This window comes from Streptomyces sp. NPDC001401, assembly GCF_042895385.1.
Lineage (GTDB): Bacteria > Actinomycetota > Actinomycetes > Streptomycetales > Streptomycetaceae > Streptomyces.
On record NZ_JBIAWI010000014.1, the window covers coordinates 129,331 to 185,702 of the forward strand.

Genomic DNA, 56,372 nt, shown 5'->3' on the forward strand with positions numbered 1-56,372 from the left:
ACGAGCTGCACGCGACGCTCGGCCGGCATCTCCCCCAGTCCCCCGCGCCCGCCGTGGTGCACGGCGACTACCGCCTCGACAACGTCCTGATCGGTGAGGACGACCGGATCAAGGCGATCCTGGACTGGGAGATGTCCACGCTCGGCGACCCGCTCACCGATCTGGGCCTGCTGGTGATGTACAGCATGCCGCTGGGCATGTCGGACTCCCCGGTCTCCACGACCGCCGAGGCCCCCGGCCACCCCTCTCCCGCCGAGCTGATCGAGCGGTACGCCGCCCGCTCGGGGCGCGACGTCTCGGCCGTCTCCTGGTACACGGCGTTCGCCTGGTTCAAGCTCGCCGTGATCCTCGAGGGCATCCACTACCGCTACACGCTGGGCCAGACGGTCGGCCGCGGCTTCGACCGCATCGGCGACCTGGTGCCCGTCTTCATCGAGCACGGCCTGACCACTCTGCAGGAAGGCTGACCTGTCATGGACTTCGCGTTCGACGCGCGCACCGAGGAACTGCGCGCCAAACTCCTCGCCTTCATGGACGAGTACGTCTACCCGGCCGAGGCGGTGGCGGAGGAGCAGCGGGCCGCGCTGGCGTCTCCCTGGGACACCCCGGCCGTGGTGGAGGAGCTGAAGGCGGAGGCGCGCAGGCAGGGCCTGTGGAACCTCTTCCTGCCGGACGCCGAGCACGGCGCCGGACTGACCAACCTCCAGTACGCGCCGCTGGCCGAAATCACCGGCCGCAGCCCGCAGTTGGTGCCGACGGCGACGAACTGCGCGGCGCCCGACACCGGGAACATGGAGGTGCTCGCGCAGTTCGGCGACGAGCAGCAGAAGAAGCAGTGGCTGGAGCCGCTGCTGGCGGGCGAGATCCGCTCGGCGTTCGCGATGACCGAGCCGGAGGTGGCCTCCTCCGACGCCACGAACATCACCACGCACATCGAGCGGGACGGCGACGAGTACGTCATCACGGGCCGCAAGTGGTACATCTCCGGGGCGATGAACCCGGACTGCAAGATCTTCATCGTGATGGGCAAGACGGACCCGGACGGCGCGGACATCCGCCGCCAGCAGTCCATGGTCCTGGTCCCCCGCGACACCCCGGGCGTCACGGTCAAGCGCGCGATGCAGGTCTTCGGCTACGAGGACCACTACCACGGCGGCCACGCCGAGGTGATCTTCGACCACGCGCGCGTGCCGGTGTCCAACCTGATCGGCGAGGAGGGCGGCGGCTTCGCCATCGCCCAGGCCCGCCTCGGTCCGGGCCGTATCCACCACTGCATGCGGCTGATCGGCATGGCAGAGCGGGCGATCGAGCTGATGTGCCGGCGGGCCGTGTCCCGTACGGCCTTCGGCAAGGCGCTGGCCCAGCAGGGCGTGGTGCACAACTGGATCGCCGACGCGCGCGTGACGGTGGAACAGCTGCGGCTGCTGGTGCTGAAGACGGCCTGGCTGATGGACACCGTCGGCAACAAGGGCGCCCACGCGGAGATCCAGGCCATCAAGATCGCCACGCCCCGCGCGGTCGTCGACATCATCGACCGGGCGATCCAGCTGCACGGCGCGGGCGGCGTCAGCCAGGACTTCCCGCTGGCCGAGCTGTACGCCGGAGCCCGGACGCTGATGATCGCGGACGGTCCGGACGAGGTGCACCAGCGGTCGCTGGCGCGACGGGAGCTGAAGAAGTACCTCTGAAGGAGAAGTACCTCTAAAGGCATGCGGTAAGGGGCGGTCGCCAAGGCGACCGCCCCTTACCGCATATTGGTGTCCGTTACGGACGCAACGCCCGCAGCAGCAGGTCCGCCAGGTGGTCGGCGACCTCCTGGGGACTCATCGGCCCGTCCGGCCGGTACCAGGTCGACAGGTGGTGGACCGACCCGAAGTGGTAGTCCACCACCAGGTCGGCCGGGGTCGCCTTGGAGAACACCCCCGCCTCCTGTCCCTCCTCCACCAGCGCACGGAAGCGCTCGTGGTAGCGCCGGCGCTCGGCACGCACCTGCTTGTTCTTCTCCGGGCTCAGGTGGTGCATGGAGCGGAAGAAGATCATCGCGTCGTCGAGGTTCTCGATCGTCGTGACGACGACATCGGCGGCCGCGCCCCGCAGCCGCTTCTCGATGGGCTCGTCGGCGTCCGCGAAGGCGTCCAGACGCTCCTGCTGGAGGCGCAGCACGCGCGAGTACACCTCGTGCAGAAGGTCGTCCTTGGAGCCGAAGTAGTGGTACAGCGCCCCCTTGGTGACGCCGGCCGCCTCGACGATCTCCTGCACGGAGGTGCGGTCGTAGCCCTGCTCGGCGAAGAGCCGGGTGGCGGCGGCCAGCAGCCGCTGCGGGACGGGAGTACCGTCACCGTCCGTCGTCCTGGGCACTGTGCCGCCACCTGCCTTCCAAAGCTCTCTGCATGCTTCTGTGCGCTATTTGCCGTCCTGCGGCCGGGAACGAAGCTCCCGACGGAGGATCTTCCCACTCGCCGTCTTCGGCAAGTCGGGCAGGATCTCCACCTGCCGCGGGTACTTGTAGGCGGCCAGTCTCTCCTTGCAGTACGCCGCGAGTTCACCCGGGTCCATGTCGGCGCCCGGACGCAGGCTGATGTACGCCTTGACCGTCTCCCCGCGATACCCGTCGGGCACCCCGACGACGGCCGCCTCGCGGACCGCCGGATGCGTGTACAGGACGTCCTCGACCTCGCGCGGCCACACCTTGAAGCCGGACGCGTTGATCATGTCCTTCTTGCGGTCGACGACGTACAGCCAGCCCTGCTCGTCCATGAACCCGATGTCGCCGGTGCGCAGCTCGCCGCCCGGGAAGGTCTCGGCGCTGGCCTCGGGCCGGCGCCAGTAGCCGGGCACGACCTGCGGCCCGCTGACGACGATCTCGCCCTGCTCGCCGAAGGGCACCTCGGCGCCCTGGTCGTCGACGATGCGGACGATCGCGTCCCGGACCGGCAGTCCGACGGCGAGCGTCCCGGAGACCGGGTCCACCGGCGCTTCGAGGTTCGGGGGTACGGAGGCGCAGGGCGCGCTGCACTCGGTCAGGCCGTAGCCGTTGCGGATGTACGGCCCGAAGTCGGCCCGGAACTTCTCCACAAGTGCGGGCGGCAGCGGCGCCCCGCCGGAGTAGATCACCTGGAACGAGGAGAAGTGCTCGCGGGTGACGGACGGATGCGCGGCCAACGCCATGAAGGCGGTCGAGGGGCCGACGGTGTAGTGCGGCTGGTGCTCGGCGAACGCGTCGAGGACGACACCCGCCTCGAAGCGGTACGCGAGGACGAGCGTGCCCCCGTCGTTCAGACACCCGACGAGCTGGCACACCATGCCGGTGATGTGGAACAGCGGCGCCATGGCGAAGTAGACGGGCGCCTCGGGCAGCGCGAGCCCGACGCGCTGCTGCTCGGCGTTGTGCATGATGTTGCCGTGCGTGTTGGTGGCGCCCTTGGGGGTGCCGCTGGTGCCCGAGGTGTAGCTGATCAGCGCGATGTCGGACGGGGTGAGCTCCCGCCCCTCGGGCGCCTCGTAGCCGGCCCGCGCCACGGTCGCCAGATCGGCGGCGTCCTCGGCATGCGGCAACCGCTCGAAGCTCAGCACGCGCGCGTCCCCACGCGTTTGAAAGTCCAACTCGCACCCGGTGAGCACGATCCGCACGGGCGAGTCGGCGGCCGTCTCCCGCAGATACGACTCCCAGGCCCGGTCGGAGCAGATCAGCGCCGCCACCTCACCGTCCCGCAGAACGTGAGCGACCTCCCCCGACTTGTACATGGGGTTCACGGGCACGACGGTCGCGCCCGCCTTCCACGCACCCAGCAGGGCAAGCACGAAGAGCGGGGAGTTCTGCAGCAGGATCGCCACCCGGTCACCGCGCTCCAGACCGCGGGCGGCGAGGTGACCGGCGACGGAGTCGCTGAGCTCGTCCAGCTCGCGGTAGGTGATCCGCCCGTCAAAGTAGACGAGGGCCGTGCGGTCCGGGCTCTCGGCCACCACCGCGCGCAGGGCGTGCACGAGGGAGTCGGCGGGTTCGACCGGCCCGAGCCGGGCCTCGTCGAGCAGGGCCAGCCAGGGCTGGGCGGCGTAGCGGGAGTCGCTCACCGTACCTCCTCCCACTTCTGCTGGAGGTGGTTCATGCTGGTCAGCCAGTGGTCGGGATGAGCGGCCCTGGCCTGGTAGTACTCGGCGACCTCGGGGTGCGGGAGGATCAGGAAGCGGTCCTCCTCGATGCCTTTGAACAGGGCGTCAGCGACATCCGCCGGTTCGATCGCGGTCGGCTCCAGCACGAGGTCACCCGCGCTGCCGCTGGCGGTCAGCATGTCGGTACGAACACCCTGCGGGCAGATGGCATGCACCTTCAGACCCCGGTGGCGGTAGGTCAACGACAGCCACTCGGCGAAGGCATACGCGCCGTGCTTGGTCACGCTGTACGAGGGCGCCCCGATCATGGTCAGCAGCCCGGCGGCGGAGACGGTGGACACGAAGCGGCCACTGCCACGCTCCAGCCAGGCCGGGAGCAGTTCATGGGCGGCACGGACGTGGGCCATCAGATTGACGTCCCAGGAGACGGCCCACGACTTCTCGTCGAGCGGCTGCCCCGGACCCGCGTCCTCGAAGGCGACTCCCGCATTGGCGCAGTAGACGTCGATGGCCCCCCCGAGCGCATCCCGGGCGTCGGCGACGATCGCGGAGGCATCGCCGGGTACCGCGATACCACCGATCTCCTCGGCAACAGCCTTGGCCCGGCCCGCATCAAGATCGTTCACGACGACCCGAGCCCCTTCGGCGGCAAACCGCCGGGCAAGGGCGGCCCCGATCCCGCCTCCAGCTCCGGTGACGACCACACCAGCATCTTGAACGGCTCCCACCATCGGTCTCCTTCGACTGCGGCTCCGGCTGCCACGTCAGACTAACCGGTCGGTATGTAACAGCAAAGGGGTGCCGGCAGCGCCGGTGAGGGGCGCGGGGCTGTATCGATTTGCGGCTCCGCCGCGTGGGCGCGACAAGCCACAACGAACCCGCACCTTCCCCACATCCCGCGGGAGCAATACCGTGCACCCCATGCGCCTATCCAGACGAGCCCTGCTCGCAGCGACAACGGCAGCAACACCCTTCACCATGGCGCCCCCGGCGGCCGCAGCCACCCCCCGCAAAAGCGTTCGCACCGGCTTCGATCGCCTCTCCGCCGAAGGCTACGCACCCCTCGCCGGCCAAAGAGTCGGAATCGTCACCAACCCCACGGGCGTGACCCATGACGTCCACCACATTGTCGACGTCATGCACGCGGACACCCGCGTGAACCTGGTGGCCGTCTTCGGCCCGGAGCACGGCTTCCGCGGCACCGCACAAGCAGGCGGCTCCGAAGGCCGCTACGACGACCCGGCCACCGGCCTCCCCGTCTACGACACGTACCTCAAGAGCGGCCGGCCACTCGCCGACATCTTCACCACGTCCGCCGTCGACACCGTCGTCTTCGACATCCAGGACGTCGGCGCCCGCTTCTACACGTACATCTGGACGCTGTACGACTGCATGGAGGCAGCCCAGCTGGTCGGCAAACGCTTCGTCGTCCTCGACCGGCCGAACCCGGTGACCGGTCGCACGGCCCAAGGCCCGGTGCTGCACAAGGAGTTCGCGACCTTCGTGGGACGGCAGCCGATATCCCAGGCGCACGGCATGACGGTCGCCGAACTGGCGCGGCTGTTCAACGGGGAGTTCCTGACCGCGCCGGTGCCGCTCGAAACCGTGCTGATGACGGGCTGGAAGCGCTCGGAGTTCTACGACGCCCACGGGCTCCCCTGGGTGCCGCCGAGCCCGAACATGCCGACGCCCGACACGGCGCTCGTGTACTCGGGGACGTGCCTGTTCGAGGGCACGAACCTGTCGGAGGGCCGCGGCACCACCCGCCCCTTCGAGCTGCTCGGGGCGGACGGCATCGACGGGAGATGGGCGGCCGCGGCGAACGAACTCGGCCTGCCCGGTGTCCACTTCAGGGAGGCGTACTTCGCCCCGACCTTCTCCAAGTTCCAGGGCAAGACCATCGGCGGGGTGCAGATCCATGTGTACGACCGGGCCGCGTACGACCCCGTGCGTACCGGGATCGCGCTGCTGGTGACCGCCAAGAAGGTGTGGAGCGGCTTCGGTTGGCGGGCGGACAACTGGATCGACAAGCTCACCGGCTCCACGCAGGTTCGTACCGCGATCGACGCCGGCGCGAGCACCGACGAGGTGGTGGCGGGCTGGCAGGAGGAGTTGGCCGCGTTCCGGCGGATTCGAAAGGAATACCTCCTCTACAAGTGAGTCGGGACGTATGGCCATCCTTGGCCGGTAGCAGGACGATGCGCCCACATCGCACTGCTACGGGGGACGAGGGGGCCAGTCATGGCACAGCCGGCAATGAGCGTGACTCCTTACTGGGAGCTGACCTTCGACGCGGACGGGGACGTCGACGGGCGGGAGCGGGACCGGCTGCTCGCCGAGGTCACGGAACGCGGGGTGCATGACCTGATCGTCTTCGCGCACGGCTGGAACAACGACCGCTCGGGGGCGACCGCCCTCTACCGGGGGTTCTTCGCGCCGATCCCGGAGCTCGCGGCAGAGGCGAAGATCGGGTACGTGGGTGTGATCTGGCCGTCGATGCGGTTCTCCGACGAGCCGATCCCCGACTTCCCGAAGTCCGTGGTGGCCATGGAGGCGGAGGCGGCCCCGGCGCCCGCACTCGACAAGGACACCCGGCATGCACTGCTGGAGACGTTCCCCGGGCGGGCCACCGTGATCGACCAGATCGCCCGGATGCTGGACCAGCGGCCCGAGAACGAACTGGACGAGTTCGGGCGGCTGGTCCGGCTGCTGGTGGAGCTCGTACCGGGCGGGCCCCAGCCGCTGTTCGCGGCGGACACCCTCGCGGAGGGTGTCCCGCAGAGCGAGCCGGTGCTGTTCACCGGGGACACGGCGACGCTCTGCGACGAGTTCGCGCAAGCACTGGCGGCCGTCCGGTCCGGTGGTGACCCGGAGGGCTTCTCGCTGCCGAACCCCTGGGACGGGGCGAAGGAGCTGCTGCGGCAGGCCACGTACTACGCGATGAAGCGGCGCGCGGGCACCGTCGGTGAGCGCGGGCTCGGCCGCGTGGTCGGGCAGCTTGCCGCCTCCGCTCCCGGTGTGCGCGTGCACCTCGTCGGGCACAGCTTCGGCGGCCGGCTGGTGTCGTTCGCACTGCGCGGCCTGCCCCAGGGTGTGCGCACGGTGAAGTCGGTGACGCTGTTCCAAGGGGCCTTCTCGCACTACGCGTTCGCGCCCCGGCTGCCGTTCGACGCGCACGCGGGCGGTGTTCTGCAGGGCCAGCAGAACCGTATCGACGGCCCTCTGGTGTGCTGCTACTCCCACTTCGACTCGGCGCTCGGCACGATCTACCCGCTCGCCTCGCGCATGGCGGACGACACGCAGGGGGTCGTCGAGGGCGCCGCCGAGGGCGTCGAGGGCTTCAGCCTCGGGGCGATGCTGGGGGCCAAGTGGGGGGCGATGGGGCACGACGGCGTACAGGCGGTGCCGGGCACGCACGCGTGCAAGCTCGCGGACGCCCTCAACGGCACCCTGCCCGCCTCCGGTTGCGTCAACATCGACGCCGCGGCCGTGGTCAAGAACGGCGGGCCGCCCGCCGGTGCACACAGCGACATCGTGCACCGGGAGCTGGCCCAGGTGGTGCTGGCGGCGGGCCGCATCCGCTGACCCGCCGCCAGTGCTATGTCACATGCCACCGATCAGTGCCATGTCACATCTCACCGATGAGAGGTGTACTCCACCACCTGCTGGAAGGTGGGCCGGTTCTGCCAGCTGATGTTGTAGTGCTTGATGCCGCCCAGCGTCCGCTGGACGATCGAGTCGGCGCACCACTGATCGCCCGCCGAGCACAGGGAGTCGCCGGGGTAGACGGTGGACGCGGACGTGCCGGCCGCCGTCTTCAGGGTGCTGATCAGGATGTCCCGGCAGGAGCTGAGGACGCCGCCGCCGCAGTACTTCTCGGCCAGCGGGCCCTTGACCGTCTCACCGAGCACGGTCCTGATGTCCTTGTCGACATAGCTCCACCAGCCGTACTGGAAGGAGCTTCCCGCGTGTGAGCCGGTGGGCCCGTGCGCGGCCGACGGGGACTCGTCCACGGGCAGGTTGTTGCCGAAGGCGGTGTACAGGTCGCTGCCGAGGCCCGGTTGGAACTCGGCCTTGACCAGCAGCGGCCACCAGGCGTCCAGGATGCGGATCGCGTCGGCGTTGGCGTACTTCTTCGAACCCGCCGAGGTCTCGGTGCGCTTGGCGCCCGCCGTCACCCACGCCTGCAGCTTGCTCACGGCGTCCGCGGCCGTCGAGTCGGTCACCGTACTGCTGTTGATGACCTTGAGCAGCTTCGGCAGCACGTCCTCCGCGCGCAGGTCCTCGAGCGCGGCGTCCGCCATGGCCTGCACCAGCTTCGTACGGGTCACTCCGCCGGCCGCGACCAGCTTCTTCACCCGGTCCTCCAGCAGGTTGCCGCGGTGCACGGATCCGTCGCCCCAGGGCGCGGTCGTGTAGTCGAGGGCCTGCTTGTTGTTCCAGGAGATGTAGTAGTCCTGGTCGATGGAGTTGGGGTGGGCCGAAGCGGCCGTGTAGTCGGCGGTGTTGGTCGTCGGGTCCCAGTTCTTCCACTCGTACGCCGCCTGCGCCCACACCGGGAACTCGGCGTCGACGCCGCTCGCGCGCACCGGGTTGTTGCCGCTGTTGTAGTACGCGGTGTGCTGGGAGTCGGCGTAGAACCAGTTGAAGGTGTAGTTGATGTGCTGCGCCGCGCTCTGGAAGTCCTGCGGGCCCTTGACGTAGTCGGGGTCGTTCAGCATCTGGAAGCCGATGATCGAGTCGGCCTCGTGCATGTAGGACGAGCGCAGGGTGGTGTACGCGACCTTCTTGCCGCCGACGGTCGCCCGGTACTCCACCGGCCCGTATTTCGTGCGCCAGACTCTCATCGTGTACGAGCCCGCGGCCGTGCCGTCGGCCGTGGTCGGCTTCCAGGAGTTGGTCTGTTCGACCTTGTCCATGGCCGTGCAGGTGCCGTGGTACAGGTAGTGGTAGTCGTCCTGGCACAGCTCGACGGTGTAGGTGTCGATGATGTCCTGGCCGGAGGTCGTCGCGCTCCAGGAGTAGTCCTGGCCGCGGCCGAGTTCGACGTACATGCTCAGGCCGGCGAAGGAGGCGCCGCGGGCGCTGATGCCCGGGCCCTGGATCTCCTGGAGCATGAGCAGCTGGGGCGCGAAGTAGCCGGTCTGCGGGCCGAAGACGGCGATCGGGTGGCCGCTGGCGGTGTACTTGCCGCTCACCACCAGGGCGTTGGACATGCCGCGCCTGGCGGAGCTGAGGGCGGTCGTGGTCGCCGTGGCGGAGGCGGCCTGGGCGCTCTGGCTCGCCCCGGTGCCCGTCGCGTCGTAGACCAGCGGTTCCGTGGTCACCGAGCCGGCGTCGGGCAGGGCCTCGCCCTGGGGGCTGTCCGGCTTGGCGGCGTACGGGAAGCTCTCGCCGTTGTGGACGGTGAGGACGGCCTCGGGGTCGTTGCGCTCGCGGAAGGACTCCCAGACCTTGGTGCCCTCCGCCACGCCGTACTTGGACTGGGCGGCGATCAGTGAGATCGCGTTGTTGACCTCGCCGCCACCGCCGGCGCCGAACAGGGAGCCGATGACGGAGCCCAGCGCCACCAGGTCGGTGATCTTGAAGTGGTCGATGGTGCCCGCGTTGGTGACGGAGTCCTTGTGACCGGTGAGGACGTACTCGCCGGGGAAGTAACGGCCGCTGTCGGAGGCGTCGATGTAGGCGTTGATGCCGGCGAGGTAGGCGTTGGCGTCGGCGAGAGCCTGCTGGCCGCGGGCGCCGTTGTTGGCGACGGCGTTGTCGATCTGGGCCTGAAGATCGGCTTCGGAGTATGGGGCGTTGCGGTAGAACTCCTGCTCCAGGCCCTGGTTGGAGGCGGCGCCGCCCGCGAATGTGGTCAGCTGGCCGCGGCCGACGTGACGGAAGACGTCCATGAGCCACAGCCGGTCCTCAGCGGCGGCATACCCGGCCCCGAACTCCGTGCCGTATCTGGTGGTACCGGTGATGTGGGGAACGCCCGCCTTCTTGTCGCGGACGATCGTCACATCGGTGCGGCCCGCAGGCTTCTCGGTGGAGGCGACTTGATCGGAAGAGACCCCGAACGACGAGTCGTTGAAGAAGGTGTTGATCGTCGAGTCGGTGAGCGTGGAGTAGCCCTTGGCCAGGTTGGAGTAGGGGCCGAGCTGGTCCTCCGCGTGGTCGGGCTGGGTGCCGAACGCCTGGTTGAGGAGGATCTGCGCGAGGGTCGCGTTGCCGTTCTCACCCGGCGGCAGGATGTCGGAGCACTGGCCACCGCAGTAGTCGTTCGAGGCGGTGGCGGCTGCTGCGGTCGCCTGGGTGAGTGGGGACAAAAGACCAGCAATCAGGACGCATATGGATGCGGTCTTCAGGAACCCGGCGAGTCTGCCGGGAGTTCTCAGTCTGTGTGGGGCGATACGTGAGGTACGCCGTGGCATGGCAGCTCCTACCGACGGGGGTGAGCCGGGACGTTACCGCCGGTATCCCCGGGAGTGAAGATGAACATGCGTCAAGTTTTGGAGTGGGCGAGACGGCTTATGGAGGTCATCGGAAATCGGATGGAGCCGAATCGCTTGTCGATACGTCTATTCGGCGACGTCCGTACGACGACGCCGAAGTGACCGAAGTACAGGTGCAGGTGTGACGGAGGTGCAGGGCGATGGCCGGTTTCCGGAGTCTGGCGAGACAGGTCCGCGATCCGCGGTGCGATCTGGCACTGCGGCGCTACTCACTGCGCAAGTGCCTTGAGAGGTTTGCTCCTTACGGGCACAGGGCGACCTGGGACCATTTGTGCTCCCGGGCAGGGTTCGGTCCCGAGGACCGCTCCCCCGACCCAGCGCGGCTCGTGGCCGCACTGGAGGAGTTGGAAGAAGCGCGTTCGGTCTGGCTGGCCTACGAGGTCGAGTTCGCCGAGCGGCGCAGGAAGGAAAAGCACGACGGGCTGCGCCGGCCGGGCACTGTGGACGACTGGCACCGGCTGACCTGGGGCGGTTTCGGTGTCGCCTGGTGCGACGACCCGCGGGTGCACCCCCGTGAATCGCTGGCCGAGGTACTGCGCCGGCTGATCTCCGGCCTGGAGCGCGAGCCGGGCTCCGGTTGCCCGGTGTGCGGCGCGGAGCGCCTGATCTGGAAGTACGACCTGGACCACGAACCCTCTGCGGGTCCGGTCTGCACTCACTGCGGAATTCTCGTGCCACGGCCCGTGCTCAAGCCCGAGGCCCTGGCGGACGCAAGGCGCGGAAGGCTGCTGGTGTCGGCCTAGTACAGCGGGGGTGCGCCGGGGATGCCGCACCCCCTGTTTCAAAGAACTTGTCCATGCGCACTTGTCCATGGGCTGTTCGCCGGTGAGGCCATTGTCAGTGGTGGCTGGCAGGCTTGAGGCATGGTGCAGGTGTGTCTCAACGGACCGCGAGGGTCCGCCGACGGTGCGATGGTGCCGCTGACTCCGGAAGCGATGGCCGAGTCCGCGGCGCGAGCCGTGGCGGCCGGGGCCACGGACATCCATGTCCACCCCAAGACACCTTGCGGGCACGACTCGTTGTCGCCCCGCGTGATCGGGCCGGTGCTCGAGGCGATACGGGCGCGGGTGCCGGTTCCCGTCGGTGTGACCACGGGCGCCTGGGCGGAACCGGATCCGGCGGCCCGGCTCGCCCGCATACGGAGCTGGGCCGCACTGCCCGATCTCCCCGACCACGCCTCGGTCAACTGGCATGAGCAGGGCGCGGAAGACATCGCCGGCGCGCTGCTCGACCTCGGTGTGGGCGTCGAGGCCGGCATCTGGTCCGGGACGGACGCGGCGATACGGTTCGCGGCCTCACCGCTCGGCCCGAGAGTGCTCCGCGTGCTCGCCGAGGTGACGGACACCTCGGTGGACACGGCGGAGGCGACCGCGCGTGCGCTGCTGGCCGACCTGGGCCCGGCGCCCGTCCGCCCCGTGCTGCTGCACGGCGCGGACGGCGGCGCGTGGCCGGTGCTGCGGCTGGCGGGGCGGCTCGGGCTCGCGACCCGAATGGGCCTGGAGGACACGCTGCTCCTCCCGGACGGGGAACGGGCCTTGTCCAACGCTCAGTTGGTCGCCGAAGCGCTGTCCCAGTACGGGTGCGCCCAGCGCTCGTCGTAGGGCAGGGCGAGGAGTTCGGCGCGGATCGCCAGGTCGGGCTCGCCCTGGGCACGGAGGCGGGCGGCGCCGGGGCCGGCCAGCCAGGTGCGCAGGTCCGCGAGGCCGGCGTCCACGCTGTCGTCGTCCCACCAGGAGAACGGGCAGGCGTCGGACAGCAGGTCGTAGAGCCAGACATCGGTGCAGTGGGCCAGGTGCGCGTCGGCGACCGGGCTGCGGTCCCAGCCGTCCAGGAACGGGGTCACGGTTCTGGCGATCGTGGCGCAGGTGTCGAAGGTGTCGTCGATGCCGTAGGGCGGCTCGGGTGTGGTGAGGGCGTCCTGCCACCAGGCGTTCAGGAACGCCTCGATCGCGGCGGCCTGCTCGGTGGGCCAGGAGCGCCAGTCCACCCGGGTCAGTCCGTGGGCTCCGTAACCGATCGAGCCCAGGGAGCCGTCGGCCATCGCCCGGGCGGCCTGCGGCAGCAGGCGCCGCATGGCGGCCGGGTGGTCGTCGAAGTGGTCGGGGACCTCGAAGAGGTAGTACCGCACCACGTCCACGGGTATCGGCACCTGCGGCGTGCGCAGATACTCGGTCTCCTCGGGCGCGTGGCAGTAGCCGCAGCCGGTCTCGTCAGGGCTGGCGAAACCGTTGAAGACCGTGTCGATGTCCGCGAGGGCAGCGTCAAGAGCAGGTGAGGACAAGGGACTTGATCCCGTCAGGACTCCGTGCACGGCGTCTCGGCCGGCCGAAGATCCCGACGCTACCAGCCGCTAATCCGCTCGCTCCACCCCTTTCCCGTCCGGACAGTTGGGAGGCGATGAAACCGAACTGAGCGACCCCAGGAACCGAGGAGTCCCCATGTCGACGCTCCGCGTCACCGCCGAAGTGCTGACCGTCCACGAGCATCCGAACGCCGATGCGCTCGAACTGGCCCAGGTGGGCCTGTACCGGGCCGTCGTCGCCAAGGGCGCGTACCGCACCGGCGACGCCGCCGTGTACATCCCCGAGCAGTCCGTGCTGCCGGCCGGGCTGATCGAGGAGCTGGGGCTGACCGGGCGGCTGGCGGGGAGCAACTCGGACCGGGTGAAGGCGGTGCGGCTGCGCGGCGAGCTGTCGCAGGGCATCGTGTGCCGGCCGAAGGCGCTGGCGGACGTCGACCTGGCGCGGGCCGCCCTCGACGGGACGGACTTCGCGGAGCGGCTCGGCATCACCAAGTGGGTGCCGCCGATCCCGCCCACGATGGACGGCGACGTCGAGTCCGCACCCGATCTGCTGCCCTGGGTCGACATCGAGAACATCCAGCGGTTTCCGGACATCTTCACACCGGGCGAGGCTGTGGTCCTGACCGAGAAACTGCACGGCTCGGCCTGTCTGCTGACGTACCTCGCCGACGAGGGCCGCGTACACGTCTCCTCCAAGGGCTTCGGCGCCAAGTCCCTCGCCCTGAAGGAGGATCCGCGCAATCTGTACTGGCGGGCGATGCACGGTCACGGCGTCGCCGAGGTCGCCGCCCGGCTCGCCGAGCGGCTGGGGGCGCGCCGGGTCGGCATCTTCGGCGAGGTGTACGGCGCGGGGGTCCAGGACCTGACGTACGGCGCGGACGGGCGCCGCGACACCCTGGGGTACGCCGTGTTCGACGTCTCCGCGGAGATCGACGGCACGGTGCGGTGGCTGGATGCGGCCGAACTGCTGGACGGGGAGCTGCCGTTGGTGCCGCGGCTGTTCGAGGGGGCGTACGACATCGGGCGGGTGCTGGAGGTTGCGAGCGGGTGGGAGACCGTGTCGGGGCGGGGGCTGCATCTGCGGGAGGGGGTGGTGATCCGGCCTGCGGTCGAGCGGTACAGCTCGGTGACCGGGGGGCGGGCGATCGCCAAGGCGGTGAGTGGGGCGTATCTGACGCGGAAGGGTGGGACGGAGTACGAGTGAGCGGGGGGGGTGACCCGTGAGCCGGTACTGGTGGCGGGCGGGGGGTTCGCTTGCCCGCGCTTGCGGGGTGCCGCTGCGCCCACCCGTGCCGCCCCTAGCGGCACGACTGCCCGCAGCTACGTCGGCACGAGTGCCCGCAGGCTACGCGGGCACGGCTGCCCGACGGGATAAGCCGGCTCGGCTGCCCAACCGGTTACGCCAACTTGGCTGCCCAACCGGCTACGCCGGCACGACTGCCCGACGCGATACGCCGGCACGACTGCCCGACGGGCTATGCCGGCTCGGCTGCCAGACGCGCTATGCCAGCTTCCCGTTGCGGCTGACCTTTCGCTCCACCATCAGCCTCGACCCCGTCCGCCTCTCTCCGAACACGTCGTCCGGGTTGGACAGGACGCAGCCGTCGAGGGAGAGGCAGCCGCAGCCGATGCAGTCGGTGAGGTGGTCGCGGAGGCGGTTGAGCTGGCTGATGCGTTCGTCGAGTTCGGAGCGCCAGGCCTCGGAGAGGCGGGCCCAGTCCTCCCGGGTGGGGGTGCGTTCCTCGGGGAGTTCGGCGAGCGCCTCGCGGATCGTGGCCAGGGGGATGCCGACGCGCTGTGCGGCCCGTACGAAGGCGACCCGGCGCAGCGTGTCACGGTGGTAGCGGCGTTGGTTGCCCGTGGTCCGTCGGCTGCTGATCAGGCCCTTGGACTCGTAGAAGTGCAGGGCGGAGACGGCGGCGCCGCTGCGCGCGGCGAGCTGGCCGACCGTGAGCTCGTGGATCTTCTCTGGAATCTGGGGCACTCCTCGAACCCTACCCATCCGTACCCGGCCGTTGTCCGTTGACATTGGTTTCGCGGGCGACCATGCTAAGCAGTTGCTTAGACGTTGCGAGGCATGGGAGGCCGGGACATGGCAGAGCCGAGGATCTTCACGTCCACCGACGAGCTCAAGGCGGCGGTGGGCGAGCAGCTGGGGTACACCGACTGGCTGGAGATCGACCAGAAGCGGATCGATCTCTTCGCGGAGGCCACCGGCGACCACCAGTGGATCCACGTCGACCCGGAGAAGGCCGCGGCGGGGCCCTTCGGGACGACGATCGCGCACGGCTATCTCACCCTGTCGCTGCTGCCGCTCTTCGGCCCTCAGCTGATCACCGTCGAGGGCGTGAAGATGGGCGTCAACTACGGCACCAACAAGGTCCGTTTCCCCTCCCCCGTGCCGGTCGGCTCACGCCTGCGCGCCACCGCGAGGATCAGCAGCGTCGAGGACGTCCCGGGCGGTGTCCAGCTGGCCGTCGCCTACACCGTGGAGCGCGAGGGCGGGGGCAAGCCGGTCTGCGTGGCCGAGTCGGTGGCCCGCTTCTACGTCTGAGCAGCCCGGCGGCTACTTGACCCCCACCATCCGCAGCACGAGGTCGGCGTCGAGCGCGCCGATCTCGTCGGGCGTCCAGGGCCCCTCGACGTTGAACCAGCGGGCGACGTCGATACAGAGCGACATGACGGCGAGGGTCGTGCCCTTCACGTCCAGCACGTCGAACTCGCCGGCCGCCACGCCGTCCTCGATGATGCCCCGCACCTCGGCGTCGCACTGACGGCGCAGCGCGAGGATCTCCTCACGGGCGTCCGGACCGAGCGAGTCCAGCTCGTACTGCACGACCCGGGCGGTCGTCCGTCCCCCCGCGTGCCAGCGGACGAAGGAGCTCACCGCGTCGGCGAGCCGCTCGGTGGCGGTGCCCTCGCGCCGGGCCGCCGTCCGGAGGATCTCGAGGGCCTTCTCGTGGCCGATCCGGCTGATGCGGTGGAGCAGCTCTTCCTTGGTCTTGTAGTGGATGTAGAGCGCTGCGGGGCTCATGCCCGCGCGGCCCGCGATGTCACGGGTCGTCGTGGCGTGGTACCCGCGCTCGGCGAAGGCCTCCACCGCGGCGATCAGCAGCCGTCGGGCCGCGTCGGGCGTGACCTCGCCCCACGCGGACGCCTCGCCACCCGCCGTCTCCTCCGCCGTACTCATCGCTCGCCAGCCCCTCTCTCCGACAGAACCCCCACCATACAGCCGAAGGTGAGCGAGCGCTTAGAGTGCCCGCTCAGCGCTTGCGGAGCGGGTCAGAGCTTCTCGAAGGGGTCGTGCTCGGCGAGCAGCTTCTCCAGCCTCGCCTGGTCCACACGACTGACGATCTGCCCGGCCTCCTGCCGGTCGCGGATCACCTTGGCCAGCGTGAAGGCGGAGGTGACCAGGTACAGGACGGCGATGGCGAGGAAGCCGCGCACCCAGGCGTTGGCGTCCAGCCGGAAGATCCCGACGGCCGTGGCGATCATGGCGAGGGCGAAGGAAGCGACGGCCTGGCCGTAGAAGGCGGCCGTGCTCTGCTGCTTGACCGGTGTGTCACTCATGCGATCAAGGGTCGCCGGACGTGGCCCGCGCCACATCCGCCGAGATACTCAGCTCAGGTACTCAGAACGCCGAAACGCCCGTCAGCGCACGCCCGATGAGCAGTTTCTGGATCTGGCTGGTGCCCTCGTAGAGGGTCATCACGCGGGCGTCGCGCAGCAGCTTGCCCGCCGGGTACTCGTCGATGTAGCCGTAGCCGCCGAAGACCTGGAGGGCGTTGTTGGCGGCGCGGACGGCGGCCTCCGAGGCGAAGAGCTTGGCCTTGGAGGACTCGACCGCAAAGGGCTGCCCGCGGTCGATCAGGTCGGCGACCCGCCAGGTCAGCAGCCGGGCCGCGTCCACGTCGACGGCGATGTCGCTGATCAGCTCCTGCACCAGCTGGTGCTGCGCGATGGGCTTGCCGAACTGCTCGCGCTCGCCTGCGTACTGCACCGCCGCGTCCAGCGCGGCCTGGGCTATGCCCACGCAGCCCGCCGCGACCGACATCCGCCCCTTGGCCAGGGCCGCCATGGCGACCGAGAAGCCCTTGCCCTCCTCCCCCAGCATCGCCGAGGCGGGCACGCGTACGTCCTGAAGGACCAGCTCGGCGGTCGCCTGGCCGCGCAGGCCGAGCTTGCCGTGGATAGTGCGGCGGGTCAGACCGGGGGTGTCGGCCGGGACCAGGAAGGCGGAGACGCCCTTGTGGCCGGGGGCGTCGGTGGAGCGGGCGAACAGCAGCACCACATCGGCCCAAGTGCCGTTCGTGATGAACATCTTGGTGCCGTTGATGACGTAGTGCTCGCCGTCGCGCACCGCGCGCGTGGTGAGGTTCCCGGCGTCGGAGCCGGTGCCCGGCTCGGTGAGACCGAAGCAGCCGACGTACTCGCCGGAGGTGAGCCCGGGCAGCCACTGCCGCTTCTGGTCCTCGCTCCCCCGGGCGGCGATCGTCTTGGCGACCAGCCCGAGCGACACGGACACGATGCCGCGCACGGAGGAGTCGCCGCGCCCGAGCTCCTCCGTGACCAGGCAGTACGCGAGGTGGTCGCCGCCCGAGCCGCCGTACTCCTCGTCGACGGTCAGACCGAGGAAGCCGATCTCGCCGAGCTTCTTCACGATCGACCGGTCGACGTCCTCCGCGCGGTCCCAGGCGATGACGTTCGGGGCGATCTCGCGGTCCACGAAGTCCTTGGCGAGTCGCCGGACGGCTTCCTGCTCGTCGCTGAGCTCCAGATTCATGACCGGTCACCCCACTCGAGATCCTGCACAATCCTACACATTTAAATTAGCACTGCTAGTTTCGGTCGCGCAGCCCTACTATGTGCGCCATGGCCCGACCGCGCAAGCCCCTGCTCAGCACCGACCGCATCGTCGAGACGGCACGCGCGCTGGTGGACGCGGAGGGCCTCGCGGCCGTCTCCACGCGTCGGCTCGCCGCGGAGCTGGGGGTGAGCGGGCCCTCGCTCTACAACCACTTCCGCACCAAGGACGAGATCCTGGAGGCGGTCGCCGACTCGGTGAGCGCACAGGTCGACCTGTCGATGTTCGAGGACGGCCGGGAGTGGCGGACCGCGCTGCACGACTGGGCCGCCTCCTACCGGGCCGCACTGCGCGACCACCCCAACATCGTCCCGGTGCTCGCCCAGGGCCCCGGGCGCCGTCCCGCCGGACTGCGCCTCGCGGACGCCGTCTACGGCGCGATGGTCCACGCGGGCTGGCCGCCGGCGCAGGCCACCTCCATCGGCGCGCTGATGCGGTACTTCATCATGGGCTCCGCGCTCGGCTCCTTCGCCGGGGGCTTCGTGGACGACGAGAGCGCGTACGACCCCGCCGACTATCCGCATCTCGGCCAGGCCCACCTGCTCGCCGAGCAGCAGGAGAAGATCGACGAGCGGGCCTTCGAGACGGGGCTCACGGCGCTGCTGGACGGGCTGGTGCAGCAGTACGAGCAGGTGAAGCGGGCCGTGTAGCGACAGTTCGGCGGGCGCCGAAGTGTCCGTGTCCCATGCTGGGGTGCATGACCACCAGGGAACCCCAGGCACCGCAGCTGGCCCGGCTCGCCGGGCTGATCGCCGACGAGACGCGGGCCACGTGTCTGCTGGCGCTGCTCGACGGGCGGGCGTGGACCGCGAGTGAGCTGGCGCGGCATGCGGGGGTAGCCGCGTCGACGCTGAGCGAGCATCTGGGCAAGCTCGTCGCGGGCGGACTGCTGACCGAGGAACGGCAGGGCCGGCATCGGTACGTGCGTCTCGCCGATGCGCGGGTTGCGCAGCTGGTGGAGGATCTGGCCGCGCAGGTGGGGCCGGGGGACGCCGTACGGCCGCGGGGGCTTCGGGAGTCGAGTGCCGGGGCGGCGATGGCGCGGGGGCGTACGTGTTACGACCATCTGGCGGGGCGGCTCGGGATTGCGGTCACCGATGCGTTGTCGCTGCGCGGGCTGTTGCGGCAGGACACGGGGTTTGCACTGACGGATGCGGGGGTTCGGTGGTTCGACGCCATCGGTCTCTCCCTCGACCGCAGGGGGCGGCGGCCGTTGGCCCGTGCATGCCTTGACTGGACTGAGCGGCGGCCGCATCTGGCAGGGGTTGCGGGGGCAGCGCTTTGTCGGCATGCGCTGGACTCGGGGTGGTGTGTGCGGATTGGGTCCGAGCGGGCTGTGAAGGTGACTCCGTCGGGGGAGCGGGCGTTGCAGGAGCTGCTTGATATCGATGCAGGGGCGCTCCGTTGAACGAAGGACAGTTTGCGTCTGCAGGTGCGTCGTGGCTTGTCGCGCAGTTCCCCGCGCCCCTGAAAGCCGCTGCAGTGCCCCGTCCGAAATCCGCGAGCCCTGTGCCCTCTCCCCTCCTAGCCTCTGGAGCATGATGAACTTCCGTCATACCAACCTGCTCGCCCCCGGTGCCGCCGCTGTCACCGTCGTCTTGTGGGCCTCCGCCTTTGTTTCGATCCGTAGCGCGGGAGACGCGTACTCGCCAGGGGCGCTGGCGCTCGGGCGGTTGTCGGCCGGGGCCTTGGCGCTGGGCGTGATCTGCCTGGTACGGCGTGAGGGATTGCCGCCGCGGGCCGCCTGGCGGGGGATCGGGATATCCGGGGTGCTCTGGTTCGGCTTCTACATGGTCGTCCTGAACTGGGGGGAGCAGCAGGTCGACGCCGGTACGGCCGCGCTGGTGGTGAACATCGGGCCCATCCTCATCGCTGTGCTCGGTGCGCGGCTGCTCGGGGATCCGATGCCGCCGCGGCTGCTGGCAGGGATGGCGGTGTCGTTCGCGGGTGCGGTGGCCGTGGGCCTGTCGATGTCGGGCGGGGGCGGTTCCTCCGTGCTCGGCGTGGTGTTGTGTCTGCTTGCCGCGGTCGGTTACGCGGGTGGAGTCGTCGCGCAGAAGCCTGCTCTGGCGCAGGCCAGTGCGCTGCAGGTGACGACGTTCGGGTGTCTCGTCGGGGCGGTGGGGTGTCTGCCGTTCGCCGGGCAGTTGGTGAGCGAGGCAGCCGATGCGCCGGTGTCGGCGACGCTCAACATGGTTTACCTGGGGGTGTTTCCGACCGCCCTCGCCTTCACCACCTGGGCCTACGCCCTGGCTCGTACGACCGCCGGCCGCATGGGGGCGACCACGTACGCGGTGCCCGCGCTGGTCGTGCTGATGTCGTGGCTGGCGCTCGGTGAGGTGCCGGGGCTGCTCACGCTGGGCGGCGGTGTGCTGTGCCTGGCGGGTGTGGCGGTTTCGCGATCCCGGCCCCAGAAGGCGGTAGCCGTGCGGGCTGCGGCTTCGGAGAGCAGTCCGGAGCCGCAGCCCGAGGGCGCCTCGGAATCAGCTTGAACGCACCCTGCCGGCAAGGACCTTGATGGACAGCAGGGCGATCACGGACAGGGCGATGATGTAGGCGGACACCGCCATCGAGGTGCCCGTCGCCTCCAGCAGCAGCACCATCACGAAGGGCGCGAGGCCGCCGCCGAGCACGGCCGCGATCTGGTAGCCGAGGGAGGCGCCGGTGTAGCGCATCTCGGGCGTGAACAGCTCGGCGAACAGGGCGGCCTGGGGGCCGTACATGATGCTGAGGAAACAGCCGGCGACGAATGTGCCGACGGCCAGCCACAGCAGTGAGCCCGTGTCGATCAGCAGGAACATCGGTACGGCCCACAGGGCGATGCCGGCCGCGCCGAACGCGTAGATCCGGATGCGGCCGATGCGGTCGGAGAGGGCGGCGGCGGCCGGGATCAGGACGAGCTGGGTGAGGCTGACACAGAGGGAGACGGTGAGCACCGCGTCGCGCTTCATGCCGAGGTCACGGGTCGTGTAGTCGAGGACACCGGTGATGAGGATGTAGAAGGTCGCGGTATTCACGGCGAAGGAGCCGCCGGCGAGCAGGACCGTGCCCAGGTGGTTGCGGAAGATCGTCCGCAGGGGCGAGTTCTGTTCCGCCTTCTCCTTGTCCGCCAACTCCCTTTCGGCCTGGCGGAATTCAGGGGTTTCCTCGACGTGCCGGTGGATGTACCAGGCGAGCGCGAGCACGAACAGGCCCACCAGGAACGGCAGTCGCCAGCCCCAGGCCGCGAACGTGGAGTCGGTGGTGAACGCTCCGGCGAGCAGGAAGACCGTGTTGGCGGTCACCACGCCGATGGGGACGCCGAGTTGGACGACGCTGCCGTAGACGCCGCGCTTGCCCTCGGGGGCGTACTCCGTGGCCAGCAGCATCGCGCCGCCCCACTGCGCGCCGACCGCGACACCCTGCACGACGCGGAGCAGGACCAGCAGGATCGGGGCGGCGACGCCGATCGTGTCGTAGGTGGGGAGCAGGCCGATGCCGGTGGTTGCCACTCCCATGAGGGTCAGGGCCAGGACGAGCATCGGCTTGCGGCCCCGTTTGTCGCCGAGGTGGCCGGCGACGATGCCGCCGAGCGGGCGGGCCAGGAAGCCTACGGCGAAAGTGGCGAAGGCGGCGAGGACTCCGGCGGTGGGGCTGCCCGCCGGGAAGTACAGGTCGCCGAGGACGAGGGCGGCGGCTATGCCGAAGACGAAGTAGTCGTACCACTCGACGGCCGAGGCGAGCGCCGCCGCGGTGGCGACTCGGCGGCGGTTGACCGTGGGGAGGGCGGTCGTGGGAGCGGATTGAGCGGAGGGGGCCATGTCCATGCGTGCACACTCCGGTGGGTGCGGTGGGGACGTTCCCGGGAACATACTGACCGGACGGTATGGGGTCAACGGGTGTGCACGATGGTTGTACGGAGCATCTGGGGGCTCCGCCCCCAGACCCCCGATCGGCCTGAACGGCCTCGTCCTCAAACGCCGGACGGGCTAAAAAACCGCAACCCTCCGGACGGGCTGAAAACGACAACCCCGGACAGGCTAGAAGACCACAAGAGCCCGTCCGCCCTTGCCTGCCAGCATGTTCTCGAATGCCGCCGGGATCCCCTCCAGGCCGATCCGTTCCGTCACCAGTGCGCCCAGGTCCAGGCGGCCCGCGCGTACGTGCTCGGCCAGCACCGGGAGGTCCTTCGCCGGGTCCGAGTTGCCGTACACGCACCCCGCCAGGGTCCTGCCCCAGTGGAAGATCTCGAGCGCGTTGAAGGTGACCTGCTGGTCCTTGCCGCCGATGCCGACCACCGTCGTGCGGCCGCCGCGGCGGGTGGAGTCCCAGGCCGTGCGGATCGTCGACGCGCGGCCCACGCATTCGATCGCCACGTCCACGCCTTGCTTGTCCGTCAGTCCGCGGATCTCGCGGGCCGTCGTCTCGGACGCGATGACGTAGTCCGTGGCGCCTGCGCCGCGCGCCAGCTCCTCCTTCTCCGGGGAGACATCGACGGCGACGATGCGTGCGGCGCCCGCGATCCGGGCCGCCTGGAGCGCCGCCAGGCCCACTCCCCCGACCCCGTACACCGCCACCGTCTCGCCCGGCCGGACCTGCGCCGAGTGGTGGACGGCGCCGTAGCCGGTGAGGACCGCGCAGCCCAGGAGGGCCGCGTCCGTGAGGGGGATCCCGTCGGGCAAGGGCAGGACACAGCCCGCGGACACCACCGTCTCCTCGGCGAACGCGGCGACGTTCAGGCCGGGGTGGAGGTCGGAGCCGTCGGAGGAGCGGTGGGCGTACACGTCCGCCGCCCCGTTCAGCGCGTTGGCGCACAGCCACACCTCGCCGAGTGTGCAGGCGTGGCAACTGCCGCAGGACGGCGCCCAGTTGAGGACGACCTCGGCGCCGGGCGCGACATGCGTGACACCCTCGCCGACGGCGACGACCGTGCCGGCGCCCTCGTGGCCGAGGACGGCGGGGACCGGCACCCGCATGGTGCCGTTGGACAGGGACAGGTCGGAGTGGCAAACCCCGGCGGCGGCGAGACGGACCCGGACCTGGCCGGGGCCGGGGTCCGGGAGGTCGATGCCGGTGATCTCCAGCGGGGCGCCCACCTCGGGCAGTACGGCTGCGCGAATCACGGGAACGCTCCTCAGAACTGCAGGGACTTGGTCTGGAGGTACTCGGACAGGCCGTGCGTGCCGAGTTCACGGCCGACGCCCGACTGCTTGTAACCGCCGAAGGGGGCAAGGGGGTTGAAGCGGCCGCCGTTGATGTCGACCTGGCCCGTCTCGAGGCGGCGCGCGAAGGCGACAGCCTCGGTCTCGCCGCCCGCCCAGACGGCGCCCGCGAGGCCGTAGACCGTGCCGTTGGCGATGCGCAGGGCGTCGTCCTCGTCCTCGTAGCGGAGGATGGAGAGGACCGGGCCGAAGATCTCCTCCTGGGCGATCGTCATCTCGGGGGTGACGTCGGCGAAGACCGTCGGGGCGATGAAGTAGCCCTGCTCGCGCGGGGATTCGGTGCCGCCGGCCACCAGCCGCGCGCCCTCGGCCAGACCCTTGTCGATGTAACTCAGCACCCTGGCCCGCTGCTTGGCGTTCACCACCGGGCCGATGCGGTCGCCGTACTTGGCGGCGGCGGTGGCGGCCAGCCCGACCGCCTCCTCGTACTGGTCCCGGTGTACGAGCATGCGCGTCCACGCGCTGCACGTCTGCCCGGAGTTGGACATGACGTTGGCGACGCCCACATTGACCGCCTTGGCGAGGTCGGCGCTCGGCAGGATGACGTTGGCGGACTTGCCGCCCAGCTCCAGGGCCACCTTCTTCACCTGCGCACCCGCCGTCGCGCCGATCTGCCGGCCGACCGCCGTGGAGCCGGTGAACGAGACCAGGTCGACGCCCGGGTGCTCGGCGAGGGCCTGGCCCGCGACCGGGCCGAGGCCGGTGACCAGGTTGAAGACGCCTGCGGGGACGCCCGCCTCGTGGACCGCCTCGGCGAAGAGCTGGGCGGTGAGCGGGGTGTCCTCGGCGGGCTTCAGGACCACCGTGCAGCCCGCCGCGAGCGCCGGAGCGACCTTGGCGACGATCTGGTGCAGGGGGTAGTTCCAGGGCGTGATCGCGCCGACCACGCCGACCGGCTCCAGGTAGACGGTGGAGTTGCCGGCCTTCTCCTCGAAGGCGTACGTCGCCGCCAGCTCGGCGTACGAGCCCGCGACGGCGATCGGCACGGCGGCGTGGACGTTCTGCGAGAACTGCAGGGGCGAGCCGAGCTCGGCGGTGACCGTCTCGGCGATCTCGTCCTTGCGCGCCACCAGCACGTCCCGGAGCGCGGCCAGCCGGGCGGCCCGCTCGGCGGGCGAGGTGGCGGCCCAGGCCGGAAAGGCGGCGCGGGCGGCCCGTACGGCGACATCGACGTCCACGGCCGTCCCTGCCGGGACCCTGCCGATCACCTGCTCGTCGACGGGGTTCACGACCTCGATCACGTCCTGACCTGCGGCGGGCCGCCAGGCGCCGTCGATATACAGGCCGTCGTGTGCCTTCATGGTGCTCCTCCGGGGCGGGTGCGTCGTCCGCGTCACAACCTACCGACAGGCACACAAACTAGCGCCGTTAGTTTTCAGCCGCCAGATCATGCACCGCCCTAGAAGGGGCGCGGGGAACTGCGCGACCAGCCACAACACACGCGCAGACGCCCAACAACCCATCCCGGCACCCCGCGGAGTGCCCGCACCCCCTCGGAGCGCCCGTTACTCCTCCAAATCCGGCAACCGCGCCGGAGCCGGACAGATCCGCTCACCGTGCTGGTCGAAGACGAACAGGTGGGCAATGTCGACGAGCAGGGGCACCTGCATGCCATGGCGGAGTTCGATGTCGGGGGTGGTGCGCACCACCAGGTCTCCCGGGAGGCGGGCCTCGCTGGACGCGGGTTCGGCGGAGCGGTCGTCCGACGGGTCGTCCATGACCACCACCGGCCCCGCGCGGAGCGCTCCCGCACGGTCCCGCAGCCGCTCCAGGACGGTCGGGGCGCCCTCCCGGCGCCGCCGGGAGGGCCGGACGGCGGGGCGCGGGGCCTCCAGGTCCGGTACGACGGCCGGCTGCGAGCCGGTGTTGAAGTGCACGAGGACCTCGTGGCCCTGGAACTCCACGTGCTCCACCAGTCCGGTGAGCGGCACCTCGCCGGGCCGGGCGGAGGAGTGCTTGGCGATCCGTACGGCCTCCGAGCGCAGCCCGACGATCACCTCGCGGCCCTGCTGCACGCGCAGCAACTGGTGGTCCAGGGACAGCGGTTCGGGCAGCCGCAGATACTGCTTGCCGAGGCTGATGGTCATCGCGCCGTCGAGCGGGGCGCGGACCAGGCCGCGCAGCAGGTTGATGCGCGGGGTGCCGATGAAGGCGGCGACGAAGACGTTGCGGGGCAGGGCGTACACCATGCGCGGAGCGTCCAGCTGCTGGAGCACCCCGCCGCGCAGTACGGCGACCCGGTCGCCGAGCGACATGGCCTCGGCCTGGTCGTGGGTGACGTAGACCGTGGTGACGCCCAACTCCCGGGTGAGCTTGGAGATTTCGGCCCGCAGGTGGTTTCTGAGCTTGGCGTCGAGGTTGGACAGCGGCTCGTCCATCAGGAAGGCGGAGGGATGGCGGGCGATGGCGCGGCCCATGGCGACGCGCTGGCGTTCGCCGCCGGAGAGCTGGCTGGGGAAGCGGTCGAGGAGGTCCTCGATGCCGAGCATGCGGGCGGTGGCGTCGACGCGTGGGCGCGGGTCCTCGCCGGGGTTCTCGACGCGCAGCGGGAAGCCGATGTTGCCGCGGCTCGTCATGTTCGGGTACAGGGCGAAGTTCTGGAACACCATGGCCATGTTCCGTTCGGACGGGAGCAGGTCGTTGGAGTGCTCGCCGTCCAGCAGCAGCCGGCCCTCCGTGATCTCCTCCAGCCCGGCGATCATTCTGAGTACGGTGGACTTGCCGCAGCCGGACGGCCCGAGCAGCACGAGGAACTCGCCGGGGCGGATGTCCAGCGACAGCCGGTCCACCACGCGAACGCCTCGCGTATAGGTCTTGCTCACATCGTGCAGAGAGATGGCGCGTGTCATGGCACTGCCCCCGGGGGCGTACTGAGCGAGTCCTGATGCTCCGCGGTCGAACGGCCCGCACGGGTCGCACGGGCTGTGAGTCACGGAAGTTAACGGACCGTACGCGCTTGGGGGAAGACACCGGACGGAATCGGGCCCTTCGTTCCGCCCAGCGAGAAAGCGGACGCGACGATTCAGCGCGCGCCGGGCCGGGATCCGCGGCCGTCGCGGGCGCTCGGTCCGGGTCAGCGGGTCGCCGTCAGATGGGCGAACACGACGACGTTGCTGGAGTAGCCGGCCCTGCGGGTGAACAGGCCGCCGCAGGTGAGTACCCGCAGCTCGGGGCGTGTGCTCGGGCCGTACACCTCCTTGTCGGGGAAGCGGTCCTTGTCGAAGATCCGTACGCGGTCCACGGTGTAGACGGCGGTGCGGCCGTCGGCGCGCCGGACCTCGATCCGGCCGCCGGGGTGCACCTGGGCGAGGGCGGCGAAGACCGCGGCGCCGGTCCTCGTGTCGCGGTGGCCGACGGCGATGGCCGTGCCGGTCTCGCCGGGTGAGGGCCCGTCCTGATACCAGCCGACGAGCTTGGGCCTGTCGAGCGGCGGGGTCTCGAGCTGCCGGTCGGAACCGACCCGCACCCCGATGACCGGCGCGTCGACGCCCAGGGACGGTACGCGCAGGGTGGTCGCCGGCGACCGGGGCAGCGGCTGGGGCGGCGTGGCTGGTTCGACAGGTGCGGCAGGTGTGGCGGGCGCCGCCGGCTCGGAGGCCCGGGGGCGCCCGTCGGCAGGGCCCGGGGCCGGGTCGGCAGGTGCCTCGGCAGGCGCGTCGGCGGCTGCCGGACTCCCGGCCCGGACGGGCTCGGCCGGGTGGTGGTGATGCCCCCCGCACCGGAAGACCGTCACCAGGACGGCCACGATCATGGCCGTCCTGGTGAGGCGGTAGGCGCGGGTCCGGTGCCAGGGCCTGCGTCTGCGCCTACTCGGCACCGTGCGAGCGGCGGCGCAGCAGCGTCCGGACGTACACGGTTCCGCCGACGGCCACCAGCCCGACGCCCGCGGCGGCGCTCAGCGGGGTGTACGCCTGCACGGTGTCGACGAGCCCGCCACCGCCGGCGTGGACGCCACCCTTCGGTCCGTGGTCCTCGATCGTGTGGGCCGGGCCCGCCTGCCCCCGGTCGTGCCTGCCGTGACAGTCGACGGTGAAGATCTTTTCCTTGGGCGGGACGGGCGGCGTGGGCGGCGTGGTCGGCGGAACGATCCACTGGAGCGTGTACTTGCCGTCGGCCAGCCCCAGAATGTCGGTGTGCCCGGCACCGCCGGCGAGGGAGATCGTGCCGCTCACGGTGGCCGCGGTGGGCAGCGGGGGCTGCGCCGTGATGGTGTACGAGACGGTCGTCAGGTCGCCGAAGTTCGCGGCGTCGAGGTAGAACTTGCAGACCACGGGGTCGTCCTTCGAGACCCCGTAGGGCACCCGCTCAGTGTGGATCCTGATGTCGGCACCGTCGCCGGGGGCGGCCACAGCGGCCGACGTCGCGGACCAGGAGGCCCCGGCCGCGGTGAGTACGGTGAAGGCCGCGGCGCCGAGACGGGCGCCGGCGGACGGGGGCATCAAGGTGCGCATGGACGTTCCTCCGAGTCAGACGATTTTCATACAAATCGCTCTTTCACCTGACTCTCTTTCACATCCGCCCGGCGTGTTGCGGCAGCACCACCCGACTCGCCGTCAGATGTCCCTCGACCGGCGCAATGGAGTTCCGGCCGGGCGCCCGCCCGGAGCACCCCCCGCCACCTGACCGCCGCCCGGAGCGGCCGGCGCGCGCAGGGCGCTGCCCGCGGAGAACAACAGCAGGGCCCCGAGCATCACGAAGGGTGCCGCCACGCCCGCGACCCCCGCGACCAGGCCCGCGGCGGCCGGTGCGGCGACCTGGCCGAGACGGTTGCCGGTCAGGCGCAGGGCGAGGGCGGTGGAACGGGCACCGTCCGGGGCCGCCTGGACGACGGTCGTCATGGACAGCGGCTGGCCGACCCCGAGGCAGAACCCGAGGGCGGCCAGCACCACGCCCAGCGCCCACACCGGCATCGGCAGCGCGATCCCGGCGCACAGCAGGGCCGCCAGCAGGCAGGTCACGGTCAGCAGCAGCGGCCGGCCGAGCAGCCGGAGCAGCGGGGTGAGCACGAGGCGGCAGGCGATGGTGGCGCCCGCGCGCAGGCTGAGCAGCACACCGATCACCGACGGCGCGATGCCCCGGTGTTCGCCGACCACCGGCAGATAGGCGGTGAGGATGTCGGTGGCGGACAGCACGGAGAGGCTGATGAGCATGCCCGCCGGTACACCCGGGGCGCGCAGGATGCTGCCGACCGGGACGTGATCGCCTTGTGCGGTACGGGACTTGACGGCCGTACGGTCCTCGATGCGCCACAGCGAGGTGAACGCGACCGCGGCTCCCGCACCCGCCACCACGAGGGCCAGCGCGCTGGTGCCCGCCATGTCCGGGCCGCCGATCAGCGCGCCCGCCGCGATCGGGCCGACCAGCTGGCCGAGCGAGATGCCGATGGTGAAGTGACCGAAGTTGCGGTCCTGTTCGTGCGGGGCGGACTGGCGGGCGACGAGCGACTGGGCGCCGATCACGAAGCAGAGGTGGCCGAGGCCCATCACTCCGCTCCACATCGCCATCGCCCAGAGGGAGCCCGCGAGTCCGCTCAGCGCGCAGCCGCCCGCTATCAGCACCACGCCGACCGGCAGCAGGGGTGCGCAGCGGCCGTGGTCGGTGCGGCGGCCCAGCGGTACCGCGGCGAAGAGCGGCAACAGCGCGTACACGCCCGCGATGACGCCGACCGCCCGCTCGTCGGCACCCAGCGCGAGGGCCCGGTAGGAGACGGCGGGCCGGGCCATCGACACCGCCCCCTGCGTGAAGCCGAAGGCGATGACGAGGCGGAGCAGCCAGCCGCGGTTCCTACCAGGCCCCATGTGCGGATCCTCCTGAATTCCCGTGTGCCGAAACCGGATTCGCGTGTCCGTTCGCTCAGATGATGCCGAAGAGGATCCCTGCCCCGAGGACCACGAGTGATGTGAGGGCGGCCCACTTGACCACGAACCTGGTGTGGTCGCCGAACTCCACCTTGGCCATGCCGACCAGGACGTACACGGCCGGGACGAGCGGGCTCGACATGTGCAGCGGCTGGCCGATGAGCGAGGCGCGGGCGATCTCCAGGGAGGAGACGCCGTGGGCCTGGCCGGCCTCGGCGAGCACCGGGAGGATGCCGAAGTAGAAGCCGTCGTTGGACATGAAGTACGTGAGCGGGATGCTCAGGATGCCGGTGACGAAGGCCATGTGCGGGCCCATGCCGTCCGGGATGTTGTCCACCAGCCACTTGGCCATGCTGTTGACCATGCCCGTGCCCTGCAGGACGCCGGTGAAGACGGCGGCGGCGAAGACCATGCCGGAGACGTTGAGGACGTTCTCGGCGTGCGCGCCGAGGCGGGCCTTCTGGTCGGGCATGTGCGGGAAGTTGACGGTGAGTGCGAGCGCGGCACCGAGCAGGAACAGCACCGGGATCGGCAGCCACTCCATGATCATGGCGGTGAGCAGGGCCACCGTGAGCAGCGCGTTGAACCAGTACAGCTTGGGGCGCAGGGTGGGTCGGTTGGGGTCGAGGCCCTGGAGGCCCTCGTCCTCGTCCTCGTCCTTGTCCTTGTCCTCCGGGAGGTCCACGTCGGTTCCGGAGCCGGAACCGCCGGTGCGCTTGACGCCCTTGCCTGACCCGGAACCGGAGCCGGAGCCCACGAGGACCGTCTCGGTCTCCTTCTCCTCGACCAGCACCTCGTCCAGCGTCAGCACGCCGAGCCGCTTGCGCTCGCGGCGCCCGAGGACGTAGGCGAGAGCGAAGACGAAGAGCAGGCCCATGGCGAGCGCGGGGATCATCGGGACGAAGATGTCGCTCGCGTCGAGCTTCAGCGCGGTGGCGGCGCGGGCGGTCGGGCCGCCCCACGGCAGGGTGTTCATCACGCCGTTGGCCATGGCGGCGACACCGGTCATCACGACCAGGCTCATCTTCAGGCGCTTGTACAGCGGGTACATCGCCGAGACGGTGATCATGAAAGTGGTCGAGCCGTCGCCGTCGAGCGACACGATCGCGGCGAGGACGGCCGTACCGACGACGATCCGCAGCGGGTCGGCCTTGCAGAACTTGAGGATTCCCCGAACGATCGGGTCGAAGAGGCCGACGTCGATCATCACACCGAAGTAGACGATCGCGAACATGAGCATCGCCGCGGTGGGCGCGAGGCTGGTGACGCCGTCGATGACGTAGTCGCCTAGCTTGGCTCCCTTACCGACGAAGACACAGAACAGTGCCGGGATCAGCACGAGCGCCGCGATCGGCGACATCTTCTTCAGCATGATCAGGACCAGGAAGGTCGCGATCATGGCGAAGCCGAGGATGGTCAGCATGAGTGGATACCTAACGTTCGCCCTTGAACATCCCACCGGGCAGGCGGTGCGACGAACGTTAGGTCTGTTCAAACGGTGTTAACAAGACGTTGATGCGTGAGCAATAAGCGCGAAACTGCAGGTCACGGCTTTGCTCAGGTCAGCGGCATGAGCTTTTCGGCCGCGGGGGCGATTTCCACCGGCACTCCGTTGAGGACCGCGTTGCCCGACAGCGGGTCGAGCAGGCTGCCGTCGAGGAGCTGGTTGACGTTGACCCCGGGGTCGGTGGCGGCGTGGCTCATCCGGGTGCCGGGCCGGTCGTGGCCCCAGCCGTGGGGCAGGCTCACCACGCCCGGACGCACCGCGTCCGTGACCTCCGCGGGGGCGGTCACCTCTCCCCCGGCGCCCTTCACACGTACGGCGGCCCCGTCCCGCACCCCGAGCCGCTCGGCGTCCTCGGGGTGGATGTGCAGGGTGCAGCGGTTGGTGCCGCCGGTGAGGGCGGGGACGTTGTGCATCCAGCTGTTGTTGGAGCGCAGGTGCCGGCGGCCGACGAGGACGAGCCCGTCGGGGAGCCGGTCCAGCGCCTCGCGCAGCCGCGGCAGATCGTCGGCGATCGGCTGCGGCAGCAGCTCGACCTTGCCGCTCCTGGTCTTCAGGGGCTGGGGCAGCCGGGACCGCAGCGGACCGAGGTCGATGCCGTGCGGGTGCGCGAGCAACTGCTGAAGGCTCAGCCCGTCCTCTCGTACGCCGAAGCCGTCGCCGTAGGGGCCGAGGCGCAGCATCATGTCGAGCCGCCGCTCGGGGCCGCTCACGCCGGTGAGCTGCGCGGCGAGTTCCTTCGGGTCGTGGCCGTGCACGGGTGACCAGGGCTCCTTGACCGCCTTGCCCAGGGTCTGGCCGATGACCATCTCGTCCACGGCGGACGGGTCCGCGCCGTGCATGCCGGTCGCGGCCAGGATCAGCCGGGCGAGGATCTCGGTCTCGGCCATGCGGCCGGGCTCCAGGGGCACGGCGGGACGGGTGTACCGGACCTGGTTGCGAACGGCGAGCGTGTTGAACGCGAAGTCGTGGTGCGGGCTCTGCGAGGGCGGGGGCGGCGGCAGCACGACGTCAGCGTGGCGCGAGGTCTCGTTGAGGTAGGGGTCGACGCTGACCATGAAGTCCAGGGAGTCCAACGCCTTGTCGAGCCGGTCGCCGTCGGGCGCGGACAGCACGGGGTTGGCGGCGACGGAGACGAGGGCCCGGATCGGCTCGCCCTCCTCGGTCGCGGTGTCGATCTCCTCGGCGAGCGCGGAGAGCGGCAACTCGCCCTTCGCCTCCGGGTGTTGGCTGACGCGGGAGTGCCAGCGGCCCAGGGTGAAGCCGTGGCTCGGTCCGGCCGGGCGGGGCGTGCGGTCGGTGGCCGCCTGCGGGAAGAGGGCGCCGCCGGGGCGGTCGAGGTTGCCGGTGAGGATGTCGAGGACGTCGACGAGCCAGCTGCCGAGGGTGCCGTACGGGACGGTGCAGCTGCCGATGCGGCCGTATACGGCGGCGGTGGGCGCGGCGGCGAGTTCGCGGGCCAGGGTGCGGGTCACCTCGGCGTCCACGTCGCAGGCCGCGGCGACGGCTTCGGGGGTGAAGTCCCGTACCGCTTCGCGCAGTTCGTCGAGGCCCTGGAGGTGCGGGGTCAGCTCGCCGGGGTCGACGAGGCCCTCCTCGAACAGGACGTACGCCATCGCCGCGAGCAGGAGCGCATCGGTGCCGGGGCGGATCGCGATGTGCCGGTCGGCGAGCTTGGCGGTGCGGGTGCGGCGCGGGTCGATGACGGTGAGGGTGCCGCCGCGGGCCTTGAGGGCCTTGAGCTTGCCGGGGAAGTCGGCGGCGGTGCACAGACTCCCGTTGGACTCAAGGGGGTTGGCGCCGATCAGGAGCAGGTGGTCGGTGTGGTCCAGGTCAGGCACGGGGATCGCGTTGGCGTCGCCGTAGAGCAGTCCGCTGGAGACGTGCTTGGGCATCTGGTCGACCGTGGACGCGGTGAAGACGCTGCGGGTGCCGAGGCCGGCGAGCAGCACCGGCGGGTAGAGGGCGCCGGCCATGGTGTGCACGTTCGGGTTGCCGAGGACGACGCCCACCGCATGCGGGCCGTACCGCTCGACGACCGGTCGGATCCCGGCGGCGACCGCGTCGAAGGCCTCCTCCCAGGTGGCCTCGCGCAGCTCGCCGTCCTTGCGCACGAGCGGGGTGCGCAACCGGTCGGGGTCGCCGTCGACGGCCCCGAAGGAGGCGCCCTTGGGGCAGATGAACCCCTTGCTGAACACGTCGTCGCGGTCACCGCGGGCGCCGGTGACACGGGTGCCCTCGATGGTGAGGGTCAGCCCGCAGGTGGCCTCGCACAGGGGGCAGATTCGCAGGGCGGTGCGGGACACGGGTCCTCCCGGTGGGCGACGACGGTGACGCTCGTGGACGCGACCGAGCATACCGACCGGTATGCACGGAGGGGAGGTCTCTTCGGGGGTGAGGTCGGAAATCCGCGAGCCGCGGATCCGGGTGCTCTCAGTCCAGCACCCGCGCCAGATAGGCCCGCAACAGCTCCCGCGCCTCCTCGATGATCTTCGCGTCGCCCTCCGGGGCCACTCGGAAGGCCAGGTGGACCAGGGTGTCGGCAGTCTCCACGGCGATCAGGAAGGTGCGGCGCAGATCGTCGTCCGGCTCCCGGTCGAGGTAACCGGAGAGCAGGTCGGTGAGGCGGTCGGCGACGCGGTGGTTGGGCTCGGCGCTGCGCGCGCCGACCGGGATCTGGTTGCCGAAGTCGACGAGGGAGAAGCCGGGCGCGGTGCGCTTCATGGCCAGGTACTCGTCGAGGACGGCGTCCATCGCCGAGCGCCAGCCTCCGCCGTCGGCCGACCTCAGCCGCTCGGTGACCTGCTCGGTGAAGCGCTCGAGGTTGCGCTGGGCAAGGGCGTCGGCCATCTGCCGCTTGTTGCCGAAGAAGCGGTAGACCGAGCCGATGGGGACTCCGGCGCGCAGGGCCACGGCCCGGGTGCTCAGGTCGTCGTAGCCGACCTCGTCGAGGAGGTCGGCGCAGGCGTCCAGGATCCGGGTCAGCCGTTCGGCACTGCGTCGCTGCACGGGGGCTCGGCGTAGCGATGTCGCGTGGGGCACAGGCTTCATGATGCCGTTCCGGAGCGCTCCGGTGAACCTCGCCCCCCGGTACCCGCATAGGTGCCAGCTGCACCCAGTGCGGTCGCGCCCGCAGTGGCACTCGGTGCGCCCGCCGCCTCCGAGGCCGTGATGTCTGCCGTGCTCTCGACGGGCCGGCCCTTCACGGCCCATACGGTCCCGTCGTCGGCGTACAGCCGGGCGGTGACGTGGTGCGTGCCGCGCGGCACGAACCGGGCCGGGAGGCGGCAGGTGAGGCGGCGGAGCCGGGTGACGAGCCGGTCGTCGACGAAGACGTACGCGAGACCTCGGCCGGCCACCGCCCGCGACGTCGTACCGCGGGGCGAGAAGCGGAAGTGGTGGACGGTCAGATGCACGTCCCAGGTGTCGCCGGCGTCCGGCTGCACCTCGATGCCGACCTCGGGCGCGCCCTTCTTCTTCACCTCACGGTAGTGCCGCCCCTCCTTGTCGGTGTCGTCCAGGAGTTTGCCCACCGGCGAGATCGACGCCCCATTCTTCCCGTCCGTCCCCTCGTGCGCATCACTGGAGCCGCAGCTCACGGATCCGGTCAGCAGCAGGGCACAGACCGCGAGCACGGCAAGGAGACCCCGGGTCCACGACATGCCCGGGAGACTAGAACACCGGTCCGACACCCGGATCCCCCTGGAGTCTGGTTCTCATTCCTCCCTGGTGGGGACCTCCGGCGGACCCCTTGCGCCCCCGAAACCGCAATCCTACGGTGATACATAGGAATCAGCAGGCAGCAGTCTGCACCAGTCCGCAAGGGAGCGACGATGAGCGGGGACGCGCGCAAGACGGCCGAGGGGCTGACCTACCTCTCCGGTTTCGGGAACGAGCACAGCTCCGAGGCCGTGCCCGGCGCCCTGCCCGAGGGCCGCAACACGCCACAGCGCGCACCGCTCGGGCTCTACGCGGAACAGCTCAGCGGTACGGCGTTCACCGAGCCGCGGGCGCACAACCGCCGCTCCTGGCTCTACCGCATCCGCCCGTCGGCCGCGCACCCGGCGTTCACGCGCACGGACAACGGCGCGATCCGTACGGCCCCGTTCACCGAGTCGGTGCCCGACCCGAACCGACTGCGCTGGAACCCGCTGCCCGAGCCCCCGGCCGGGACGGACTTCCTGGCCGGCCTGTGGACCCTGGGCGGCAACGGCGACGCCACCCAGCGCACCGGCATGGCGGTGCACCTGTATCACGCCAACTCCTCGATGGAGCGCGTCTTCAGCGACGCGGACGGCGAGCTGCTGATCGTCCCGGAGCGCGGCGGGCTGCTGCTGCGCACGGAGTTCGGGCTGCTGCATGTGGAGCCGGGACATGTGGCGCTGGTTCCTCGTGGGGTGCGCTTCCGTGTGGAGCTGCTGGATCCCTCAGCCCGCGGTTATGTGTGCGAGAACTACGGGGCGCCCTTCCACCTCCCCGACCTGGGCCCGATCGGCGCCAACGGCCTCGCCAACGCCCGCGACTTCCAGGCGCCCGTCGCCGCGTACGAGGACGTCGAGGGCCCGGTGGAGGTGGTGAACAAGTTCTGCGGCAACCTCTGGACGGCGACGTACGGGCACTCTCCGCTCGACGTGGTCGCCTGGCACGGCAACCACGTCCCCTACGTCTACGACCTGCGCCGCTTCAATGTCATCGGCACCATCTCCTACGACCACCCCGACCCGTCGATCTTCACGGTGCTGACGTCGCCGTCGGACACCCCGGGCCTGGCCGGCGTCGACTTCGTGGTCTTCGCGCCGCGCTGGCTGGTCGGCGAGGACACCTTCCGGCCGCCGTACTTCCACCGGAACGTGATGAGCGAGTACATGGGGCTCATCGAGGGCGCGTACGACGCCAAGGCGGAGGGGTTCGTGCCGGGCGGCGGCTCGCTGCACAACATGATGTCGGCGCACGGTCCGGACCGGGAGACGTTCGACCGCGCGAGCGCGGCCGAGCTGAAGCCGCAGAAGGTGGACGCCGGGCTGGCGTTCATGTTCGAGACCCGCTGGCCGGTGACGCTCACCCCGCACGCGGCGGGCGCGGAGCACCTGCAGCAGCGCTACGACGACGTGTGGCAGGGCCTCGAGCGGCATTTCCGCCCGTTGCACTGATCGCGCACGACCGGTACGGATAGGCCCGTGACCTCCTTCGCCCCGGACTCGATCGTCCTGAACCGCAAGCTGCCGCTCTGGTACCAGGTGTCGCAGTCGCTGCGCGCCTCGATACTGGGCCGCTCGCCACAGGACCCGCTGCGGCTGCCCACCGAGGAGCAGCTGGCGGGGCACTACGGGGTGAGCGTGCTGACCATGCGGCAGGCGCTGAAGGAGCTGGAGGACGAGGGCCTGATCACCCGCCACCGCCGCCGGGGCACGTTCATCGAGCCCGACGCCCTCAGGGGTGCCCCGGTCCGGCTGCTCGGCTCGGTGGACGCGATCGTGGCCCAGCAGTCCGGGATGGTGACCGAGCTGCTGGACCACGGCCACGCGCCCGTGCCGCCCGAACTCGCCGAGTACTTCCCGGAGATCGACGAGGTGGCGACGTACCACCGGCTGCGCAGCGACGAGAAGACGGGCGAGCCGACCAACCACGCCCGCAACTACGTCCGTCCCGAACTGGCCGCGCGCATCGACCCGTCCGACCTGGCGCGCTGGCCGATGACCAAGGTGCTGCGTGACATGGCACTGGCAGACATCAGCCGCATCACGGACACCGTGGAGGCCCGCCTCGCCGACCCGGAGACGGCCCGTCTGCTCCAAGTCCCGCTGCTCAGCCCGATCCTGCACTACACGGGCGTGACGTACGACGGGGAGGGACGGGTCCTGGACGTGGCGGTCATCCACTACCGCGGCGACCGCTTCTCCTTCACGGTGACCCTGGACGCCACATGACCTCACTGTCTGTGGCACGTCGTACGATGCCCAGCGTGACGCACGACGACGCTCCGCTCCTTGCGGACCTCATGCCGTGGTCCGTCGCACCGCCGCGGCTCGGCCGGGGGTGGCCGACGGGCCCCGACGCCGCCTCCCTGAAAGCCCGCTGGGACGCCCTGATGAAGGCCGAGGGCCCGGACCGCGAGGGCCTGTTCGAGCCGACCCGCTCACGCACGTTGCGCTCGGCGGTCGGCCGGCTGCCGGGCCAGTCGAGCGGCACGGAGAAGCTGATCCACGCCTCGGGCCCCTGCCCCGAGCCGGTACGTGTCCTGCACGCCCCCTTCGACGAACAGTGGCTGATCCCCGACCATCGCCTGATCGACGCGGCCCGCCCCGAGCTGTGGCGGGTCGCGGACGAGCACCAGGTCTTCGTCGTCGAGACGGCCACGGACGGAGCCGGTCCCCAGCTGCTCGCCACGTCCTGCCTACCCCTCCTGCGCCCCGGCCGCATCCGCCCCCTGTACCGGCGCCCGCGCGGCACGGAACCCAACCTGGCGCCGGGGCTGTTGGAGCACCTGAGCACCCGGCTCGGCCACTCCCCGGCCCCGTTGGACTTCCTCGCCTGGACCCTGGCGACCGTATGCCCGGACCTGACGGTCCCGCTCACCGAGGACACCGAACTCTGGTCGCACGGCGTGGAGTTGGGCCGCCGCATCCTCTGGCTGATGCGCCGGAACGGCGACCGCCCCAAGCTACCGGGAGGCCGCCGCCCATACGTCCGCGCCCCACTCCCCTCCCGCCCCCTCACGATCGACTACGACCGCGACGAAGAGACCCTGCTCCTCGACGAGGGCCGCATCTCCCCGGTACCGCCCGAGGCCTGGGACTTCGAAACGGCCGGTGTCCGGGTCCTGGAGCAATGGTTCGCGACCCGCACGGCGCAGCCCGAGCCGGGAACACTGACGGCAATCCGTCCCACAACCTGGCCGCAGACGTGGACCTCGGAGCTGCTGGAACTGATCACGGTCCTGGCCCTACTCGCCGAACTGCGCCCACAGCAGCAGGAGTTGACGGTGACGGCACCGATCACGGCGTCCGATCTGGAGAAGGCGGGCGTGCTTCCGGCGCCGGAGGCAGCGCGGCGGCCCGCGTCGGTCTTCGATCACCACGAGGAAGGCCCAGAGGGTCAGTTCACGCTGATCTGAGCGCCCCAAAGGGGCGCGGGGCTGTATCGATATGCGGCTCCGCCGCGTGGGCGCGACAGGCCACAACGGACCGGCAGCCGCAAACGCACCCTCACCCCGGCGGCGCAAACGCATCCAGCATCCGCTCCACCATCAACTCAAAAGCCCCGTCAAGATCGATCGGCCCGGAGTCCTCCGTGAACGCCGCAGCCATCCGCGGATAGGCCCCACCGGCCACCTGACTCCCCAAATACGCGATACGCACAGCGGTCTCCTCCTCCGCCGACCACGGCAGCGACCGAGTCCGCTCGGCCATGGACAGCTCGGTCGCGACATACGACGTCACACACCCGTTCAGCATCCCGACGAGCTGCATCTTCATGCCGTAGCGCGCCTCCAGCGGATCCAGACAGGCCAGGCAGTGCTCCAGATACCGCAGCGCGTTCGGGCTGAACCCGTACACCGGTGACATCAGCCGCGTAAGCCACGGGTGCCTACGCATCAGCGCCCGCGTCTGCTCGGCGACCCGGCGCATATCGGCCCGCCAGTCCCCCGACGGCTCCCACACCTCGTGCTCGCCGCTGACCGCGTCCACCATCAGCTCGTACAGGTCCTCCTTGCGGGGGACGTAGTTGTACAGCGACATGGTCCCGCAGCCCAGCTCGGCCGCGACGTGCCGCATCGACACCGCGTCCAGACCGCCCTCGTCGGCGACCTTCACGGCCGCCGCCGCGATGTCGGCACGTGTGTAGGCCGGCCTCGGCCCCCGACCCGCCCGCTCGGGACGCGCCCAGATCACTTCGGGTACCGCCGCTCGGCCCACCATCGATCATCACCTCGTCCACCATCGTAGTTACGTACACCGTACGTAGTGCGCTATGGTCGAGACATGACGACTACGTACGCTGTACTTAGTGAAGGTCTGGAGAAGAGGTTCGGCGAGGTGCACGCGGTGCGCGGGCTGGATCTCGCGGTGGCTCAGGGCGCGGTCTGCGGCGTCCTCGGGCCGAACGGGGCGGGCAAGACGACGGCCGTACGGCTGCTGACGACGCTGCTGCGGCCGGACGCGGGCTCGGCCCGGATCGCGGGGCACGATCTCGTCCGGGAGCCCGCGGCCGTACGGCGCAGGATCGGGGTCACGGGGCAGTACGCGTCGGTCGACGGCGACCTGACGGGCCGCGAGAACCTGCGGCTGTTCGCGCGGCTGCACCGGGTGCGGGCGCCGGGCCGGCGCGCGGACGAGCTGCTCGAGCGGTTCGGGCTGGCGGAGGCGGCCGGCCGGGCGGCGTCGACCTACTCGGGCGGAATGCGCCGCCGGCTGGACCTGGCGGCGAGTCTGATCCGCCGCCCCGAGGTGCTGTTCCTGGACGAGCCGACGACGGGCCTCGACCCCGCCAGCCGCAATCTGATCTGGGACGCGGTGCGCGAGCTCACGGCCGACGGTACGACGGTGCTGCTGACCACGCAGTACCTGGAGGAGGCCGACCAACTCGCCGACGACATCGCCCTGGTGGACCGGGGGCGGGTGGCGCACAAGGGATCGCCGGACCAGTTCAAGGCGCTCATCGGGGCGTATGTCGAGGTGGTCGTCGCCGATGCGGCCGAGCTGGTCAAGGCGGCGGGCGTGGTCGATCAACTCACGGGCGCGGAACCGTCGTTCGACCACGAACGGAACGCGGTGGGCGCGGTGACCCGCGACTCGACGCTCACACTGCCCCGGCTGGTGCGCGAACTCGATGCCGCGGGGGTGCCGTTGCTCGATGCGAGCCTGCGTCCGCCGACCCTCGACGAGGCCTTCCTGCGACTCACGGAAGGAACCGAAGAAGTCCCTGCCGGCCCCAAGGAGGCTGCGGTATGAGCACGTTGGCGTACGACGGTTTCGCGATGGTGGGCCGACAGCTGCGGCGGGTCCGCAACAGTCCGGGGCTGGCGATCCTGACCCAGGTCATGCCGATCAACATGCTGCTGTTCTTCGGCTACGTCTTCGGCAGCGCCCTCACGATGCCCGGCCGCGAGTACCGGTCCTTCCTGGTGCCGGGGCTGCTGGTGGCGACGGCCGCGGGCGGGATCATGACCGGGATGTTCCAGGCCGCGGCCGACTCGCACCGGGGCGTCATGGACCGGTTCCGCACGATGCCGGTGAGCCGCGCCGCCGTACCGCTCGGACAGGCGGTGGCCGACCTGGTGGTCACGGCGATCGGGACGGTGCCACTGCTGCTGGTCGGGCTCGCCGTGGGCTGGCGGGTCGAGGGGTCCGTGCCCCGAGCCGTGGGCGCCGTGGGGTTGCTGCTGTTGTTCCGGTTCGCCTGTACGTCGATCGGGATCTTCCTCGGGCTGCTGACCCGCAGCGAGGACGCGGCCGGGCAGCTCGGCGCCTCGACCTTCATCCTGCCGCTGCTGTCCAACGCGTACATCCCGACCGAAGGTCTGGCGGGCTGGCTGCGCACGATCGCCGAGTGGAATCCGATCAGCGCGGTGACCACGGCACTGCGGGACCTGTTCGGGAACGCGCCGGTGCCGGTGGATGCCGCCTGGCCGGTGGCGCATCCGATTGCCGGGTCACTGGTCTGGTGCGTGGCGCTGATCGCCGTGTTCATGCCGCTCGCGGTACGGAGGTACACGTACGGGGGCCGGTGATCTCAACAGCTGGGAGTAAATGGGGGGTTGCCTTCGGTACAGAGCGGGTGGAACGCACCGAAGGACGCCCTCCATGGCAGGACATACCCGAGTACGGGCTGCGAGCCGGTGCACCACTGCATGCCGTGGGGATGACGGACGACTGCCGCAGTACTGCACCGGACGCAGGAACGCCGGTACGGCTCAGCGCCCGCCGAACAGCGAACGGCGCAGTCGGCGCAGCGGCGCGAAGAGCAGCACACGGCTGATCCGGTTGCCCCTGGCGCTGCGCTCACGTGGGGTGTCACGTGCGGTCAGCTCACGCATCAGCGAGGTCGCCTCGGCCGTCTCGCGCTGCGGGATGGCGGGGCCGCCCAGCACCGAGAGATGGCGGTCGAGGCGCGAACTGGTCGCGCTGCTCCCGCAAGTGATCGCAGGGACCCTGGCCCTGCTGCGCACTGTTATCTGTTCCATGTCACTCCCCACCCGTACGAGTCCACCCGGCCCGGGCAGGGTAACCCTATCGCTCCCTCGGGGCACTCGTGTATCGCGGTCACAGGATTCACCTTCCCCATAAGGGTGTTGACGACTCCTCGTTCGTCACTCTCCGAATCCAACCGATTTCAGGGCGAGTTGGACAACGGGCTGGCTGGTGGGCTGCGGTGAGCCGCCGTCGGGCTCGACGGTCACTGCGAGTGATGTGGCGGACCTGTTGAGGCCGGTCGCGACCAAGGGCGTGTCGCCGCCCTCGAAGAGCCCGAGGGAGCGTGGTTGCGCGTCGGGGCGCATGAGCCACAGCTGGTGCACGCGTCCGCTGGGCAGGGCGCCGTATCCGCTGAGCGTGACGACCGCCTGCCCCTCCGATGCGGAGGCGATCGCTCCGATACTTCGGCCCTGGGGGTCCTTGCGGGTGGTCGCGCGCGCGTCGGGAGCTGCGAGAACGTGGGCGATCTCACGTGCCTGGGCGCGCTCGGCGTCCAGCTTGTCCTGGGTCTGATTCGCCTGGACGGCGAAGAGCGAGGCGACCACCAGGGCCGCCGCGGCCGTCGCCGTGGCGAACGGCACGAAGAAGGGGCGGCGCTCGCGAGGCGCACGGAAGCGTGCCGGCGGCGGCTGCGTGCCCCAGACGTGCGGCGGCAGTTGGGGCGTGTGCTCCCGGGCGACCGGCCCCGGCTCCTGCGGAGTGGCCCGTACGGCGGCCAGCACCCGGTTGCGCATCGCCGCCGGCGGCGGGGCTGCCGTCGACCAGGCGAGGCGGGCCGCGTCCTCGGACAGGGCGCGCACCTCGGCGGCACAGCGCTCGCACTTCTTGAGGTGCTTCTCGAAGCGGTACCGCTCCCCGGGCTCCAGCGCGTCGAGCGCGTAGGGGGCCGCGAGCGAGTGCAGATCCCCGCGGCCAAGCAGTCGGGCGAGGAGACTCATGCGACACCTCCCAGGCACTTGCGCAGCTGGGTGAGTCCATCGCGCATCCGGGTCTTGACCGTGCCCAGCGGCAGCGAGAGCCGCTCGGCCACTTCACGGTACGTGTAGCCGTCGTAGTAGGCGAGGGTGACGGACTGGCGCTGCAGGGCGGTGAGACGGTCCAGGCAGCGGCGCACCCACTCGCGTTCGAGGCCCGCCTCGACTTCTTCGGTCACCTGGTCGAAGGCGGGGTGGTGGGCCCGGCGGGCCTCGCGCTGTTCGCGGTCGACGGCCGCGCGTGCGCTGCGCACCCGGTCGACGGCGCGGCGGTGGGCGAGGGTGAGGATCCAGGACAGGGCGCTGCCGCGTCCGGGGTCGAACCGCGCGGCGGACCGCCAGAGTTCGAGCAGCACTTCCTGGGCCACCTCCTCCGACTGCGCGGGGTCCCGTACGACCCGGCGGACCAGTCCGAACACCGGACCGGACACCAGGCCGTACAGCTCCTCGAATGCCTTCTGGTCGCCGCCTGCCACGAGTACCAGAAGCTCGTCCGCCTCCACTCGGTCCCCCTCTCCCCGGCCGCATGGGCCCCGTCCCGTCACACCAGGCATTCGCAACGAACGCACCTCCGGATGGGGTTACGGATCGGCGGGCCCAAAACGCGGGTCCGCGCCACATCAATGAAGTAGCGCCCCACCAATGAAGTCGCGCCCCACCGAAGAAGTTTCGCGGCTCAACTGAAACAAGATCGGGGGTTTGCCGTAAAGACGTTTGGGATTCGACCAATCCACCCTGCCGACCGCTCCGAATCAGCGTTCGTCAGGCAAGTTGGGACTGAGGACGGACGGCATGACAACTGACTCCAGGAGCGGCGCGGGACGCAGGAGCATCGCGACCCTCATAGCTGGTGCACTGGCCGCCGGCGGGCTCGCGGCCGCCGGCGTGGCCACGCTGGAACCGGGGGCGGCCTCCGCCTCCAGCCACCGGGAGGCCCCCCTGATCTCGGGGCAGCCCCAGTACGACAACACGGACCTGTACGCGTTCGTCAGCCCGGACAAGCCGGACACGACGACGGTCATCGCGAACTTCATCCCGTTCGAGGAACCGGCGGGCGGCCCGAACTTCTACCAGTTCGGCGACGACGCGCAGTACGACATCCACATCGACAACAACGGTGACGCGCAGGGTGACCTGCTGCTCCGCTACACCTTCAACACGCAGACGAAGAACAAGAAGTCGTTCCTGTACAACACGGGCGTGGTCAGCAACCTGACCGACCCCGACCTGAACATCACGCAGACGTACGACCTCGACCTGATCAAGCTGAAGAACCAGAGGGTCGTCTCGAAGACCAAGCTCGCCGACGACATTCCGGTGGCCCCGTCGGACGTCGGCAAGGCGTCGATGCCCGACTACGGCAAGCTGCGCGACCAGGCGATCTACAAGATGTCCAACGGCGGCCAGACCTTCGCCGGCCAGGCCGACGACCCGTTCTTCGCGGACCTCCGCGTCTTCGACCTGCTGTACGGCGGGAACCTCTCCGAGGTCGGCCGGGACACCCTCAAGGGCTACAACGTCAACTCGATCGCCCTGCAGATCCCGACCGACATGATCACGGAGTCCAAGTACCAGCCGGTCGTCGGCGTCTGGTCGACCGTCGAGCGCAAGAACGCCCGGGGCTACTACGAGCAGGTCTCGCGCCTCGGCAACCCGCTGGTCAACGAGGTCGTCAACCCGCTGAAGGACAAGGACAAGTTCAACGCGTCCTCGCCGTGGCAGGACGGGCAGTTCCTCAAGAACGTGACCAACCCGGAGCTGCCGAAGCTCATCGAGTCGATCTACAAGATCAAGGCGCCCTCGGAGCCGCGCAACGACCTCGTCGACGTGTTCCTGAAGGGCGTCAAGGGGCTCAACCAGCCGCCGAAGGTGCGGCCGGCGGAGGAGCTGCGACTGAACACGTCCATCAAGCCGACCGCCTCTCCGAAGCGGCTCGGTGTTCTCGACGGTGACAACGCGGGCTTCCCGAACGGGCGCCGGCTCACCGACGACGTGATCGACGAGGCGCTCCAGGTCGTGGAGGGCGAACTGGTCGGCTCCAAGAACGACTTGGGCGACGCGGTGAACGCGAACGACAAGGGCTTCGGCAAGTACTTCCCGTACCTGGCCAACCCGACGTCCGGTTCGCGCGGTGCGACCGCCAAGGGCGTCAGCAGCGGCAGCGACGTCAAGAACCAGCTCGGTGACGCCCTGCAGCCCGCGTCGGCGGGCGGCATGGACAACACCACGCTGATCGCCGCCTCCGCGGGTGGCGGTGCGGCCGGGATCGCCCTGATCGGCGCCGGCCTGATGTGGTGGCGCCGGATGCGGAGCCGGGTCTACTAGACCGCCCCGAACGGCGGACCGGGCGGTTACAAGGAGCGGTGCCGCCCGGTCCGCGAACCCACAGACTGGCGCGGCCCGCACGTACTCATCCCCCACGGTGCGGGCCGCGCCGCCCCGAGCCGCAACCTTCTTGACCTTCTTGCACTGCACGTCACTTGAGGAGAGGGCGATGGCCCCGCGTACGAACGACACGGAGAGCTCCGCGGAGAGCGCAGGGACTGGCAGTGGGTCGTCTGCGGGTTCGTGTGGGCTGGTCGCGCAGTTCCCCGCGCCCCTTAAAGGCGGTGCCGAACCGGAGGCGGAAACAGACGTCGGCTCCCCTGAGGGGGCGTCCGCCGACGAGCGTGTTGCTGCCGTCCGGCGGGTCGCCGCCGCCGGACGGCGTTGGCATCTCGGCCGGATGACCGGGCTCGCCGCGCTGTTGGCCGTAGCCCTCACCGGTGGGTCCATCGCCTACGGCGCCATCCGGGACTCCGGCACCACGACCGTCTCCGCCGCGCCCAGTGCGATGTCCCCGGCGCAGCTGAGCAGCGGCAACATCGATGCGAGCATCCTCGCCCTGCAGGCTCATCTCAAGGCGCAGCCACGGGACTTCGGGAGCTGGGCAAGCCTCGGGCTGGCCTATGTCGAGCAGGCGCGCACCAAGGGCGACCCCTCCCGTTACCCGCAGGCCGAGAAGGCCCTCAAGCGCTCGCTCGGCCTGAAGTCCGGCAACGAGCAGGCCGTCACCGGGCAGGCCGCTCTCGCCGCGGCCCGGCACGACTTCAAGGACGCCCTGAAGTACGCCGACCAGGTCCTGAAGGAGAACCCGTACAGCCAGAACGCTCTCTCCTCCCGTATCGACGCCCTCGTCGAACTCGGCCGCTACGCCGACGCGTCGAAGGCCGCTGACACCGCCGACTCCCGGCGCCCGGGCATCCCGGTCTTCACCCGGTACGCGTATGTGCACGAGCTGCGCGGCGACGTGAAGACGGCCCGGCGGGTCCTGGAACAGGCGCTCGGCACGGCAAGCACCCCGGGCGACGTCTCGTACGTCGCCTTCCAGCTCGGTCAACTCGCCTGGAACCAGGGCGACTACAAGACCGCGCTCACCTACTACGCCCGCGCCCTCGCCGCCGACGACAACTACCTGCCGGCGCTTGAGGGCCGTGCCCGCGCCGAGTACGCGAGCGGCGACAAGGCGGCCGGGCTCAGGTCCATGCAGCAGCTCGTGGCCCGCTATCCGCTGCCCCAACCCCTCGTGGAACTCGGCGAGATGTACGAGGACCGCGGCGCCGAGGGCGACAAGGCGCAGGCCCGCGACCAGTACGCCCTGGTCGACGCCTGGATCGCGCTCGCGCGCGCCAACGGCGTCAACGCCGACCTCGACACCGCCCTCGCGGCGGCCGACCACGGCGACAAGGCCGCGGCATTGCGCGCCGCCCGCGCCGAGTGGGCCCGCCGCCACACCGTGCACACCGCGGACGCCCTGGCCTGGGCCCTGCATGTCAACGGCAAGGACGAGGAAGCCCTCCCATACGCGCGGCAGGCGACGGCCACCGGCTACCGCAACGCCTCCTTCATCTACCACCGCGGCATGATCGAACGCGCCACCGGCCACGCGAAGGACGCCGTCAACTCCCTCAAGGCGGCGCTGAAACTGAACCCCGGCTTCTCGCCGCCAGGTGCCGGTGAAGCCCGTAAAGCCCTCGAAGACCTGGAGGCGGCGAAGTGAACCCCCGTCGATTGCTCGCCTCCACCGGGGCCGTCCTCACGGCGGCCTGCGCGCTCGCGCTGTTCCCTTCCACCAGCGCGAGCGCGCACCCCCTCGGCAACTTCACCGTCAACCGCTACGACGGCCTCGTCGCCGCCCCCGGCAAGCTCCGCGTCGACCACGTCGAGGACCTCGCCGAGATTCCGGCCACCCAGGCCAAGCCGGACATCAAGCGGCTCGGCATGGCCGAGTGGGCGCGGGAGCGGTGCGCGAAGGCGGCGGACGGCAGCAAGGTCACCGTCGACGGGCGCGCCGCCACGCTGTCCGTGGGCAGCAGCCAGGCGCAGCTGAGGCCCGGACAGGCGGGCCTGAACACCCTCCGGGTGGAGTGCCGGCTGACCGCGCCGCTCCCCAAAGCCGACACCGTGAACCTCGGCTTCCACAGCGCGGGCGCCTCCTCGGGCCCCGGCTGGCGGGAGATCACCGCCCGCGGCGACCGCATGACACTCACCGCGACGGACGTACCCAGGACGTCGGTGTCCCACGAACTCACCAGCTACCCCAAGGAGTTGCTCTCCTCCCCCGCCGACACCTCGTCGGCCTCGCTGCGCGTACGCCCCGGCGGACCGGCCCTGGTCGAGGAGGAGCAGCACGCCCCTGCCGCGTCCGTGCTGCCGCGCGGCGCCGACCGCTGGACACAGGCCCTGAACAACCTGGTCGCCCGCCACCACCTCACCATCGGCTTCGCCGCGCTCTCGCTGCTCATCGCGGTCGTCCTCGGCGCGATGCACGCGCTCGCCCCGGGCCACGGCAAGACCCTGATGGCCGCGACGGCAGCCGCCCGCGGGGGCCGCGCCCGCCTCAAGGACGTCATGCCCCTGGCCGCCTCTGTCACGGTCACCCACACCCTGGGCGTGGTCGCCCTCGGCCTCCTGGTCACGGCCGGTTCGGCGGCGGCCCCCTCGGTGATCGCCTGGCTGGGCATCGCAAGCGGCGCCATGGTGACCTGCGCGGGCGCAACGCTCGTACGCCGGGCATGGCGCAACCGCGGCCCCGGGCACACCCATGACCACGGGCATACGCACGACCACGACCATCCGCACCCGCACGGCCCCGGCGGGCACACCCACACGCACGAGACCGCCGAGCCCGAGGAACGCGCCCTGGTCCTGGTCGCCGCCCACACCGAGACCGCCACGGCGACAGCCGATACGCACACCCACTCCCCCGGCCACACCCACGATCACGACCACGACGATCCGCACAGCCACGATCACGATCACGACCACAGCCACGATCACAACCACAGCCACACCCACCACGCCGACCACACCCACCCCCACCCCCACTCGCACACCGTCGAGCACACCCACGGCGGCTTCACCCACACCCACTCCGTCGCCCCGACCCTCCGCGGCACGATCCTGCTGGGCTTCGCCGGTGGCCTCGTGCCCAGTCCCTCCGCGGTCGTCGTGCTCGTGGGCGCGGCGGCGCTCGGTCAGGCCTGGTTCGGGCTGCTGCTCGTCGTCGCGTACGGCGTCGGGCTCGCCCTCACCCTCACCGCGGCGGGGTTCGCAGTCGTCAGGCTGGGTACCGGGATGAACCGTGTGCTGGACAGGCGCCCCCGCTGGACCACCCACCCGACGGCGGTCCTGGTCCGCAGGACCGCCCCCCTGGGCTCGGCGTTCCTCGTCGTGGCCCTCGGGGTCGGACTGGTGCTCAAGGGGGCGGCATCCGCACTCGGCTGAGCTACGTTTGTGATGAAAACGCACGGAGTGGAGAAGACACACGGATGCGAATGGGGGACGCCCGTGTCCGAAGAATCGGGCAGTGAACGTCTGATCGCGGGCCGCTACCGTCTCCTGTCCCCCCTCGGCGAGGGCGGAATGGGAACCGTGTGGCGCGCCCGTGACGAGGTGCTGCACCGCGAGGTCGCCGTCAAGGAGGTGCGTGCGCCCGCCGGGCTGGCGGTCGCAGACGTCGAGCGGCTGTACGCCCGCCTGGAGCGCGAGGCGTGGGCGGCCGCGCGGGTCGCCAATCGCAACGTTGTCACGGTGTACGACGTGGCCACGCAGGACGGCCGCCCGTGGATCGTCATGGAGCTGGTCCGCGGCATTTCGCTCGCCGAGCTGCTGGACGCTGAGGGTCCGTTGGAGCCCCAGCGGGCCGCGCACATCGGTGCCGAGGTGCTTGCCGCGCTGCGGGCGGCGCACGAGGCCGGGGTGCTGCACCGGGATGTGAAACCGGCCAATGTGCTGCTGTCGAACGACGGCCGGGTGGTACTCACGGACTTCGGCATCGCGCAGGTCGAGGGCAGCTCGGCGCTGACGATGACCGGCGAGGTCATCGGCTCGCCCGAGTTCCTGGCGCCGGAGCGGGCGCTGGGCCGCACGCCCGGTCCGGAGTCCGACCTGTGGTCGCTCGGCGTGCTGCTGTACGCGGCGGTCGAGGGCAACTCCCCGTTCCGCCAGGCCACCCCCCTCAATACCCTGCGGGCGATCGTCGACGAGGAGCTGCCGCCGCCGCACCGGGCCGGTCCGCTGGCCCCGGTCATCGAGGGGCTGCTGCGCAAGGACCCGGCGGAGCGGCTGCCGGCCGACCGGGCCGAGCAAGACCTGCGGATCATCGGAGCGGGAGGCACGCCCCACATGGACGGCATGCAGGCGTCGCCGTACGCACCGACGGTCGCGGCTTTCCCGCAGCCTCAGTCGCCGACGCCTCCGATGCCGTACCCGGCCGAACAGACGCGGCCCGTGCCGAGCCCCGCGACGACGGCCACGAACGAGCCGCCGCAGCGCAACCGCCGGGCCGCCGTCTTCCTGGTCACGGGCCTGGTCGTGCTCGCGCTGGCGCTGGCCGGGCTGACGTACGCGCTGCTGAACCGCGACAACGGCAACGGGAACGCGAGCGGCAACAACACCCGCTCCGAGAGCGGGACTTCACACCCGCCCACCGCCACCCACTCGGGCGGCGGCGGGGCCAAGAGCCCCACGCCGAGCCCCAGCAGCAGTCGTACGACGCCCCAGTCCGTGCAGGTCGCCGTCGCGGGCGCGAACACCGAGTACTCCGGCACCTGTCCGCCGCCGAGCAGTCAGGCGCCCGCCTTCACGGCGACGTTCACGGTGGGGAAGCTGCCGGCGGAGGTCAGCTACCGCTGGCTGTCGAAGGACGGCCAGGTCATGGATCCGGGGTGGAAGACCCTGTCCTTCCCGGCGGGCGGGGGCAGGACCAAGCAGGACAGGGCGTTCGTGACGACCTACGACAGCACGGGGACCTTCCGGAACTCGATCAGCGTCGAGGTGCGCTCGCCGGTGCAGACGACGTCCAACTCGGTTCCGTTCTCGGTGACCTGTGTGGCGGAGACCCCGACGGGCGGGGCCTCCCCCAGTACTTCGCCGTCACCCTCGCAGTGATCAGGCCGTTCGCCGTGATCAGGCCGCGCTGGTCAGGACGGGCAGATAGCCGCCCGACTGGCCGGCCGCGGTCGGGTGGTACGACTCGCCGATGTTGAACCACTCGACGCTGTGCAGCCAGGAACTGCCGGAGCAGATCTCGTGGCCGGTGAAGGTGGTGCGGACGTCACCGAAGGTGAAGCCGTGGTCGGCCGCGACCTTGGCGGTGGCGGTGTCCAGATAGTCGGCCGCGTCGTTGATCGCCTTCCGCTTGGTCTCGGAGAGGCCGACGCAGGTGGTGCCGAGCTTGTAGAAGCGGGGGTAGCCGAGGACGACGACGTGCGCGTTCGGGGCCTTGGCGCTGATCGCCGAGTAGACGTTGTCCAGCTGTCCGGGGAGCGTCGAGTCGACGTACGCCTTCGCGGTGTTGATCCGGGAGAGGCAGGCGCTGTCGGACTGGAGCACACACGTCGTCATGACGTCGGAGAAGCCTGCGTCGTTGCCGCCGATGCTGATGGAGACCAGGCCGGTCGCGGCGCTGAGCGGGCCCAGTTGTCCGGACAGAACATCACCCGTACGGGCGCCCGAGCAGGCGGTGAAGTCGAACGTCGAGGGTGAGTGGGCGGCGGCCCAGAGGTAGGGATAGGCCTTCGTGCTGCGCTTGCAGTCGCCGCCGGCGCTGATGTAGCTGCCCGACCCGACCCCGGAGGAATAGGAGTCGCCGAGGGCCACATAGCCGCTGGCTGCGGCCTGCCCGGATGCCTGCGCCGCCGTGGCCCCGGTGAGGGCCGTGCCGGCGGCGAGGAGGATCGAGCTCACGAAAACGGCAATTCGGGAACGTCTCATGGAACCTCCCTTTAGCAGGATCTCTGCCATAACCGTCGTACCAATTACACGTGTCGATGGGAAGTGTCCATGTCAAGACTTTTCAGCTCCTGACGGGTCATCACCGCCGCTTCACCGCATGTTTGATTACGTGCTCATGACAGATTTGTTGACGGCTCCTCAACTCCCTTGTCCCACACCGGCAGATGACCCATTCTTTACTTCGGCTTGGGACGGGAACGCGACGTTCCGGGCCGTGCGTGCGACCTCGCGCGCACCCCCCACAGTCGTGCGCCCGACCCAGGCGTGCGCCGCCTAGAGGAGGACTCCCTCGTAATGGCACAACTGCGTAGCAAGAAGTTCCGGTTCGCCGCGGTCACCGGTCTGGCGACCGCCGCTCTCGTCGGCGGACTCACCACGCGCCCCGCCCAGGCCGCCCCGGCCGAGGGCAAGGTCCTGGCCGCCGGTTCCCCCACGGCGGTCAAGGACAGCTACATCGTCACGCTGAAGAAGAGCGCCGGCCTCAAGGCGGCCTCCGGCGCGGGCAAGGGCCTGATCAAGGAGTACGGCGGCACGGTCAGGAAGACCTTCGACACCGTGCTCAACGGCTACACGGCCACCCTCTCGGCCACCGAGGCGAAGAGACTCGCGGCCGATCCGTCGGTGGCCTCCGTCGAGCAGAACCAGACCGTCCACCTGACCGACACCACGCAGTCGAGCGCCCCTTGGGGCCTGGACCGCATCGACCAGGCCGCGCTGCCGCTCTCCGGGACTTACACCTACCCGGACAGCGCGGGCAGCGGGGTGACGGCGTACGTCATCGACACCGGCGTGCGCATCACCCACACCCAGATCAGCGGCCGTGCCTCCTACGGCTACGACGCGGTCGACGGCGACACCACCGCCTCCGACGGCAACGGCCACGGCACCCACGTGGCCACCACCATCGCGGGCTCGACCTACGGCGTAGCCAAGAAGGCGAACATCGTGGCGGTCCGGGTGCTGGACAACAGCGGCTCCGGCACCACGGCGGGCGTCATCGACGGCATCGAGTGGGTCACTGAGAACCACACCAGCCCGGCCGTCGCCAACATGTCGCTGGGTGGCTCCGCCTCCTCCTCGCTGGACACGGCGGTCGCCAACTCCATAGCCAGCGGCGTCACTTACGCGGTCGCGGCGGGCAACAGCTCCGCCAACGCCTCCTCGTACTCCCCGGCCCGCGTCTCCACCGCGATCACGGTCGGCGCGACCACCAGCTCGGACGCCAAGGCCAGCTACTCGAACTACGGCTCGGTCCTGGACATCTTCGCGCCCGGCTCCTCCATCACGGCGGGCTGGAACACCAGCGACACCGCGACGAACACCATCTCGGGTACGTCGATGGCGACCCCGCATGTCGCGGGCGCCGCGGCGGTCTACCTCGCGGGCCACACCTCGGCCACCCCGGCCCAGGTCGCCACGGCCCTGGTGAACGGCGCCACCTCCGGCGTGGTCACCAGCGCGGGCTCCGGCTCGCCGAACAAGCTCCTGAAGGTCGTGTCGTAGCACCGGCGCGACCGGCCCGCCCGACCTGAACCACGGCGTTCCCCGGAGGCAGCCGGCGCCTCCGGGGAACACATGTTTAAAGATGGATGAGAACAGGTGTGGGAGGGTTCCGTGTCTTGACGCCCCCTCTTGCGCTGCGCGACATTGAAGTCCGGCATCCGGCGCGCTGGGGGGCAAAGTCGCCAATGCAGACCATCCGTATCAAGAGACCTGCCAAGGGATCTCCGACAGACGGCAGATCTTCAGCAGACAGCAACGAGCGGGCGCGACCAGGACCGGGGAGGGACCTGTCGCCACTGCTCGCGGGCGCCGCGACGGCCGTGGGGGGATTCGGCGCGCTGCTGGCGCTGGCCGACTCGGACTCACCCCTGCGCGGGCCGCTCACCCTGTTCTTCCTGCTCGCCGCGCCCGCGACGGCCATCGGGGCCGCGCTGCGCGGGCTGGAGCGCTTCGGCCGCACACTCGCCGCGGTCGCGGGCGCAATCGTTCTCAACATGCTGGTGGCGCAGGGCATGCTGGCCGTTCACCGATGGTCGGTGCGCGGCGCAATCATCGCAGTGACCGTGATCAGTTTTCTCCTTCTTCTGGGTTGTGTAACGGTCAAACCAACAAAAAGGTGAGGCCTCGTTCCAGGTCTTGCCATACGGGTTCAATCGTCAATACCGTCGTACATCTCACCCGCAACGGTCCATCATCGAGCGGCTCTAGGGGAGGGCTCAAGGACCGCGATGGATCCGGGGCGGGGCGCGGTAGGGGGGTGCCGTGCTCGGTGACCGCGTTTGTGACCGAGTCGTGCCGCGCGACCGGCTGCCGTTCTGCGGCAGACGGCCAGCTTTGCCAGCTCGCCTCGGCGTGCACGTAGATCCATTTCGTCATGCCAGGGGCGTGAAACCCCCCTTTCGAACCGGACACGAAGCCGGGCCGCCCAGGGGCGGGCGGTCCACCGGACGAGAGGGACCAGACTCATGAGTTCTGTTCTGCGGCCGGCGACAACGGGCCAAGATCCGTCAATTGCCAGCAAATACCGGCCGATCTCTTCTCACCTGGCCATTGCGCCACCGGTGAGTGTGGTGATCCCCGCCATGAATGAGGCGGAGAATCTCCCGTACGTGTTCAAGACACTTCCGGACTGGATACACGAAGTCGTTCTGGTGGACGGCAATTCCACGGACGACACCGTCGAAGTGGCCCGCGATCTGTGGCCGAACGTCAAGGTCGTCGAGCAGCGGGGCAAGGGCAAGGGGGATGCCCTGATCACGGGATTCGAGGCGTGCACCGGCGACATCATCGTGATGGTCGACGCGGACGGCTCGGCCGACGGCAACGAGATCGTGTCGTACGTCTCCGCCCTGGTCTCGGGCGCGGACTTCGCCAAGGGTTCCCGCTTCGCCAACGGCGGCGGCACCGACGACATGACGTTCATCCGCAAGCTCGGCAACTGGGCGCTGTGCACCATCGTCAACCGCAAGTTCGGCGCCCGCTACACCGACCTGTGCTACGGCTACAACGCGTTCTGGCGGCACTGCCTGGACAAGATCTCCCTCGACTGCACCGGGTTCGAGATCGAGACCCTGATCAACATCCGGGTGGTCAAGGCGGGGCTCAAGGTGCAGGAGATCCCGAGCTACGAGTACCTCCGCATCCACGGCGCGAGCAATCTGCGGGCCGTGCGGGACGGGTTCCGGGTGCTCAAGGTGATCCTCAAGGAGCGGTCGAACCGGCGCGAGCTGCGCAGCCAGGAACACCACTCGCCGATGATCGACTCGGATCGGCTCGACTCGGTGCGGGGAGAGGTGTCTTGAGCGATCTCGACATCTCCGTCGTGATCTGCGTCTACACCGAGGACCGCTGGGAGGACATCCTCGCGGCGGTCTCATCGGTGCGGGCGCAGTCGCACCCTGCCCTGGAGACCCTGCTGGTCGTCGACCACAACCCGGCTCTGCTGGAGCGGCTGGCCAAGGAGTACAAGGAAGCCGAGGACGTGTTGGTGCTCGCCAACGCGGGTCCTCGCGGTCTGTCCGCCGGGCGCAACACCGGTATCGCGGCGGCGCGCGGCGAGGTGATCGCGTTCCTCGACGACGACGCCGTGGCCGAGCGGGAGTGGCTGCGGCGTTTCGCCGAGGGGTACGCCGATCCGCGGGTGATGGCCGTCGGCGGCCGTACGATGCCGATCTGGGCGTCGGGCCGCCGTCCGGCGTGGTTCCCGGAGGAGTTCGACTGGGTGGTGGGCTGCACGTACAAGGGGCTGCCGCCCGGCCTGGTCCGAGTGCGCAACGTGCTGGGCGGCAACGCCTCGTTCCGTCGTACGGCGTTCGACGCCGCGGGCGGCTTCGCGACCGGTATCGGGCGGGACGGCGACAAGCGCCCGCTGGGCTGCGAGGAGACGGAGCTGTGCATCCGTCTCACCCGCGCCAGACCGGACGCGGTCCTGCTGATCGACGACCGTGCGGTGATCCATCACCGGGTGCCCGAGGCGCGCGAGCACTTCGGGTACTTCCGCACGCGTGCGTACGCCGAGGGACTGTCCAAGGCGCTGGTGGCGCGAAGTGTGGGTGCGGACAAGGGACTTGAGTCCGAGCGCCGGTACACCACCAGGGTGCTGCCGGCCGGTGTGGTGCGGGGTCTGCGCGATGCCGTGCTGGCCCGGCCGGGCGGTGCGGGGCGGGCGGGTGCGATCGTCGCCGGGGTGCTCACCGCGGCGGGTGGGTACGTGGTGGGGAGCGTCCGGGCCCGCAAGGGGGGTGCCACGTTCTCGGTGGTGGAGATCAGCGGTGGAGATCGAGGGGGGATCTCATGAGTGAAGCGCCCGTGCCGGTTCTCATGTACCACTCGGTCGCGACCGCGCCGAACGACGCCACGCGCGCGCTGTCGGTGGCGCCGGAGGCGTTCGCCGAGCAGATGGCGCTCATCGGCGACCTGGGGCTCACCCCGGTCAACACGGCGGATCTGGCCGCGAGTTGGCGGTCGGGCCGCCCACTGCCCGCGCGCCCGGTCCTGATCACCTTCGACGACGGCTACGAGGGCGTGCACCGGCACGCCCTGCCCGTGCTCGCCAAGCACGGCTTCGCGGCCACGCTGTTCGTCTCCACGGGCTGGATCAAGGGCGCGTACGACACCGGGGGCGGCCTCGACACGATGCTGGACTGGGACCAGGTGCGCGAACTGGCCGCCGCGGACGTCGAGATCGGCGGGCACAGCCACACCCATCCGCAGCTGGACCAGCTCGACGACGACAGCCTGCGGCACGAGCTGATCCACTCCAAGGAGATCGTCGCCGACGAACTCGGCACCGTCCCCGCTTCGTTCGCCTACCCGTACGGCTACTCCAGCCGCCGGGTGCGCGAGGCGGTGCGGGAGACGGGGTACGCCCAGGCGCTCGCCGTGGGCAACGGCCTCGCGCGCCGCCGGCAGGGGCCGTACGCCCTGCAGCGGGTGACCGTGCGCCGCAGCACGGGCGTCGAGGAGTTCGAGCGGCTGGTCGAGGGCCGCGCGATCGCCCGCACCTTCGCCGGGGACCGTGCCCTCACCAAGGGGTACGCCCTGGTCCGCAGAGCACGACAGGTCCGCCGGAAGGCCATCCGTTCCCGTGTCTGACACGACCACAACGACCGAGGCCAAGCAGCCCGCGACCGAGGCGCCCGAGCAGTCGGGGCGCCGTCTCCGGCTGCCCGGAATGGGCAGGGCCAAGGGCGGCAGCCCGCTGTTCCGCAACGCCTACGCCCTGATGCTCAACACCGGCATCTCCGCGGTGCTGGGCCTTGGGTACTGGCTGCTGGCCGCCCGCTACTACTCCGAGTCCGCGGTGGGCCAGGGTTCGGCCGCGATCGCCGCGATGAAGCTGCTGGCCGGGCTGACGGCGGTGACCCTGACGGGCGCCCTGGCCCGCTTCATCCCGGTCGCCGGGCGTGCCACCGGGCGCCTCATCTTCCGTACGTACGCGGCGAGTTGTGTGGTCGTGTCGTTCGCGGCGGGGGTCTTCCTGCTGACCCTCAGCACCTGGGGGCCGTCGTACCACTTCCTGCACGGGCCGATCAAGGGCCTCGGCTTCATCATGGCCGTGGCCTCCTGGAACCTGCTCACGCTGCAGGACGGGGTGCTGACGGGGCTGCGCAGTGCGCCGTGGGTGCCGGTCGGCAACACGGTGTTCTCGGCGGTGAAGCTGGCGCTGCTGGTCGGACTCGCCGTCAGCATGCCGACGACCGGGGTCTTCGTGTCCTGGGTGCTGGCGATCGCCACCTCCGTGGTGCCGCTCGGGCTGCTGGTGTTCCGGCGGCTGGTCCCCCGGCAGATCGAGGCCACGGCGGAGCATGCGAAACCGCCGACGCTGAAGGAGATCGGCAGGTTCCTGGCGGGCGACTACACCGGCTCGCTGTTCTCGCTCGCCGTGGTCTATCTGATCCCGGTGATCATCGCCTCGCAGGTCAGTTCCGAGGACAACGCGTACTTCTACATCACCACGACGATCGGCGGCACGGTCAACCTGCTCGCCATCAACATGGGCGCCTCGCTGACCGTCGAGGGCTCGCACGACCCGGGCCGGCTCTCCGCCAACACCCGGGCGGCGCTGAAGCGCATGGCGCGGATCATGCTGCCGATCTGCGGGCTGCTGTTCATCGGGGCGCCGTGGATCCTCGGCGTCTTCGGCCAGGGCTACGCGGACGCGGCGACGCCGCTGCTGCGCTGGTTCGCGGTCGGCGCGCTGCTCCGGGTCGTCATGGAGACGTACTTCGCGGTGCTGCGTGCGCAGAGCCGTACCGCCGGACTGGCCTGGCTGCAGGGCCTGTTGTGCGTTCTGGTGCTCGGCCTGACGCTGCTGCTGCTCCCCCGCATGGGGCTGACCGGCGCGGGCGTCGCCGAGATCTCCTCCCTCGCGGTGATCGTCACCATCGCCGCGCCCAAGCTGTACCGGACCGTCCGGGCCGCACCGGCCGCCGCCGTCCCCGAGGAGACGGCACCCGACGGGGACCTCGCCGACCTGGGGGCGCGCGAGGTTCCGGCCACCGAGAAGCCCCGCAGGCGCGGCCCGGCCTGGGCGCTGGACAGCGACACCCTCGCGCTCGGCATCCACGTCGACTTCGACCACCTG

Annotated in this window: 51 protein-coding genes (2 of these 51 only partly in view); 26 read left to right on the forward strand and 25 right to left on the reverse strand. The window is 70.4% G+C overall.

The window, feature by feature from the left end; all coding sequences use genetic code 11:
* Window positions 1-467, forward strand: the 3' portion of a protein-coding gene (locus ACFY10_RS36945) for a phosphotransferase family protein (RefSeq protein WP_390669647.1). Its footprint begins 556 nt before the window's first position; the window shows 467 of its 1,023 coding nt (coding positions 557-1,023); its start codon lies off the left edge, out of view; its stop codon occupies window positions 465-467.
* 6 nt (window positions 468-473) lie between these two features.
* The gene (locus ACFY10_RS36950) at window positions 474-1,688 is read left to right on the forward strand and encodes an acyl-CoA dehydrogenase (RefSeq protein WP_390669648.1); all 1,215 of its coding nucleotides are present in this window, start codon (window positions 474-476) and stop codon (window positions 1,686-1,688) included.
* Between the two features lie 76 nt (window positions 1,689-1,764).
* On the opposite strand, the gene ACFY10_RS36955 is transcribed toward ACFY10_RS36950, so the two are convergent.
* Genes ACFY10_RS36955 through ACFY10_RS36965 form a run of 3 tightly spaced genes read right to left on the reverse strand, consistent with a single transcriptional unit; the run spans window position 1,765 to window position 4,841 of the window.
* Window positions 1,765-2,358 carry a TetR/AcrR family transcriptional regulator gene (locus tag ACFY10_RS36955; protein ID WP_099927728.1) on the reverse strand — a complete coding sequence of 198 codons (594 nt, stop codon included), beginning with the start codon at window positions 2,356-2,358 and terminating at the stop codon, window positions 1,765-1,767.
* A 45-nt stretch (window positions 2,359-2,403) separates the two neighbouring features.
* Window positions 2,404-4,071 carry a class I adenylate-forming enzyme family protein gene (locus ACFY10_RS36960; RefSeq protein ID WP_390669649.1) on the reverse strand — a complete coding sequence of 556 codons (1,668 nt, stop codon included), beginning with the start codon at window positions 4,069-4,071 and terminating at the stop codon, window positions 2,404-2,406.
* Window positions 4,068-4,841, reverse strand: coding sequence for an SDR family oxidoreductase (locus tag ACFY10_RS36965; RefSeq protein ID WP_390669650.1), 774 nt, complete (start codon window positions 4,839-4,841; stop codon window positions 4,068-4,070). The genes ACFY10_RS36960 and ACFY10_RS36965 overlap by 4 nt, the downstream gene beginning before the upstream one ends.
* 190 nt (window positions 4,842-5,031) lie before the next feature.
* Here ACFY10_RS36965 and ACFY10_RS36970 point away from each other — a divergent pair, with 190 nt between their 5' ends.
* Together ACFY10_RS36970 and ACFY10_RS36975 are read left to right on the forward strand one after the other, a co-directional pair.
* Entirely contained in the window at window positions 5,032-6,270 is a 1,239-nt protein-coding gene (locus ACFY10_RS36970) for an exo-beta-N-acetylmuramidase NamZ domain-containing protein (protein ID WP_390669651.1), read from the forward strand.
* Between the two features lie 81 nt (window positions 6,271-6,351).
* Entirely contained in the window at window positions 6,352-7,695 is a 1,344-nt protein-coding gene (locus ACFY10_RS36975; RefSeq protein ID WP_390669652.1) for a serine-threonine protein kinase, read from the forward strand.
* Between the two features lie 50 nt (window positions 7,696-7,745).
* Here the strand turns inward: ACFY10_RS36975 and ACFY10_RS36980 are convergent, their stop codons facing one another.
* Window positions 7,746-10,529 carry a penicillin acylase family protein gene (locus ACFY10_RS36980; RefSeq protein ID WP_390669653.1) on the reverse strand — a complete coding sequence of 928 codons (2,784 nt, stop codon included), beginning with the start codon at window positions 10,527-10,529 and terminating at the stop codon, window positions 7,746-7,748.
* 221 nt (window positions 10,530-10,750) lie between these two features.
* On the opposite strand from ACFY10_RS36980, the gene ACFY10_RS36985 reads away from it, so the two are divergent.
* Both ACFY10_RS36985 and ACFY10_RS36990 read left to right on the forward strand, forming a co-directional pair.
* Window positions 10,751-11,353, forward strand: a complete 603-nt coding sequence (locus ACFY10_RS36985; RefSeq protein ID WP_390669654.1) for a hypothetical protein — start codon at window positions 10,751-10,753, stop codon at window positions 11,351-11,353.
* Between the two features lie 120 nt (window positions 11,354-11,473).
* Window positions 11,474-12,211, forward strand: a complete 738-nt coding sequence (locus ACFY10_RS36990; RefSeq protein ID WP_390669655.1) for a 3-keto-5-aminohexanoate cleavage protein — start codon at window positions 11,474-11,476, stop codon at window positions 12,209-12,211.
* Here ACFY10_RS36990 and ACFY10_RS36995 read toward each other — a convergent pair.
* Complete coding sequence (locus tag ACFY10_RS36995; protein WP_390669656.1) at window positions 12,157-12,891, reverse strand: hypothetical protein; 735 nt, start codon at window positions 12,889-12,891, stop codon at window positions 12,157-12,159. The genes ACFY10_RS36990 and ACFY10_RS36995 overlap by 55 nt on opposite strands.
* Window positions 12,892-13,048: 157 nt before the next feature.
* Between ACFY10_RS36995 and ACFY10_RS37000 the strand changes: the two genes are divergently transcribed.
* Window positions 13,049-14,116, forward strand: a complete 1,068-nt coding sequence (locus tag ACFY10_RS37000; RefSeq protein WP_390669657.1) for an RNA ligase (ATP) — start codon at window positions 13,049-13,051, stop codon at window positions 14,114-14,116.
* 297 nt (window positions 14,117-14,413) lie between these two features.
* On the opposite strand, the gene soxR is transcribed toward ACFY10_RS37000, so the two are convergent.
* Window positions 14,414-14,896 (reverse strand): redox-sensitive transcriptional activator SoxR, encoded by a 483-nt coding sequence (gene soxR, locus ACFY10_RS37005; protein ID WP_390669658.1) that lies wholly within the window; start codon window positions 14,894-14,896, stop codon window positions 14,414-14,416.
* Between the two features lie 108 nt (window positions 14,897-15,004).
* Here soxR and ACFY10_RS37010 point away from each other — a divergent pair, with 108 nt between their 5' ends.
* Window positions 15,005-15,466, forward strand: coding sequence for a MaoC family dehydratase (locus ACFY10_RS37010; protein WP_390669659.1), 462 nt, complete (start codon window positions 15,005-15,007; stop codon window positions 15,464-15,466).
* Window positions 15,467-15,478: 12 nt separating this feature from the next.
* Here the strand turns inward: ACFY10_RS37010 and ACFY10_RS37015 are convergent, their stop codons facing one another.
* The 3 genes from ACFY10_RS37015 to ACFY10_RS37025 form a co-directional block, all read right to left on the reverse strand.
* Window positions 15,479-16,102, reverse strand: a complete 624-nt coding sequence (locus ACFY10_RS37015) for a TetR family transcriptional regulator (RefSeq protein ID WP_390669660.1) — start codon at window positions 16,100-16,102, stop codon at window positions 15,479-15,481.
* A 92-nt stretch (window positions 16,103-16,194) separates the two neighbouring features.
* Entirely contained in the window at window positions 16,195-16,482 is a 288-nt protein-coding gene (locus ACFY10_RS37020; protein ID WP_123964134.1) for a YiaA/YiaB family inner membrane protein, read from the reverse strand.
* A gap of 61 nt (window positions 16,483-16,543) precedes the next feature.
* Window positions 16,544-17,695 carry an acyl-CoA dehydrogenase family protein gene (locus tag ACFY10_RS37025; protein WP_390669661.1) on the reverse strand — a complete coding sequence of 384 codons (1,152 nt, stop codon included), beginning with the start codon at window positions 17,693-17,695 and terminating at the stop codon, window positions 16,544-16,546.
* An 89-nt stretch (window positions 17,696-17,784) separates the two neighbouring features.
* Here ACFY10_RS37025 and ACFY10_RS37030 point away from each other — a divergent pair, with 89 nt between their 5' ends.
* The 3 genes from ACFY10_RS37030 to ACFY10_RS37040 all read left to right on the forward strand — a co-directional run bounded on the left by ACFY10_RS37030 (window position 17,785) and on the right by ACFY10_RS37040 (window position 20,268).
* Window positions 17,785-18,426 carry a TetR/AcrR family transcriptional regulator gene (locus ACFY10_RS37030; RefSeq protein ID WP_390669662.1) on the forward strand — a complete coding sequence of 214 codons (642 nt, stop codon included), beginning with the start codon at window positions 17,785-17,787 and terminating at the stop codon, window positions 18,424-18,426.
* A gap of 35 nt (window positions 18,427-18,461) precedes the next feature.
* Entirely contained in the window at window positions 18,462-19,184 is a 723-nt protein-coding gene (locus tag ACFY10_RS37035; RefSeq protein WP_390669663.1) for an ArsR/SmtB family transcription factor, read from the forward strand.
* Between the two features lie 133 nt (window positions 19,185-19,317).
* Window positions 19,318-20,268, forward strand: a complete 951-nt coding sequence (locus tag ACFY10_RS37040; protein WP_390669777.1) for a DMT family transporter — start codon at window positions 19,318-19,320, stop codon at window positions 20,266-20,268.
* Here ACFY10_RS37040 and ACFY10_RS37045 read toward each other — a convergent pair.
* The 11 genes from ACFY10_RS37045 to ACFY10_RS37095 all read right to left on the reverse strand — a co-directional run bounded on the left by ACFY10_RS37045 (window position 20,260) and on the right by ACFY10_RS37095 (window position 34,001).
* A complete protein-coding gene (locus ACFY10_RS37045) occupies window positions 20,260-21,582 on the reverse strand; it encodes an MFS transporter (RefSeq protein ID WP_390669664.1) in 1,323 nt (440 codons plus the stop codon). The two genes, ACFY10_RS37040 and ACFY10_RS37045, sit on opposite strands and share 9 nt — an antisense overlap.
* A 213-nt stretch (window positions 21,583-21,795) precedes the next feature.
* Window positions 21,796-22,878 carry a Zn-dependent alcohol dehydrogenase gene (locus tag ACFY10_RS37050; RefSeq protein ID WP_390669665.1) on the reverse strand — a complete coding sequence of 361 codons (1,083 nt, stop codon included), beginning with the start codon at window positions 22,876-22,878 and terminating at the stop codon, window positions 21,796-21,798.
* 11 nt (window positions 22,879-22,889) lie between these two features.
* On the reverse strand, window positions 22,890-24,278 hold the full coding sequence (locus tag ACFY10_RS37055) for an aldehyde dehydrogenase family protein (protein ID WP_390669666.1): 1,389 nt from the start codon (window positions 24,276-24,278) through the stop codon (window positions 22,890-22,892).
* A 204-nt stretch (window positions 24,279-24,482) separates the two neighbouring features.
* A complete protein-coding gene (locus tag ACFY10_RS37060; protein WP_390669667.1) occupies window positions 24,483-25,826 on the reverse strand; it encodes an ABC transporter ATP-binding protein in 1,344 nt (447 codons plus the stop codon).
* Between the two features lie 224 nt (window positions 25,827-26,050).
* Complete coding sequence (locus ACFY10_RS37065; RefSeq protein WP_390669668.1) at window positions 26,051-26,728, reverse strand: class F sortase; 678 nt, start codon at window positions 26,726-26,728, stop codon at window positions 26,051-26,053.
* A gap of 55 nt (window positions 26,729-26,783) precedes the next feature.
* On the reverse strand, window positions 26,784-27,428 hold the full coding sequence (locus ACFY10_RS37070; protein ID WP_390669669.1) for a hypothetical protein: 645 nt from the start codon (window positions 27,426-27,428) through the stop codon (window positions 26,784-26,786).
* 102 nt (window positions 27,429-27,530) lie between these two features.
* The gene (locus ACFY10_RS37075; RefSeq protein WP_390669670.1) at window positions 27,531-28,775 is read right to left on the reverse strand and encodes an MFS transporter; all 1,245 of its coding nucleotides are present in this window, start codon (window positions 28,773-28,775) and stop codon (window positions 27,531-27,533) included.
* A gap of 55 nt (window positions 28,776-28,830) precedes the next feature.
* The gene (locus ACFY10_RS37080; protein ID WP_390669671.1) at window positions 28,831-30,258 is read right to left on the reverse strand and encodes a CitMHS family transporter; all 1,428 of its coding nucleotides are present in this window, start codon (window positions 30,256-30,258) and stop codon (window positions 28,831-28,833) included.
* A gap of 134 nt (window positions 30,259-30,392) precedes the next feature.
* On the reverse strand, window positions 30,393-32,645 hold the full coding sequence (locus tag ACFY10_RS37085; protein ID WP_390669672.1) for a molybdopterin oxidoreductase family protein: 2,253 nt from the start codon (window positions 32,643-32,645) through the stop codon (window positions 30,393-30,395).
* A gap of 127 nt (window positions 32,646-32,772) precedes the next feature.
* Window positions 32,773-33,390, reverse strand: coding sequence for a TetR family transcriptional regulator (locus tag ACFY10_RS37090; RefSeq protein WP_390669673.1), 618 nt, complete (start codon window positions 33,388-33,390; stop codon window positions 32,773-32,775).
* Window positions 33,387-34,001, reverse strand: coding sequence for a hypothetical protein (locus tag ACFY10_RS37095; protein WP_390669674.1), 615 nt, complete (start codon window positions 33,999-34,001; stop codon window positions 33,387-33,389). Before ACFY10_RS37095 ends, ACFY10_RS37090 begins: the two co-directional genes overlap by 4 nt.
* Before the next feature lie 171 nt (window positions 34,002-34,172).
* Here ACFY10_RS37095 and hmgA point away from each other — a divergent pair, with 171 nt between their 5' ends.
* The 3 genes from hmgA to ACFY10_RS37110 are packed head-to-tail and all read left to right on the forward strand — an operon-like array spanning window position 34,173 to window position 37,453.
* Entirely contained in the window at window positions 34,173-35,489 is a 1,317-nt protein-coding gene (hmgA, locus tag ACFY10_RS37100; protein WP_390669675.1) for a homogentisate 1,2-dioxygenase, read from the forward strand.
* 27 nt (window positions 35,490-35,516) lie between these two features.
* The gene (locus tag ACFY10_RS37105) at window positions 35,517-36,266 is read left to right on the forward strand and encodes a GntR family transcriptional regulator (RefSeq protein WP_390669676.1); all 750 of its coding nucleotides are present in this window, start codon (window positions 35,517-35,519) and stop codon (window positions 36,264-36,266) included.
* 26 nt (window positions 36,267-36,292) lie between these two features.
* Complete coding sequence (locus ACFY10_RS37110; protein ID WP_390669778.1) at window positions 36,293-37,453, forward strand: type ISP restriction/modification enzyme; 1,161 nt, start codon at window positions 36,293-36,295, stop codon at window positions 37,451-37,453.
* A gap of 91 nt (window positions 37,454-37,544) precedes the next feature.
* On the opposite strand, the gene ACFY10_RS37115 is transcribed toward ACFY10_RS37110, so the two are convergent.
* Complete coding sequence (locus ACFY10_RS37115; RefSeq protein WP_390669677.1) at window positions 37,545-38,258, reverse strand: TetR/AcrR family transcriptional regulator; 714 nt, start codon at window positions 38,256-38,258, stop codon at window positions 37,545-37,547.
* 63 nt (window positions 38,259-38,321) lie between these two features.
* Between ACFY10_RS37115 and ACFY10_RS37120 the strand changes: the two genes are divergently transcribed.
* Entirely contained in the window at window positions 38,322-39,290 is a 969-nt protein-coding gene (locus ACFY10_RS37120) for an ATP-binding cassette domain-containing protein (protein ID WP_390669678.1), read from the forward strand.
* Window positions 39,287-40,069 carry an ABC transporter permease gene (locus ACFY10_RS37125; RefSeq protein ID WP_390669679.1) on the forward strand — a complete coding sequence of 261 codons (783 nt, stop codon included), beginning with the start codon at window positions 39,287-39,289 and terminating at the stop codon, window positions 40,067-40,069. Before ACFY10_RS37120 ends, ACFY10_RS37125 begins: the two co-directional genes overlap by 4 nt.
* Before the next feature lie 183 nt (window positions 40,070-40,252).
* On the opposite strand, the gene ACFY10_RS37130 is transcribed toward ACFY10_RS37125, so the two are convergent.
* The 3 genes from ACFY10_RS37130 to ACFY10_RS37140 all read right to left on the reverse strand — a co-directional run bounded on the left by ACFY10_RS37130 (window position 40,253) and on the right by ACFY10_RS37140 (window position 42,009).
* Window positions 40,253-40,522, reverse strand: coding sequence for a hypothetical protein (locus tag ACFY10_RS37130; RefSeq protein ID WP_390669680.1), 270 nt, complete (start codon window positions 40,520-40,522; stop codon window positions 40,253-40,255).
* A gap of 126 nt (window positions 40,523-40,648) precedes the next feature.
* Complete coding sequence (locus ACFY10_RS37135; protein ID WP_390669681.1) at window positions 40,649-41,470, reverse strand: anti-sigma factor domain-containing protein; 822 nt, start codon at window positions 41,468-41,470, stop codon at window positions 40,649-40,651.
* On the reverse strand, window positions 41,467-42,009 hold the full coding sequence (locus tag ACFY10_RS37140; RefSeq protein ID WP_275780287.1) for a sigma-70 family RNA polymerase sigma factor: 543 nt from the start codon (window positions 42,007-42,009) through the stop codon (window positions 41,467-41,469). The genes ACFY10_RS37135 and ACFY10_RS37140 overlap by 4 nt, the downstream gene beginning before the upstream one ends.
* A gap of 289 nt (window positions 42,010-42,298) precedes the next feature.
* On the opposite strand from ACFY10_RS37140, the gene ACFY10_RS37145 reads away from it, so the two are divergent.
* The 4 genes from ACFY10_RS37145 to ACFY10_RS37160 all read left to right on the forward strand — a co-directional run bounded on the left by ACFY10_RS37145 (window position 42,299) and on the right by ACFY10_RS37160 (window position 48,937).
* Window positions 42,299-43,831: a DUF4331 domain-containing protein gene (locus ACFY10_RS37145; RefSeq protein WP_390669682.1), complete on the forward strand. Its 1,533-nt coding sequence runs from the start codon at window positions 42,299-42,301 to the stop codon at window positions 43,829-43,831.
* Window positions 43,832-44,000: 169 nt separating this feature from the next.
* Entirely contained in the window at window positions 44,001-45,545 is a 1,545-nt protein-coding gene (locus ACFY10_RS37150) for a tetratricopeptide repeat protein (protein WP_390669683.1), read from the forward strand.
* Window positions 45,542-47,272 (forward strand): sulfite exporter TauE/SafE family protein, encoded by a 1,731-nt coding sequence (locus tag ACFY10_RS37155; RefSeq protein WP_390669684.1) that lies wholly within the window; start codon window positions 45,542-45,544, stop codon window positions 47,270-47,272. The genes ACFY10_RS37150 and ACFY10_RS37155 overlap by 4 nt, the downstream gene beginning before the upstream one ends.
* Window positions 47,273-47,335: 63 nt before the next feature.
* On the forward strand, window positions 47,336-48,937 hold the full coding sequence (locus ACFY10_RS37160; protein WP_390669685.1) for a protein kinase: 1,602 nt from the start codon (window positions 47,336-47,338) through the stop codon (window positions 48,935-48,937).
* Window positions 48,938-48,955: 18 nt separating this feature from the next.
* Here the strand turns inward: ACFY10_RS37160 and ACFY10_RS37165 are convergent, their stop codons facing one another.
* Window positions 48,956-49,762 (reverse strand): SGNH/GDSL hydrolase family protein, encoded by an 807-nt coding sequence (locus ACFY10_RS37165; RefSeq protein ID WP_390669686.1) that lies wholly within the window; start codon window positions 49,760-49,762, stop codon window positions 48,956-48,958.
* Between the two features lie 315 nt (window positions 49,763-50,077).
* On the opposite strand from ACFY10_RS37165, the gene ACFY10_RS37170 reads away from it, so the two are divergent.
* The 6 genes from ACFY10_RS37170 to ACFY10_RS37195 form a co-directional block, all read left to right on the forward strand.
* On the forward strand, window positions 50,078-51,286 hold the full coding sequence (locus ACFY10_RS37170) for a S8 family peptidase (protein ID WP_390669687.1): 1,209 nt from the start codon (window positions 50,078-50,080) through the stop codon (window positions 51,284-51,286).
* Between the two features lie 185 nt (window positions 51,287-51,471).
* Window positions 51,472-51,906 (forward strand): hypothetical protein, encoded by a 435-nt coding sequence (locus tag ACFY10_RS37175; RefSeq protein WP_390669688.1) that lies wholly within the window; start codon window positions 51,472-51,474, stop codon window positions 51,904-51,906.
* A gap of 345 nt (window positions 51,907-52,251) precedes the next feature.
* On the forward strand, window positions 52,252-53,088 hold the full coding sequence (locus ACFY10_RS37180; RefSeq protein ID WP_390669689.1) for a glycosyltransferase family 2 protein: 837 nt from the start codon (window positions 52,252-52,254) through the stop codon (window positions 53,086-53,088).
* Window positions 53,085-54,083 (forward strand): glycosyltransferase family 2 protein, encoded by a 999-nt coding sequence (locus tag ACFY10_RS37185; protein WP_390669690.1) that lies wholly within the window; start codon window positions 53,085-53,087, stop codon window positions 54,081-54,083. Before ACFY10_RS37180 ends, ACFY10_RS37185 begins: the two co-directional genes overlap by 4 nt.
* A complete protein-coding gene (locus ACFY10_RS37190) occupies window positions 54,080-54,880 on the forward strand; it encodes a polysaccharide deacetylase family protein (protein ID WP_390669691.1) in 801 nt (266 codons plus the stop codon). The genes ACFY10_RS37185 and ACFY10_RS37190 overlap by 4 nt, the downstream gene beginning before the upstream one ends.
* On the forward strand, window positions 54,873-56,372 hold the beginning of the coding sequence (locus ACFY10_RS37195; RefSeq protein WP_390669692.1) for a lipopolysaccharide biosynthesis protein. The gene runs 2,346 nt beyond the window's last position; the window shows 1,500 of its 3,846 coding nt (coding positions 1-1,500); it begins with the start codon at window positions 54,873-54,875; the stop codon falls past the right edge of the window. Before ACFY10_RS37190 ends, ACFY10_RS37195 begins: the two co-directional genes overlap by 8 nt.

Excerpts from the sequence above, each read along its gene's own strand:
- ACFY10_RS37080 (WP_390669671.1), bottom strand. The coding sequence starts at position 30,258 with ATGCTGACCATCCTCGGCTTCGCCATGATCGCGACCTTCCTGGTCCTG.
- ACFY10_RS37030 (WP_390669662.1), top strand. The coding sequence starts at position 17,785 with ATGGCCCGACCGCGCAAGCCCCTGCTCAGCACCGACCGCATCGTCGAG.
- ACFY10_RS37110 (WP_390669778.1), top strand. The coding sequence starts at position 36,293 with ATGCCCAGCGTGACGCACGACGACGCTCCGCTCCTTGCGGACCTCATG.
- ACFY10_RS37165 (WP_390669686.1), bottom strand. The coding sequence starts at position 49,762 with ATGAGACGTTCCCGAATTGCCGTTTTCGTGAGCTCGATCCTCCTCGCC.
- ACFY10_RS37000 (WP_390669657.1), top strand. The coding sequence starts at position 13,049 with ATGTCGACGCTCCGCGTCACCGCCGAAGTGCTGACCGTCCACGAGCAT.
- ACFY10_RS37180 (WP_390669689.1), top strand. The coding sequence starts at position 52,252 with ATGAGTTCTGTTCTGCGGCCGGCGACAACGGGCCAAGATCCGTCAATT.
- ACFY10_RS37055 (WP_390669666.1), bottom strand. The coding sequence starts at position 24,278 with ATGAAGGCACACGACGGCCTGTATATCGACGGCGCCTGGCGGCCCGCC.
- ACFY10_RS36965 (WP_390669650.1), bottom strand. The coding sequence starts at position 4,841 with ATGGTGGGAGCCGTTCAAGATGCTGGTGTGGTCGTCACCGGAGCTGGA.
- hmgA (WP_390669675.1), top strand. The coding sequence starts at position 34,173 with ATGAGCGGGGACGCGCGCAAGACGGCCGAGGGGCTGACCTACCTCTCC.
- ACFY10_RS37015 (WP_390669660.1), bottom strand. The coding sequence starts at position 16,102 with ATGAGTACGGCGGAGGAGACGGCGGGTGGCGAGGCGTCCGCGTGGGGC.
- ACFY10_RS37060 (WP_390669667.1), bottom strand. The coding sequence starts at position 25,826 with ATGACACGCGCCATCTCTCTGCACGATGTGAGCAAGACCTATACGCGA.
- ACFY10_RS37090 (WP_390669673.1), bottom strand. The coding sequence starts at position 33,390 with ATGAAGCCTGTGCCCCACGCGACATCGCTACGCCGAGCCCCCGTGCAG.
- ACFY10_RS37095 (WP_390669674.1), bottom strand. The coding sequence starts at position 34,001 with ATGTCGTGGACCCGGGGTCTCCTTGCCGTGCTCGCGGTCTGTGCCCTG.
- ACFY10_RS37065 (WP_390669668.1), bottom strand. The coding sequence starts at position 26,728 with ATGATCGTGGCCGTCCTGGTGACGGTCTTCCGGTGCGGGGGGCATCAC.
- ACFY10_RS37025 (WP_390669661.1), bottom strand. The coding sequence starts at position 17,695 with ATGAATCTGGAGCTCAGCGACGAGCAGGAAGCCGTCCGGCGACTCGCC.
- ACFY10_RS36950 (WP_390669648.1), top strand. The coding sequence starts at position 474 with ATGGACTTCGCGTTCGACGCGCGCACCGAGGAACTGCGCGCCAAACTC.
- ACFY10_RS37045 (WP_390669664.1), bottom strand. The coding sequence starts at position 21,582 with ATGGACATGGCCCCCTCCGCTCAATCCGCTCCCACGACCGCCCTCCCC.
- ACFY10_RS37040 (WP_390669777.1), top strand. The coding sequence starts at position 19,318 with ATGAACTTCCGTCATACCAACCTGCTCGCCCCCGGTGCCGCCGCTGTC.
- ACFY10_RS37175 (WP_390669688.1), top strand. The coding sequence starts at position 51,472 with ATGCAGACCATCCGTATCAAGAGACCTGCCAAGGGATCTCCGACAGAC.
- ACFY10_RS37075 (WP_390669670.1), bottom strand. The coding sequence starts at position 28,775 with ATGGGGCCTGGTAGGAACCGCGGCTGGCTGCTCCGCCTCGTCATCGCC.
- ACFY10_RS37035 (WP_390669663.1), top strand. The coding sequence starts at position 18,462 with ATGCTGGGGTGCATGACCACCAGGGAACCCCAGGCACCGCAGCTGGCC.
- ACFY10_RS36990 (WP_390669655.1), top strand. The coding sequence starts at position 11,474 with ATGGTGCAGGTGTGTCTCAACGGACCGCGAGGGTCCGCCGACGGTGCG.
- ACFY10_RS37020 (WP_123964134.1), bottom strand. The coding sequence starts at position 16,482 with ATGAGTGACACACCGGTCAAGCAGCAGAGCACGGCCGCCTTCTACGGC.
- ACFY10_RS37115 (WP_390669677.1), bottom strand. The coding sequence starts at position 38,258 with ATGGTGGGCCGAGCGGCGGTACCCGAAGTGATCTGGGCGCGTCCCGAG.
- ACFY10_RS36970 (WP_390669651.1), top strand. The coding sequence starts at position 5,032 with ATGCGCCTATCCAGACGAGCCCTGCTCGCAGCGACAACGGCAGCAACA.
- ACFY10_RS37010 (WP_390669659.1), top strand. The coding sequence starts at position 15,005 with ATGGCAGAGCCGAGGATCTTCACGTCCACCGACGAGCTCAAGGCGGCG.
- ACFY10_RS36975 (WP_390669652.1), top strand. The coding sequence starts at position 6,352 with ATGGCACAGCCGGCAATGAGCGTGACTCCTTACTGGGAGCTGACCTTC.
- ACFY10_RS37125 (WP_390669679.1), top strand. The coding sequence starts at position 39,287 with ATGAGCACGTTGGCGTACGACGGTTTCGCGATGGTGGGCCGACAGCTG.
- ACFY10_RS37120 (WP_390669678.1), top strand. The coding sequence starts at position 38,322 with ATGACGACTACGTACGCTGTACTTAGTGAAGGTCTGGAGAAGAGGTTC.
- ACFY10_RS37135 (WP_390669681.1), bottom strand. The coding sequence starts at position 41,470 with ATGAGTCTCCTCGCCCGACTGCTTGGCCGCGGGGATCTGCACTCGCTC.
- ACFY10_RS37150 (WP_390669683.1), top strand. The coding sequence starts at position 44,001 with ATGGCCCCGCGTACGAACGACACGGAGAGCTCCGCGGAGAGCGCAGGG.
- ACFY10_RS37190 (WP_390669691.1), top strand. The coding sequence starts at position 54,080 with ATGAGTGAAGCGCCCGTGCCGGTTCTCATGTACCACTCGGTCGCGACC.
- ACFY10_RS37070 (WP_390669669.1), bottom strand. The coding sequence starts at position 27,428 with ATGCGCACCTTGATGCCCCCGTCCGCCGGCGCCCGTCTCGGCGCCGCG.
- ACFY10_RS37130 (WP_390669680.1), bottom strand. The coding sequence starts at position 40,522 with ATGGAACAGATAACAGTGCGCAGCAGGGCCAGGGTCCCTGCGATCACT.
- ACFY10_RS36980 (WP_390669653.1), bottom strand. The coding sequence starts at position 10,529 with ATGCCACGGCGTACCTCACGTATCGCCCCACACAGACTGAGAACTCCC.
- ACFY10_RS37145 (WP_390669682.1), top strand. The coding sequence starts at position 42,299 with ATGACAACTGACTCCAGGAGCGGCGCGGGACGCAGGAGCATCGCGACC.
- ACFY10_RS36985 (WP_390669654.1), top strand. The coding sequence starts at position 10,751 with ATGGCCGGTTTCCGGAGTCTGGCGAGACAGGTCCGCGATCCGCGGTGC.
- ACFY10_RS37170 (WP_390669687.1), top strand. The coding sequence starts at position 50,078 with ATGGCACAACTGCGTAGCAAGAAGTTCCGGTTCGCCGCGGTCACCGGT.